The sequence below is a fragment of the Streptomyces sp. NPDC101151 genome (genome assembly GCF_044768335.1).
Taxonomy (GTDB): Bacteria; Actinomycetota; Actinomycetes; order Streptomycetales; family Streptomycetaceae; genus Streptomyces.
Window position 1 is genome coordinate 262 of sequence record NZ_JBIWPP010000038.1, and the last position, 57671, is coordinate 57932.

A 57671-nucleotide genomic window follows, 5' to 3' on the forward strand; every position below is an offset into this window, starting at 1 on the left:
CGGCCTGCGCACTCGTCGAGGCCGTCGCACCCGGCTCACCGAGGCCGAGGTGCGGGCCCGCAGCGCGGTGGTGCTGGCGGCCATGGCAGCGGCGGGCCTCACCGGCGGACACGCCATCGCCCGCGACGCCGCCGGGCGGCCCACCGGCCTGCTGCTGGAGGACGCGGCCTGCGCACTCGTCGAGGCCGTCGCACCCGGCTCACCGAGGCCGAGGTGCGGGCCCGCAGCGCGGTGGTGCTGGCGGCCATGGCAGCGGCGGACCTCACCGGCGGACACGCCATGGACACCAACGGTGCGAGCCTGTCCGTCCTCGCCGCGCCGGAGTCAGGGGACGCGCTGCCCCTGCGGCTGCGGGTCGCCCCCTGGTACCGGCCGGAGGCCGACGACGGAGCCGTCGTCGAGCTGGTCCGGCTGCAGGGCACCGGAGGTGCGCTCCGGCAGGTCGCCGGCGCGCAGCCGGTCATGGACGGCACCATCGACAACGGCACTGCCCGGCTCGAAGTCCCCGACTGTCACGGCGAGTCGGCCCACGCCTTCTGGCCGGGGCCGCAGCGCTGCACCGAGATGATCGCGGCCTTCCACCGGGCCGGCGTGCCCACCGCCACCCGCGCGATCGGCGACGCGGCGGTGCGGCATGTGCTCGACTCCTCGAGAAGGCCCGTGCGCAGAGCCCGGCCCCGGCACGGCACCGCATCGAGCACATCGAGACGGTGCCCGACGACACCGTACGGCGCTTCGCACGGCCGGGTGTCGCCGCGTCCCTGCAGCCCGCGCACTGCTGCGAGTTCACCCGGGCCGACCACACCGGCAACTGGCCGCGCGGTCGGGCGAGGCGTGCCGCGCGCGTTCCGCTGCAAGGACCTGTGGGCGGCCGGAGCGCGGGTCGTCCTCGGCTCCGACCGGCGGGCGCCCCGTGGGCACGCGATGGCCGCCCGCCCATCGCGCCGTACCCGCCGCTCCAGGTCAGTCATGGCCGGCGCCCGGCACCGCCGGCCCGCCGACCTGTCCCTGCCCCGCACGGGCCCGAACAGGCCCTCACCGCGCTGCAGGCGCTGCAGGGCAGGACCGTCAACACGGCCTGGGCCGCCGGGGAGGAGCACCTCGCGGCCCGGCTCGCCGTCTGCCCGCGCCGGCCCGACGGTCGTGGCCGAGAACCCGCTGGAGGTGCCCGACACCGAGCCGGCCCGGCTGCCGGTCGTGCTGACCGTGGTCGCGGGCCGGCCCACGTACCGGGCCCCCGGCCTGTGGCCGAAGCGCCGAGGGCCGCGGGGGGGGGGGGGGCGCCCCCCCGGGGGCCCCCCCCCCCCCCGCGGCCCTCGGGCGGGTCAGGCTCCCGGAGTGCCCGCCGCCGCTTGTCCGGACGGGACCGCCGCGGCCTGCGCGGCCACGACGTCCACGTCGCTCGCCCGGACGTAGGCGAGCCGGTGGCCGAGCTGGATCTCGTAGTACGCCTCCTGGCCCTTCACCACCGGGGACGGGCCGTCGGGGCCGGTCGCCTGCTCCAGGTAGGAACCGAGGACCCGGGACTGCGTCACATAGCGCTGGCCCGCGCGGAGCGTGTAGGGGAGCGGCGACTCGGGCAGCTCGTCCACCCCCTCCGGGTAGGCGTCCCCCTCCGGCAGGGCGCGGCCGAACACCTCGATCTCCTTGCGGCCCTCCTTCGGTGTCACCATCCGGCCGCGCGCACCGACGGCCGTCGGATGGGCCTGCGGGTTCTTGAACCAGGCCTTGTGGCCCTGGTACCAGATCGCCGTCCAGTCGCCACTGCGGTCGGCGACGGCGAACAACTGGCCCGCGGAGACGCGTGAACCGAGGTCGTTGACGTCCACCGTGGAGTCGTCGCCGTCGGGGCGCCGGCCGGGGTCCTGGATGAGCGGGGCGTCTTCGGCCGGGTCGGTGTACAGCCGGACGGCGCTGGAGCCGTGCGGCGCACACGGCACATCGCTCTTGGCGCAGCCCGTGAACAGCGGTGAGTGGCTGGTGTAGTCCGGCAGGATCATCACCATGTCGCTGTCCGGCCCGGCGGTCGCCTTCAGCGGCGCGCCGAGGAGGTCGAAGTAGTGCCGCCAGTCCCAGAAGGGACCGGGGTCGTCGTGCATGTCCGGGATGGAGTCCTTGGTCGGGGCCGGCACGTTGTCATGGCCGAAGATGTGCTGCCGGTCGAGCGGGACCCCGTACTTCTTCGCCAGGTACTTCACCAGGCGGGCGGAGGCCCGGTACATCGTCTCCGTGTACCAGGCGTCGGGCTGCCGCAGGAACCCCTCGTGCTCGATCCCGATCGAGCGGGCGTTCACGAACTGGCTGCCGGAGTGCCAGGCCGCGTCCTTGATCTTGATGTGCTGGGTGATGTGGCCGTCCCGGGAGCGGATGGAGTAGTGCCACGAGGCCTCCTCCGGATCCTGGATCGTCTTCAGCATCGACGCCAGCGGCGCCTCCGTGTCATGGATGACGATGTAGTCGATCCGCTGGTCCTTGGGCCGGTCGGCCAGATTGTGGTTGCCGTACTGGTCGTCGGCGATCTCGACGTACGGGGCGCTGAGCCAGGAGCAGGTCAACTCCGGTGGGCAGTCGACCTCTTTGGGCCGCGGCGCGCCCTCGGCGAGGGGGACGTGCGGGCGGACGCGGGGGCTGGCGGCGAGGGTGACGTGCTGGCCCGCGTCGGTGGTGCGGTGCGCGCCCCGGCGGATCACGTCGAAGACGTCGTTCGCAAAGGTCTCCGCCGAGGCGCGGTCACCGGCGCCCGGGAATCGCGTGACGGTCTCCCACCAGTCCGCCGGGTTGGGGCTGAGCGGTTTGCCGAGCTGTCGCTGGGTGGCCGCGAGGAGCGCCGCGCCGCCGCGCACGTTGGCGGCGTCGTCCGTCCGCAACTGATCGACCGGCAGGCCGAGCAGGCTCGCGGCCCGCTGCAGGTCCGCCGACTGCCCGGTGCTGCCGTCCGGGGAGTTCGCGTCGTGCCCGGCGGGTGTCCGGCCACTCGCCGGGCTCGGCGACTGCTGCGGCTGGGACGGGCGGCTGCCGTCCACCAGGTGCATCGGCCCGTAACCGCCGACGACGCTCGGGGCGCCCGGATGGGAGTCCCACCGCGACTGCAGGTAGGACACGCCCATCAGGAGGTTCCGGGGCACGTGGAACTCGTCGGCGGCGGTCGTGTAGTCGTCCTGCAGACGATGGTCGGTCGGCACGCCGACGTCGGAGCGGTCGATCAGTAACGGCACCAGAAGCGCCGCCGAAGCGGTCACACAGATGATCCGCCGGTGCCCGCGTACGGCACTGGAGACGCGGGGGGCGACGCGTTTTTTCATGGAGGTGCCTCCAACGAGGGTCAGCGTGGCCAGAACAAATGCGACCAGGGCACAGGGGGTTGCCCGTCAGGGCAGTGGGAGAGGTGCCCTTCGCATCACCCTTCGTACGTTTCCGTACCTCATGCGCCCCGTCGCGCCGAGTGTCACCGGCGTGGACCAGCCGTGGGCACAGGCCACCCGGTCGGCGGCACTCATCCCGATGCGGCGGGGGAGGGCTCAGTCCTCCACCGGGTCCACCTGCCAGTCGGGGTGCCCCGGCATGGCCGGGGTGTGCGCCCCGTACAGCCACGGGGTCAGGAAGGGAGCCAGGTCCTCGCCTGCGACGCGGGACGCCAGCGCGACGAAGTCCCGGGTGCCGGCGGTCCGGCCCCGGTACGTCGTCACCCAGGACCGCTCGATCCGGTCGAAGGTGTCCTCGCCCACCTTCTCCCGCAGTGCGTAGAGCACCAGCGCCGAGCCGTCGTAGCGCATCTGCCGGAACAGGGTCGGCTCGGTGGGTTCGGCCGGCGCGCCGTCGTCGTGGCGCCACTGGTCGTGCTGCTCGTACGCGGCCCGCATCATGCCTGCCATGTCGATGCCGCCGTGGGTGTCGGAGTAGAGCAGTTCGTAGAAGCGGGCGTGTCCCTCGCTCAGCCACAGGTCGGACCACCACCGGATCGCCACGCTGTCGCCCGTCCAGTGGTGGGTGAGTTCGTGTACGAGATTGCGCTCGGCGTCGACGCGGTCGCCGAGCAGGTCCGCGCTCGGCACGACGGACAGCGACTGCGTCTCCAGTGCCACCGGCAGATCGGTGTCCCCGACCAGCACGCCGTAGCGGCGGAAGGGATAGGGGCCGAGCCGCTGCTCCAGCCAGGCCAGGTGGTCGGGGGTGAGCGAGCGGTAGTCCTCGGTGCCGGTGACCAGGTCCTGGGCGACCACGTCCCGCACGGGAAGCCCGCGCGGACCCTCGCTGTCCACGAGGGAGAACTTCCCGATGGCCAGCTGGACCAGCTGGGCCGCGACCGGCTGCTCGGAGTCGTAGGTCCAGCGGATCCGCCCGTCGCGCCCGCGGACGCGCTCGACGAGCCGGCCGTTGGCCACCGCGGTCAGCCCCGGCGGGGTGGTGATACGGAAGGTGAACGGTGCCCGCACGCTCGGGTGGTCGTCGGCCGGGAAGACCATCCTGGCGCCGTTGGGCTGGAGGGACAGCAGGGTGCCGTCGGCCGTGGGCACCCAGCCGTAGTCCTGGATCGCGTCGGCGCGGTGCCGTCGCTGCGTCGGGTCGGCGGTGTAGGCGATCCGGACGGTGAACCTGCCTCCGCGGGCGATCGGCCTCGCCGGAGTGACGACGAGTTCGTCGCCGTCGCGCGCGGCCCTCGCCGGTGTGCCGTCGACGGTGACCGTGTGCAGCGAGTTGCCCGCGAAGTCGAGGTCGAAGCGGGACAGGGCCTGGGTGGCGGTGGCCTGGACGGTGGCGGCAGCGGGGAACGGCGTGCCGGGCGCGCGCCAGTCGAAGGCGAGGGTGTAACGGCGAACCGTGTAGCCGCCGTTGCCGTCGAGCGGTACGAGCGGGTCGCCGAGCCCCCGGGCGCCCGGGGAAGGGATGTCGGCGGGGGAGGCGCCGGGCGCGGGGTGCCTGGCACGGGCGGGTGCGCGGTGCTCCCCGGAAGGGAGGGCGAGGGTGAGGACGGTGGCACCCGCGACACCGATGGCAACGGTCAGGGCGAGGGTCGCGCGGCGGGTACGGACGCCGCGCCGGGTGAACGACGCCTTCACTGGACGGACCGGTGGGCAGGGAGAGTTGCACGGACCGGCCGACTGCCGGCAGTCGTGATGTCCATGGCCGCACTATGTCAGCGAGAGATCACTATTGAGAAATCTATCCCTATTGTGTTCTTTTTCTGTCCTTATGTGACGACCCTTCAGCAGGATGGAGGCTTCCAGGTGGCCGGTGGTTCGGCAGGCGCCTCATACTCCATAAGTGACCCATTGCTGAGCAAAGGGGCGAAACCACCTTTGCCGAAGGGAAGGTACGCACCATGACCGACGCCATCGAGCACAACGACCGACCGGCCGGCGCCACCGTGGAGGAGGCCGACCGGACCGCCTGGCAGCCCCCCGGGTACGCGATCGTCGACACCGCGCTCGAGGTCACCGCCTACTCCCTCACCGTCCGCTAGCCGCCGTCGTGCTGCTGCAGGTGCTCGGCACCGCGGCCGGCGGTGGCATTCCCCAGTGGAACTGTGCGTGCCCCGGCTGCTCGGGGGTGCGCGCCCGCTCGTGGCCGCGCCGCAGGCACGCCTCGCTGGCCGTGCGTACCGACGAGGGCCGCTGGTACGTCGTCAACGCCACCCCCGACATCGGCGATCAGATCGAGGCCCATCCGCACCTCCACCCCGGGCCCGGGCCCCGGCAGACGCCGATCGCAGGAGTGGTCCTCACCGACGCAGAACTCGACCACACCCTGGGCATCTGGCGGCTGCGGGAGGCGGACGGCCTGGAGATCCTCGCCACGGATCCGGTCCGCCAGGCACTCGACGACCGCCTGCGGCTGGGCGAGGTGCTCGCTCCCTACACCGACCTGACCTGGCGTGACCTCGGGTGCCGGGGCACGCAGCCGCTGCGCGGCGACGCGGCGGTTCCGTTCGGTACCGGCGTACGGATCAGCGCCGTGCCCGTTTCGGCCAAGCGCCCGCGCTACGCCGCCGACGCCCCCGGGCACGACGCCTGGGTCGTCGCGCTGCGCCTGTACGACCCGGCCACCGGCAGGTCCGCCCTGTACGCCCCCGCCGTCGCCGACTGGTCCGACGCGCTGCACCGGGCCGCCGCCGAGGCCGACTGCGTCATCGTCGACGGCACCTTCTGGGACGAGGAGGAGCCCTGCCGCACCGGCATCTCCGCCCGCACCGCCACGGGGATGGGCCACCTGCCCATCGACGGATCCGGCGGCACCGCCGACATCCTCGCCACGCTGTCCGCCCGCTGTCTCTATACACACCTCAACAACACGAATCCCCTCGTCGACCCCGCCGCGCCGCACCACAAGCGGCTCGCCCGGCTGGGCATCGAGGTGGCCGACGACGGAATGGTGATCGAGCTGTGACCACGACACTTGCCCCGCTGACGGAATCCTGGAGCCCCGCCGAGTTCGAGGCCCGCCTGCGCGCGGTGGGGCAGGCGAGCTACCACGACCGTCACCCCTTCAACGTCCGCATGCACGAAGGCGACCTCGGCCCGGACGAGGTGCGCTGCTGGATCACCAACCGCTTCCACTACCAGCGCCACATCCCCGTCAAGGACGCGCTGATCACCGCGAAGCTGGACTCCTCGCGGCTGCGGCGCATGTGGCTGCGGCGGATCGAGGACCACGACGGGCGCAGCGAAGGCGAAGGCGGCATCGAGCGCTGGCTGCGGCTCGGCGAGGCGGCCGGCCTGGACCGCCGGACCCTGCTGTCGGGCGAGGCGGTGCTGCCCGGTGTGCGGCTGGCGGTGGAGGGCTATGTCAACTTCTGCCGGCTGCGCTCGCCCCTGGAGGCCGTCGCCGCCTCGCTCACCGAGCTGACCGCTCCCGATCTGATGCGTCGGCGCATCGAGGCGTTCGAGCGCCACTATCCCTGGATCGAGGCGGACGGCCTCGGCTACTTCCGCACACGCGTCGACCAGGGCCGGCGCGACAGTGCGGAGGCGCTGGAGCTCGTCCTCCAGTGGGCCCGCACCCGCACGGACCAGGACAGGGCCGTGGGCGCGCTCTCCTTCAAGTGCGACGTGCTGTGGGCTCTGCTGGACGCCGTGCAGCACGCCGGGCGGCCCGAGCACGCCTGGCGGTCCGAGCACGCCTGGCGGTCCGAGCACGCCGGGCGGTCCGAGCACGCGACGCCGGACGGCCGGCGGGAGGGGATGTGATGCCGGACCCCGAGAACGAGTGGTGCCCCGCCCTGGCCCCCGCGCTGATGCTGCGGCACGACAGCGTGCGGGGCACCGACCTGCTCGTCCTGCCGGAACGCGTGGTCGTCCTGAAGGGACATGCCGGGGCGATCGTCGCCCTGTGCGACGGCACCCGTACCGTGCCCGGGATCGTCGGCGAGCTGACCGAGCGCTTCCCGGGCGCGCCGGTGGCCACCGCCGTCCCCTCCTTCCTCGACCGCCTGCGGCAGGAGGGCTGGCTCAAGTGACCGACCCCGTGAACCCCGCGTCCGTCGTGGACCCGGCACGCCCCTGGGCCCTGCTCGCCGAACTCACCCACGCCTGCCCGCTGCACTGCCCGTACTGCTCGAACCCGCTCGAACTGGCGCGGCGGGCAGGCGAACTGAGCACCGCTCAGTGGACGGACGTGCTGCGTCAGGCCGGTGAGCTGGGCGTCGTGCACACGCATCTGTCCGGCGGTGAGCCGCTGCTGCGCGACGACCTGGAGCTGATCGTCACCGCCGCCGAGTCCGCCGGGATCTACACCCAGCTGGTCACCAGCGGCACCGGCCTGGATGAAGCCCGGCTCGCCTCGCTCACCGCGGCCGGGCTGCGCAGCGTCCAGCTGTCCGTCCAGCACGCCGACCCGCGTGCCTCGGACCGGATCGCCGGGCGCCCGTCCTCCTTCGCCGCGAAGGAACGGGCCGCGGCCCTCGTCCGCCGGGCCGGGCTTCCGCTCGGCCTCAACGTCGTTCTGCACCGCGACAACCTCGACGCCGTCGACGCCCTCGTCGAGCTGGGCGTGGCCTGGGGCGTGGACCGCATCGAGCTGGCCAACACCCAGTTCTACGGCTGGGGCCTGCTCAACCGTGCCGCGCTGCTCCCCACACGCGACCAGCTGGCCCGCGCCCGGGCGGCCGTGGAAGGCTGGCGGGAGCGACTCGCCGGCCGGATCGACCTGGTCTGGGTCGTCCCCGACTACTTCGACGGCATCGCCAAGCCCTGCATGGGCGGTTGGGGAGCGGTCTCGCTCACCGTCGCGCCGGACGGAACCGTCCTGCCCTGCCCGGCCGCCGCCTCCCTTCCGGACCTCGGCCCGCCCAACGTGCGTGATCATTCGCTCGCCTGGATCTGGGAGAGTTCCCCGGCCTTCAACCGCTTCCGTGGCACCGACTGGATGACGGGCCCCTGCCGTGGCTGTCCCCGCCGGGAGGAGGACTTCGGCGGCTGTCGGTGCCAGGCGTTCGCGCTCACCGGCGACGCCGCCCGCACCGACCCGGCGTGCGCGCTGTCCCCGGACCACCACCTCGTCCGTGAGCCGGCCGACGGCGGCGGGCCCGAGGCGCCGTCGTACGTCTATCGCCGGCCCGGGGCGGTGCCACAGCCGGCGCCGGTCCCCACCCTCGCCACCGGCGGCCCGGACGGCAGCCGAATGCCCGGGTCCGCTTGACTTCGAGTGCACTCCAATTCGTAGCGTTTCGGACATGAGCACTGCACAGCACAAGATCGGCTCGGGTTTCGGCGCCCAGAGCACCGCCGACGACGTCCTGCGGGGCATCGACCTCACCGGCAGGCTCGCGATCGTCACCGGCGGCTACTCGGGGCTCGGCCTGGAGACCACCCGGGCGCTCACCAGGGCGGGCGCCCGGGTCGTCGTACCGGCACGCCGTCCGGCCACCGCGCGGGAGGCGCTGGCGGGCCTGGAAGGTGCCGAAGTGGACCAGCTCGACCTGGGCGACCTGGAGAGCGTACAGGCGTTCGCCGAGCGGTTCCTCGCCTCCGGCCGCCCCGTCGACCTCATGATCGACAACGCCGGGATCATGGCCTGCCCGGAGACCCGGGTCGGGCCCGGCTGGGAGGCGCAGTTCGCCACCAACCACCTCGGCCACTACGCCCTGGTCAACCGCCTGTGGCCGGCGATCCGGCCCGGCGGGGCCCGCGTGGTCTCCGTCTCCTCCCGCGGCCACCACTTCTCCGGCATCCGCTGGGACGACGTCCACTGGCAGCACGGCTACGACAAGTGGGAGGCCTACGGCCAGGCCAAGACCGCCAACGTCCTGTTCGCCGTCCACCTCGACAAGCTCGGCAGGGAGCACGGCGTGCGCGCCTTCTCGCTTCACCCGGGCGGCATCATCACCCCGCTCCAGCGGCATCTGCCCAAGGAGGAGATGGTGGAGCGCGGCTGGATCGACGAACAGGGCAACGCGCTCAACCCCGAGGGGTTCAAGACCCCGCAGCAGGGCGCGGCCACCCAGGTGTGGGCGGCGACCTCGCCCCAGCTGGACGGCATGGGCGGTGTCTACCTGGAGGACTGCGACATCGCCGAGCCGGCCCCCGCTGACGGCGAGCGCTTCGGCGTCAAGGCCTGGGCGACGGACCCCGAGCAGGCGGCCCGCCTGTGGGCGCTGTCGGCACAGCTGACGGGCGTCGACGCGTTCCGGGACTAGTGCCGCGGCAGGCAGCGTGCGCCCGTCGAGGAGGGGCGTCCGGTGCGTGCTCCGGGGGTCCCCCGGCCGGAGGCTGGTGGAGTGCCGGCCGGAAGCCGTCGTACGGGACGTACACGGGCTTTCGGCCGGTACGGCGAGTAGGGGTACGCCCTCCGGGGGAGCGTGCCGGGCGTCGCGACGGGGCGAACGTCGCCTGACGCGGCACCGAGTACCCGGGCAGCGCCGGGTCACCATGGGCTCCGCGCTGCGCCCCGACGGGAACGTCGCCTGTCGGGGCGCGGGCACCTCTCCGGCGCGGCTACGGCCTCGGCCGGCGGCTCTGCGCCTGGGGCGCGGACTTGCCTTCCTGGAGTTCGGGGCTGATCTGGTCGGCGTCGAGGATGTGATCGCCGTACAGATCCTGCAGCCAGTTGGTCTGGTAGATGGTGTCGAGGTAGCGCTCGCCGAGATCCGGCGCGATGGCCACCGCGGTGAGGCCGCGTCCGGCATGCCGGGCCAGCCAGTCGGTCGCCCCGCTGACCACCGTGCCGGTGGAGCCGCCGAACAGGAAGCCGCGTCTGGCCATGCGGTGGCAGGTACGGATGGTGTCCGCCTCCTCCACCCGGATCACCTCGTCCACGAAGGACTCGTCGAGCAGTGGGGGAACCATGCTCATGCCCAGGCCGGGGATCATCCGGCGGCCCGGCTTGCCGCCGAAGGCGACTGAGCCCACGCTGTCGATGGCGACGATCCGCACCGGCCGGTGCCACTGCCGGAAGTAGCGCGCGCAGCCCATCAGGGTCCCGGCGGTGCCCGTCCCGACGAACAGCACGTCCAGCCGCGGGAAGTGACTGGCGATCTCCGGCCCCGTCGTGCGGTAGTGCGCCCGCCAGTTGCCCGCGTTGGTGTACTGGCTGAGCCAGACGTACCGGTCGTCGGAGGCACACAGGGCGCGGACGTACTCGATCCGCATGCCCAGGAAGCCGCCGTTCGCGTCCAGATCGGCCACCACGTGCACCTGGCTGCCCAGTGCCTCCATCAGCAGTCTGGTCGACAGGTTGCAACGGGAGTCCGTCACACACAGAAACCGGTAGCCCTTGCTCGCGGCGATCATGCTGAGTGCCACGCCCAGGTTCCCGGAGGACGATTCGACGAGGATGGAATTCGGCGTCAGGACTCCGTCCCGCTCGGCCCTTTCCACCATCTCGTTGGCGGCTTTCAACTTGATGGAGCCGGCGAAGTTGAAGCCCTCGCACTTCAGGTAGAGCGGGCATCCGAAAATCGACTTGAGGTCGACGAAGAGGCTGCCTTCGTTGAACTCATGGGGAGCGGATACTACGGGCACGATGGGCCTCCTGGTGCCTGGCTGAGGACGACGGCCTCAGCCGTACCGGCGCAGGTCGTGGAAGAAGTCGTCGATGAGGCGGAGGTTGCCCGCCTCGGCTGCTTCGTCGTAGACGTACTTGCCGACGGCGAGGTCGAGGACGCCGAGTCCGAAGGGCGAGAAGATCACCGGGCGGTCGTGCGGCGGAGCGGCCCGTCCGAGCATCACGTCGTTGAGGGTGCCGTTCAGGAAGTCGCGGTCGCCGGTGCGCTGTTCGGCCAGATGGGGGGACGTGTCTGCCTTCAGGCAGTGCTCGACGTCGTCGACGAAGTTGGCCGAGGCCAGCAGGACTTCGGGCGCGAGGTCGCGCAGGGAGATGTGCAGGACCACGGGGTTGTGGGAGAACCAGCCCGGGTCGGTGACATGGGGTTCGCCGGCGATGGTGGCGAAGACCACGAGGTCGCTGGAGCGGATGAGGTCCTCGGCACTGTCGTGGACGGTGACTTCGGCGGTGGTGCCGGCCTCGCGCAGATAGCCGCAGAAGCCGCCGGTGCTGTCGGCGGACAGGTCGTGCACGCCGATCGTGTCGAACATCCAGTCGGTGCCGGCCAGGAAGGTGTGGATGTAGCGGGCGATCAGCCCCGTGCCGAAGAATCCGACCCGGGTGGGGCGGGGCCGGGTCCGGCTGAGCCAGTCGGCGGCCAGCGCGGCGGACGCCGCGGTTCTGGTGGCGCTGATGATGGAGCTCTCCAGGCAGGCGAACGGGTAGCCCGTGTCGTGGTCGTTGAGGATGAGGACTGCGGAGGCCCGGGGCAGCCCGGCCTTCACGTTGTCCGGGAAGCTGGAGATCCACTTGACGCCGTCCACATGGACCGACCCGCCGACGGAGGCCGGCAGGGCGATGATCCGCGCGGTCGGGCGGTCGGGGAAGCGCAGGAAATAGGACGGCGGATTGACCGAGTCCCCGGCGCCGTGCAACCGGTAGGTGGCCTCGACCAGCTCCACGATCTGCTTCTCGCGCCCGCTGAGCGCCTGCTGCACCTGCGTTCCGGTGATCACCGCGAACGGCGGTGCCGTAGCCGGGTGCGGCATGGCCGGCTGGGTGGCGGTGGACAACGGTTGGGTCATCGCTCGCTCGCTTCCGGGGTGGGGCAGCAGTCGGCCAGCCGGCGGGGCTCGGCCATGCCGACCAGCACCTGCCGCTCTCCGGTGAAGGGTTCTCTGCTGTGTGCGGTACGGATGTTGTCGACGAGCATCAGGTCACCGGCCTGCCAGGGCTCGCGCCGGGTGTGCTCCTCGTAGGTGGCGTTGAGCAGCTGGACGACGTCCTCGCCGATCGGGGTGCCGTCGCCGTAGCGGGTGTTGAACGGCAGGCCGTCCTCGCCGTAGACGTCCACCAGGTACTCGCGCACCTCCGGGGCGAGCGTCCACTCGTTGAGGAAGGCGATCTGGTTGAACCAGCAGCGCCTGTCCGTGAGCGGATGCCGCACGACGGCGCTGCGGCGCTGCTCGGTGTGCAGCGAGCCGTCGGGCTGCCAGGTGAAGTCGATGGCGTGGGCCCGGCAGTAGCGCTCGATCTCGGTGCGGTCGTCGGTGCCGAACGACTCCGTCAGGGAGGCCCCGATCTCGTCGTTGTAGCTGCGGGTCAGCAGCCAGCCCGCACGCTCGAACCGATCCGTCAGCGCGGTGGGCAGCGCCTGGAGGATCTGTTCCGCGTCGGCCACCGCCGTCGCCCCGCCCTCGCCCGGCGGGGTCGGACACGCGAACAGCATCAGACCGGGAACCTCCAGTGTGTAGCTCAGTTCGTGGTGCATGCACATCGGCTGGTTGGCCGGCCAGGCCGTGGAGGAGTACAGCCCCGGGCCGTACGTCTCACGCGGGGCGAAGGCCTCCCGCTCCGGCATGAGACCACCGGCGAGCCCCGCGAAGACGGCACCCACCTGGGACGTCTCCCGAAGCGCCAGGCCGCGGACGATCAGCGCCCCGTGCTCGGTGACCTGGGCACGCACCGACTCGCGGTACTGGGCCGCCCAACTCGACACGTCACCAGGGGACTCGACGTGCAGGATCGCCGGCCTGTCCGGTCGTAGGTCCACGTCGAGGGGTGCTGCCAGGGGTGAGGACGACATCTCGGTTTCCCTTCGGTTTCCCGTCCGGAGGCTCTGCGGCGCTCAGGAGGAGGCCAGTGGTGCCACGACACCCAGGACGGCCTGTGCTGCCTCGGCCGGGCGGATGCGCGGGAAGTAGTGGCCGCCGTCGGCCAGTTCGTGCAGCTCCACGTGCTCGGCCAGCAGCAGCCAGTCCCGGTGGCGGTGGGCGTGGCCGGCCGTGTGCGGATCGTCGGCGGCGACGACCACCGAGACCGGAACGGACAGCTTCGCGGCCGGCGGGGCTTCCAGTGCGGCGCAGAAGTACTGGTGCGCGCCGACGCAGTCGTGCCGGTAGGCGGCGCCGATGTGCTCGGCGTGCTGCGCGTTCAGTTCCGCGAGTCCGGTGTAGCCGCTGTCCGCGGTCAGCCGCGCGGCGATCTCGGCATTGCTCAGACCCGTCAGTTCGTCGATGGCGGTGCGCCGGTCGGCGGCGGTGCCGAGCAACTGCGCGCCGAGGAACACCCGTGTCACCTCCACACCGTGCTCCTGGAGCTTGCGGGCCGTCTCCAGCGCCGGCGCGGTGCCGGACGAGTGGCCCCAGAGCAGGACCCGGGTCAGGCCCCGCACGATGATCTCGGCGACCACCCGCTCCGCCACCTGCGTGATCGACGCGAACGGCTCAGGGTGGGCGGCCAGGTCGTGACCGGGCAGGTCGACCGCGAGGACCGTCATGCCATTGCCCGCCAACGCGCTTGCCATCGGCTGGTAGTTGACGGCGTTGCCGCCCGCGTAGGGGAAGCACACCAGTGCGCACTCCGTCGTACCTCCGGCATCCGTCAGCGGCTGCAGCAGCTCCGGGTGCCGCCGGGGCGCGCCGTCCAGAAGCGCGGCCAGATCGGCGAGCACCGGATGGCGGGTGATGTCCTTGAGGGACACCGCGCGGTCGAGCGCGATGGTGAGCCGGACCGCCGTCAGGGAGGTGCCCCCGGAGTCGAAGAAGTGGTCCCCTCGGCCTATCCGGTGCTCGGGGACGCCCAGCAGATCGGCCCAGACGGCCGCCAGCCTCCGCTCGGTCGGGGTGAGCGGCACACGGTCGTGCTCGCCGGTGTCACCGCCGTGCACGGACGTTTCCGCCCGTTCGGCCAGCGTGGTGAGAGCCTTCCGGTCGATCTTGCCGTTGGCGGTCAGCGGCAGGCCCTCCTGGCAGTGGAAGGCCGAAGGGACCATGTATCCGGGCAGTACGGCGCCCAGCGCGTCGCGCAGCATCTGCGTCTCCAGACGCCGGCCCGTGTAGAAGGCGATCAGGTGCTTGCTCTGTCCCGCCCGATCGGCGACGACCACCGCACCGTCCCGCACCCCGGCCACCCGCAGCAGGGCGTTCTCGATCTCACCGATCTCGATACGGAAGCCACGGATCTTGACCTGGCTGTCCCGGCGCCCGAGGAACTCCAGCTTGCCGCCGGGGTGCCAGCGCCCCCAGTCACCGCCGAGGTAGAGCCGCTCACCGGGCCGGTAAGGGTCTTTCCGGTACGCCTCACGGGTCCGCTCGGGATCGTTGACGTACCCCCGTCCCACGCAGACACCGGAGAACGCGATCAGCCCCGGGGCGCCCAGCGGCACCAGCGACAGCTCCTCGTCCACGACGTAGACGTGCACGTTGTTGACCGCACGCCCCAGCAGGACGCGCTCGGGCACGCCGTCCATGACCTCGTGGTTCGTGTCGTCCGACGTCTCGGTCAATCCATAGGCGTTGACCAGCCTGATCTCCGGCTGGATCGCGAACCAGCGCTGGACCAGCTCCCGTTTCAGCGCCTCACCGGTCACCGACACACACCGCAGGTCCGGCAGAGCGCGGGGGTGCCGCTCCAGATACGAGACCACGACCTCCAGATAGGAGGGCACGAGCTGCGCCACACCGGCCCGGCCGCGGACCAGGGTGTCGACGAACCGCTCCACATCCACGATCACGTCCTGCCCGACCACCAGCGTCCGCCCGCCCACCAGCAGCGGGGACAGCAGCTGCCACAGCGAGATGTCGAAGCACTGCGGGGCGGTCTGCGCCACCGCGCACCCCTCGCCGATCCCCAAGTCGTCGATCTTGGCGTAGAGATGGTTGAGCATGCCCGCCTGCTCGCACATCGCTCCCTTGGGCTCACCGGTGGAGCCGGACGTGAAGTAGATGTAGGCCAGCTGACCGGCGTCGACCCGCACCCCTGGATCGCCGTCGGCGTGCGGCTCCGCGTACGCCGCCTCGATCAGCAGCCTCTCGGTTCCCTGCACGCTGTCCAGCGCCGCGTCGAGGGTGTCGGTGCTGCCGGACTCGGTCAGGACCAGCCGGCACTGCGCCCGGGACAACGTTGCTGCGATGCGGCCGGCCGGGAAGTGCGGCTCGATCGGCAGATATGCGCCGCCCGCCTTGAACACCGCCAACGTCGCGGCCAGCCAGTCGAGATTGCGTTCGGTGACCACGGCGACCACGTCCTCGCGGCCCAGTCCCCGGGCGAGCAGTGCCCGCGCCAGTCGGTTCGCGCGCGCGTTCAGCTCCCCGTACGTCCACTCCCGCTCGCCGTGCACGGCCGCCACCGCGTCCGGGTGCGCCCGTACCCGCTGCTCGAACAGCTCGTGCGGCCGCGCGTCCGGCAGCGGCCTGCGGGGCCCGGCCAGCCCTTCCAGCTGCTCGCGCACCTCGTCGTCCGACAGCAGACTCTGCCGCGTGTGCTCGGCGTCCGGGTCGGCCGTCATCAGCCGAAGTGCCGTCAGATGGTAGCCGCCGATCCGGGCCGCACCCGCGGCATCCAGCACGTCCGTGCGGTACCGCAGCCTCAGCCTGAGCCGTCCGTCCCGGTCCGACCAACGCACCTGCAGTACGCCGTCGTCGACTCGGGTGTTCTCGGCCCCCCTGGGACCGAACACGACCTCGTACGACGGCTCTGCCTGCCCCAACTCCCGGCGCAGCTCGTCCACCGGGAACTCCCGGTGCGCCAGCACCTCCGCCTCGGCGCGCCGAGCGCTCGACACCAGGGCACGCCAGGACGCCGCGGGAACCGTCAGACGGCACGGCAGCGGCTCGCCCCGCACTCCGGCGGCGTAACCCGTCACCACGTCCCGCTCACCGGACAGCGCGGCCAGCACCTTGGCGTGCGCGGCCAGCAGCAGTGCGCTGACCGGTACTCCCCACTGCCGCACCAGCTCGCGCGCCGTGTCCGCCACGTCGTCCGGCACAGCCGCCTCGTGCTCGGCCGTCCCCGGAACCGGCTCCTGCACCCACCGCGGCACCGCGGTGCTCCCACCGGCGCCCAGGACACGGCTCCAGAACTCCCGGTCCGCTTCCCCATGCGTTCCCATCGAATGGCCTTCCTCAACTCGTGGTCGCCGCAGTGGCGTTGGCCGAAGACGGTGATGCCGCCCGGCCGCTGCCGCAGGGCTGGTCGGCGGCATCCGGCATGTCCACGGCAGGGTTACCGCCCCACCGGGCGTACGAGGGGACTTCCTCGCCCTTCATGAGGAAGGAATCGGGCGCGAGCACCGCGCCCTCGCTCATCGTCACGCCGTAGTGGACATGCGCGGCGACGCCCAGCGTGCAGCCGGTACCGAGCGAGGTGCCGTCGGATTTGAAGGTGCCGTCCTCCTGGGAGTGGCACTGGATCTTGCTCCCGGAGTTGAGGGTGCAGTCGTCGCCGATGGTGGTGAGCGTTCGCTCGGTCAGGTAGCAGCCGTCGTCGAAGACCCTGCGGCCGATACGCACGCCCAGCAGCCGCCAGACCAGGGCCTTGAAGGGCGTTCCGTTGAACACGTTCAGGTAGTGGTCGGGCACCTTCCACAGGCGCTCGTGCCACCAGAAGTAGGGGTCGTAGATGGAGCACAACCGTGGCCGCAGGTGGCGGAAGCGCGCGATGCAGCGCTCCACCAGGACGAAGTAGACGGTGGAGAAGGTGAGCGTGATGGCCAGGTATCCGCCGATCACCACATGACCGAGCACTCCGTACAGGTCGACGGTCGCGAGCCCGAACAGCGTGAGCGCAAAGGTGTGCAGCCACCGTACGAGCAGCATGACCGTCATCGAGCGCAGGTTGTAGCGGTTCTTGGCGGCGAGACTGCCGCGCAGCGCGTCTCCGGTCCTCAGGTCGTCGAACCGTGAGTCGCGCTCCACCGACCGGGGTATCTCGAAGCACGGCGAACCGAGGAGCCCCACCCCTTCACGGACCTCGCCGTCCAGGGGAACCATCACCTTCGTGGCGAGCAGGCAGTTGTCGCCCGTTCTGCCGCCCGCGGGATAGGCGATGTTGTTCCCGAGGAAGTTGTGCGGTCCGATCGAGGCCCGGGAGACGCGGAAGGACGTGCTGGAGTAGTCCGCGTTGAGGATGGAGAGACCGTCGGCCACCATCGTCCCGCTCCCGACGGACACCAGAAGGGGCGTCTCGTGCTGCACTTCGGTACCGAAGTTCGACCCGGTCTGCTCGACCCGAGACAGGTCGTATCCGATCCCGCGGAGGTAGTGCACGATGTACGAGCTGTCACCGAAGAGCCAGGTGAAGAACTTGATGTTCGTCATGCGAGCCGTCGCCTGGTGCACCACGTACTGGAATCCGTAGAGCGGATACACCTGGTCGGGCTTGACGACCCGGCTCAGCAGCCGTGGAACGGTGCACAGAACGGCGAGTCCCACGACGACGAATCCGAGGAACAGTACGAGGGAGAGGACCAGCGCGTCGGAGAACAGCTCCGGCCGCGTCAGCGCGGCCGTCTTCGGGTCGAGTCGCTTGCCGATCGCCGGTACCGCGATGAACAGCATGTACACCCCGCCGACCGCCAGCGGTATGTACAGGAAGAACAGCTGGAACAACGTGGCGAGGCCGAACCAGGCCCGGCGCACCGTGCCGCACGCGGCCGGTTCGATGCGCACATAGTCGATCTCCGTGGGCAGCGCCGGGGACCCGTGCCAGTGCTCACCGTCCGGGACCGTCTGGCCGCGGTGCAGGGCGGACGCGTGGCCGAGCTGTGCGCCCTCGCCCATTGCGGTGTCGATGTCCAGGACGGTTTTCTCGCCTATGTACACCTCGCGGCCGAGAGTGATCCGGCCGGTCTGGATACGCCCCGCGTGTGCCCGGTAGCAGAGGAAGAACGAGTCCTTGCGGATCACGGTGTCCGCGCCGATCGTCAGCAGGTCGGTGCACACCGGGACCGAGCGGGACAGGATGGTGACTCCCTTGCCGATCCGCGCGCCGAGCGCCCGGAGATACAGCACGTACACGGGATTTCCGGCGAAAAGGATCATCGGGTTCGCATGGAGCAGCACCTTGACGAGCCAGAAGCGCAGATAGGTCAGGCCCCAGACGGGAAACTCGCTCGCTTTCCAGCGGCCGATGAGCAGCCATTTGGCGATGACCGGGAAAACGCACAGAGCGATGAACCCGATACCGCCGAACAGGAGCGACCGCAGGTAGATGCCGGTCAGACCGGAACTGGAGGCGACCCACTCATAGCCGGCGGCGGTGACGTATCCGGCGACCCCGGAGTATCCCAGGAAGAACAGCAACTGGAATGTTCCGCAGAGAGTGTGGTTCAGCCTGCTCGCTCGCGTCACCGGAGCCGGCGGGATCGTCCGTGCCGGCGGCGACGTGTCCTTCGCCGGATCGACGGGATCCGGGGCGGCGTTCGCGAGAGCCGCCGCAAGACTCTGGATCGTGGGGTGCCGGTATATGTCCTTCATGGACGGCGACGGCAGATCCGCACGCTTTCTGACCCGCGCGCAGAACTGTGCCATGACCAGTGAGTTGGCGCCGAGGTCGGTGAAGAAGTGGCTGTCCACCGGCACGCGCTCGGCGCATACGACATCAGCCAGTGCATCCGCGAATTTCACCTCGATGTCGGTCCTCGACGGGCCGATGCTGCTCCGCCCCGGGACGGTGCTTTCGCCCGACCCGGATATATGGACCTCGGAGGACTGCTCCACCATTCGATCTCCTGGAGGACGACTCTTGCCTGATCACGAACCGCCACGTTCAGTTTCGGACGGCCATCGATTCGTTGCCACTTCGGCTCGACCGCTGTGTGGGCGAGGAATGCTCGACGGGCCCGAGTTCCTGGGCTCCCGGCGAGACCGGGGCGCTTTATGGATCACCCGAATGGCGGCCTCTCCGCATCGTCGCCCGGGCATCGCGGACACCGATTTCCGCCGCACTCACGGAGAGTGACCAGGAATGCCGATGTGTGGGGCAAACCAGGTGACCGGACCGGTCAGGATCCGAGAAGCTCAGGTCACCGAGCCGTGGCTAGCGTGACCGTGACGGCCGGGCCCGCCGAGGCAGAACCGGACGTTACGCTCGAGGCCGGTCCGACCGAGCCAGGCGACACCACGGAGACCGCCAGGGTCTTCCTGTCCTGGAGATGGAGTGATGATGAGCATGGTCAAGAGGACGGATGCGCTGTCGCCTGCGCCGCATGCCGCTGACAGTCATGATCTGATCCGTGTGCACGGCGCACGTGAGAACAACCTCAAAGACGTGAGTATCGAGATTCCGAAGCGTCGGTTGACGGTGTTCACGGGGGTGTCGGGCTCGGGGAAGAGTTCCTTGGTGTTCGACACGATCGCGGCGGAGTCGCGGCGGTTGATCAACGAGACGTACAGCGCGTTCGTGCAGGGGTTCATGCCGTCGCTGGCGCGGCCCGAGGTGGATGTGCTGGACGGGCTGACGACCGCGATCACGGTGGATCAGCAGCGGATGGGCAGTGATCCGCGTTCCACGGTGGGGACGGCGACGGATGCGCACGCGATGCTGCGGATCCTGTTCAGCCGCTTCGGGCAGCCGCACATCGGCTCGCCGCAGGCGTTCTCCTTCAACGTGGCCTCGATGAGCGGGGCGGGCGCGGTCAGTGTGGAGCGCGCCGGGCGGACGGTGAAGGAGAGCCGTACCTTCAGCGTGCTGGGAGGTATGTGTCCGCGCTGCGAGGGCCGGGGCACGATCTCGGATGTCGATCTCTCCCAGGTGTACGACGCGTCGAAGTCGCTCGCGGAGGGCGCGATCACCGTGCCCGGCTACAAGGGGGGCGGCTGGAACTCCCGGCTCTACAGCGAGTCGGGTTTCTACCCCGCGGACAAGCCGATCGTGAAGTTCACGAAGAAGGAGCTGCACGACTTTCTGTACCGCGAGCCGACCCGCATGAAGATCGCGGGGATCAATATGACCTACGAGGGGCTGATCCCGCGGATCCAGAAGTCGATGCTGTCCAAGGACCGCGAGTCGATGCAGCCGCACATCCGGGAGTTCGTGGACCGGGCGGTGACGTTCGCCGTCTGTCCCGAGTGCGGGGGCAGCCGGCTGGGGGAGGCTGCCCGGTCGTCGAAGATCAGGGGCATCAGCATTGCGGATGCGTGCGCGATGCAGATCAGTGATCTGGCCGACTGGGTCCGTGACCTCGACGAGCCGTCGGTGGCACCGCTGCTGGCCACGCTGCAGCACACCCTCGATTCGTTCGTGGAGATCGGGCTGGGCTATCTGTCGCTGGAGCGGCCCTCGGGCACCCTGTCGGGGGGTGAGGCGCAGCGGGTGAAGATGATCCGTCACCTCGGCTCTTCCCTCACCGACGTCACCTATGTGTTCGACGAGCCGACGACCGGTCTGCATCCGCATGACATTCAGCGGATGAACGCCCTGCTGCTGCGGTTGCGGGACAAGGGCAACACGGTCCTGGTGGTGGAGCACAAGCCGGAGGTGATCGCGATCGCCGACCATGTCGTGGACCTCGGTCCCGGGGCGGGCACGGCGGGCGGTTCGGTGTGTTTCGAGGGCAGCGTCGAGGGGCTGCGGGGATCGGACACCGTGACCGGCCGCCACTTCGACGACCGGGCCGTGGTCAAGGAGACGGTGCGCAAGGCCACCGGCACGCTCGCGGTCCGGGGGGCGCGGACGCACAACCTGCAGGGCGTGGACGTCGACATCCCGCTGGGGGTGTTGTGCGTGGTGACCGGGGTGGCGGGGTCGGGCAAGAGCTCGCTCATCCATGGTTCGATCCCGGCCGGGGAGGGTGTCGTCTCGGTGGATCAGGCACCGATCCGTGGCTCTCGGCGCAGCAACCCGGCGACGTACACGGGTCTGCTGGATCCGATCCGGAAGGCGTTCGCGCAGGCCAACGGGGTCAAGCCGGCGTTGTTCAGCGCCAACTCCGAGGGCGCGTGCCCGGGCTGCAACGGGGCCGGGGTCATCTACACCGACCTGGCGGTGATGGCCGGTGTCGCCACCCCGTGCGAGGAGTGCGAGGGCAAGCGGTTCCAGGCGGCGGTGCTGGAGTACCGGTTCGGTGGCCGGGACATCAGCGAGGTCCTGGCGATGCCGGTGGCCGAGGCTGAGGAGTTCTTCGCCACCGGTGAGGCCCGCACTCCGGCCGCGCACAGGATTCTCAAGAACATGGCCGATGTCGGGCTGGGGTATCTCACCCTGGGGCAGCCGCTGACCACGTTGTCCGGGGGCGAGCGGCAGCGGCTGAAGCTGGCCACGCACATGGCGGACAAGGGCGGTGTCTACGTTCTGGACGAGCCGACCACCGGTCTGCATCTCGCCGATGTCGAGCAGCTCCTGGCCCTGCTGGACCGGCTGGTCGACTCCGGCAAGTCCGTCATCGTCATCGAGCACCACCAGGCGGTCATGGCCCACGCCGACTGGATCATCGATCTCGGACCCGGCGCCGGCCACGACGGCGGCCGCATCGTCTTCGAAGGCACCCCCGCCGACCTCGTCAGCACCCCGACCACCCTCACCGGCGAGCACCTCGCCACCTACATCAACCCCTGACCGAGGGGGGACACCGGCGACGACGCCTGCGCGGGCGCCTGATCCCTGACCGGGTCAGACGCCCTCGTCCCCCGGGAGTGCCCCGGCCAGGCCGGCGGTGAGCGTGGTGCCGTCGGCAGGGTCGATCAGGATGAAGGAGCCGGTGCGCCGGGAGTCGGCGTAGGCGTCCATCGGGAGCGGTTCGACCGTGTGCAGGACGACCTGGCCGATGTCGTTCGCGGCCAGCCGGCCGGGGGACGGCTGGTGGGAGAGATCGTCCAGGGCGAGCCGTGCGGGGATGTCCCTGACGATCGCCTTGACCGTGCGGGTGGCGTGCTTGAGCAGCACCCGGGCGCCCGGCGTGAGCGGGGCGTCGGCGAGGTGGCAGGCCGTGGCGCGGATGTCCTTGGTGACCGGGGGCGGGGCGGCGGCCGGGGCGATCAGGTCGCCGCGGCCGACGTCGATGTCGTCGGCCAGCCGGAGCGTCACCGACTGCGGCGCCCAGGCGGCGTCCACGGGCGTGCCCAGCAGGTCGATCCCGGCTATCTCCGTCGTACGGCCGGAGGGGAACACCGTGATCTGCTGGCCGATGTGGAACAGCCCGGAGGCTATCTTGCCCGCGTAGCCCCGGTGGCCCGGGAGTTCCCTGGTCTGCGGGCGGATCACGTGCTGGACCGGGAACCGGGCGACCCTGCCGCGCGGGTCGTGGTCGATCGCGACCGTCTCCAGGTGTTCGAGCAGGGTGGGGCCGCCGTACCAGTCCATGTGCGGCGAGGGGCCGACGACATTGTCGCCGGCGAGCGCCGAGATCGGGATCGGGGTGACGGTACGCAGGCCGAGCCGGTCCGCGTACGTCGCGAAGTCGTCGGCGATACGGGCGAAGACGGCCTCGTCGTGCCCGGTCAGGTCCATCTTGTTCACCGCCATGACCACATGGGGGACGCGCAGGAGCGCGGTGATGGCGGCGTGCCGGCGGGTCTGCTCCACCACACCCTTGCGGGCGTCGACGAGAATCACCATCAGTTCGGCGGTGGAGGCGCCGGTCACCATGTTGCGGGTGTACTGCACATGGCCCGGGGTGTCGGCCAGGATGAAGCGGCGGCGCGCCGTGGCGAAGTAGCGGTACGCGACGTCGATCGTGATGCCCTGCTCGCGCTCCGCCCGCAGGCCGTCGGTGAGCAGGGCCAGGTCGGGAGCGGAGCCGGTCCTGGACACCTCTTCCAGCTGGTCGGCGAGGACCGACTTCGAGTCGTACAGCAGCCGCCCCACCAGCGTCGACTTCCCGTCGTCCACGCTGCCCGCCGTGGCGAGGCGCAGGAGCGTCGTATCCCTTGTCACAGGCGTCATGCTCAGAAGTACCCTTCGCGCTTGCGGTCTTCCATCGCCGCCTCGGAGAGTCTGTCGTCGGCGCGGGTGGCACCCCGCTCGGAGAGCCGTGAGGCGGCGATCTCGGTGATGATCTCCGCGACCGAACCGGCGGCGGACTCCACCGCACCGGTGCAGGACATGTCGCCGACGGTGCGGTACCGGACGGTGCGCCGCTCGACCGGTTCGTCATCGCGCGAACCGCCCCAGGCGCCCGGCGCCAGCCACATGCCGTCCCGGCGGAACACCTCGCGCTCGTGGGCGTAGTAGATCTCCGGGAGCTCGATCTGTTCCCGGGCGATGTACTGCCAGATGTCCAGCTCGGTGAAGTTCGAGAGCGGGAAGACGCGCACGTGTTCGCCGGGGGAGTGCCGGCCGTTGTACAGGTTCCACAGTTCGGGGCGCTGGCGGCGCGGGTCCCACCCGCCGAAGTCGTCACGCAGCGAGAACACGCGCTCCTTCGCCCGGGCCTTCTCCTCGTCCCGCCGCCCGCCGCCGAAGACGGCGTCGAAGCGGTGCGTGGCTATGGCGTGCAGCAGCGGCACCGTCTGCAGCGGGTTGCGGGTGCCGTCCGGGCGTTCGCGCAGCTCGCCCGAGTCGATGAACTCCTGCACCGACGACACGTGCAGCTGCAGCCCGTGCTGCTTGACCACCCGGTCCCGGTAGGCGAGCACCTCGGGGAAGTTGTGTCCGGTGTCGACGTGCAGGAGGGCGAAGTGCAGGGGCGCGGGGGCGAAGGCCTTCAGCGCCAGGTGCAGCATCACCGCGGAGTCCTTGCCGCCCGAGAAGAGGATCACCGGTCGCTCGAACTCGCCCGCCACCTCTCGGACGATGTGGACCGCCTCGGACTCCAGCACGTCCAGATGCGGCAGGATGTACGAGCTCACACCAGCCCCCGCTCCACCAGCCGCAGGTACAGCTCCGCTGCGGTGTCCCCCACGGACGGCTCGGTGCCGACCCGGAAGTCGGGGCTGACCGGCGGCTCGTACGGATCGTCCACACCGGTCAGCCCGGACATCCTGCCGGCGGCCTGCTTCGCGTACAGCCCCTTCACGTCGCGTGTGGAGCACACCTCGAGCGGCGTCGCCACGTGCACCTCGGCATACGGCGTGCCCGCGGCCTCATGGCGTCTGCGCACCGCCTCGCGGCTGTCCGCGTATGGGGCGATGACCGGCACGAGCACCGTCACTCCGTGGGCGGCCAGCCGCTCGGCGACGTATCCGATGCGGCTCACGTTGGTCTCCCGGTCCTCGCGGGAGAAGCCGAGGTCGGCGGTGAGGTACGCGCGCATCTCGTCACCGTCGAGCACCTCGGCGCGATGGCCGGCGCCGGAGAGGAGCCTCGCGAGGGCGGCGGCGAGGGTGGACTTGCCGGCGCTGGGCAGGCCGGTGAGCCAGATCGTGGCGCCGGGGGCCTGTTCGCGGGTGTGCCCGGACGGGACGGCCGGGCTGTTCATTACGGGCACTGTGGCTCCTAGGTCGATTCCACACCCGGCCGCCGGTACGGCAGGGGCTGGTCCAAAGGGAGCGGACGGCGCGTCAGGTGGTGGCGAACCCGGCCAGGACCCGGCCGAGAATGTCCGTGTTCACCCGGTGCCATGAACCGGGCAGCTCCATACCCCAGCCGTTGGGCAGCGCGGTCGCCGTCGCCCGCGCCGCATCGCGCATCCAGTCGCTGGTGCTGTCACTGTGGACGACCAGCGTCGGCGTCCGGTACCCGGCCAGCCGCTCGACCGGGACGTTGAAGTCGCCGCAGATGGTCGTGTCGTAAGGGAGGGTGTGGGCGTTCGCCTCGTTCGTCGCCCACAGCGGGGCCCGCCGCCAGTCGGCGATCACCTCGGGAGTGAGACCCACCAGCTTGTCGAGGAAGTATTCCGCGGCCTCGCCGCGCCTGTCGTCCGCCAGCAGGGCCCGGAGATTCTCCATGAAGTCCTCCGGGGGCTTCGGATACCCCTCGACCCGGAAGTACGGCTCATGCAGCGCCAGCTTGGTGATCGGGGCGCCCGCCATGGCCGCTTCGAGCGCCAGGTTCGCACCGGTGGACCCGGCGAACACCACCACCTGGCCGCCGGCCGCCTCGATCACCGCCTCGAGGTCCTCGATCTCCCGCTCGACGGCGTAGGCGGGTGAGTCACCGCTCTCCCCTCGCCCCCGGCGGTCGTAGACATAGGTGGTGCAGTGCGGCGTCAGCTCCGGAACGAGCTGATCGAAGATCGTGTGGTCGCGGAATCCGCCGTTGAGAAGCACGATCGGCGGTCCCTCGCCCGCCTTCTCATAAGCGATCGTCGTGCCGTCCCGCGAAACGACCTTGCGCATCACGCTCTCCTCATGCTGAAGGGATGAGTATTCGCGTCGCCAATTTCCAGCACACCGGTTGACGGGCGGTCGAGAATCGGTGGAACCCGTGACGTTCCTCGGCCGAGGCCGGCTGCTGACGCTGTTCGGGAAGAGGCGGCGGTGTGGTTAAGTGGTTCGATCGGGCGGGGCGTCCGGGGACCTGGACAACACCCGCTGGTACGGCGTGGCCCGTGGAAAAGCCCGCCTGAAATTACGCCGGGTCGGGCGAAGTTCGGACGAAGCGCAGACGGTGCGCAGCCCAGACGATGCGGAGCGGTAATTCAGCCGCCCCACAGGCATGCCCAGTGGGACAAATTCCGCTCACACACGAGGAGAACGGGGGAGACGGCATGAACCAGATTCCCAGGCCGCTGAGCATCGAGCTGCTCGGCCCACTTTCCCTGCGCCTCGACCAGACGCCGGTCAGGACCAGCGCGCCCAAACAACGTCAGGTCCTGGCGCTGCTCGCTCTCAACGCGGGCCGGGTCGTCACGGTGCCGACGCTCATCGAGGAACTGTGGAGAAACAGCCCACCGCGCAGTTATGCCACGACTTTGCAGACCTATGTCTTCCAGCTGCGCAACGCACTGGCCGCCGCCGACGCCGGAAACCCGGGCGCACGGCGGATACTCAGCACCCGCGGCACCGGCTACCTGCTGGAGAGGGACGCGTGCCAGACGGACGTCGAGGTGTTCGACCGTCGTGTGCGTGCCGGATACGCGGCCGCCGAGGCGGCCGACCACCGCCTCACCTCGGAGGAACTCGGCCGCGCACTGCAGCTCTGGCGCGGCTCGGCGCTGGAGGACATCCGGGTGGGGCGTGTGCTCGAAATCGAGGCGACGTCCCTGGAGGAAAGCCGGCTCAGGGCCCTGGAGCGGCGTATAGAGGCCGATCTGGCCCTGGGGCGGCACGCCGATCTGCTGGGCGAACTGACCTTCGTGGCGGCCAAGCACCCGATGAACGAGAACCTCTGCGCACTCCTGATGACCGCCCTGTCCCGTGCGGGGCACGCCGGACGCTCGCTGCAGGCGTTCCACCGGCTCCGGTCCGTGCTGGACGCGGAGTTGGGCATCGAGCCCAGCGCGCCCCTGCAGCGACTGGCGGCGGCCGTCCAGTCGGGAGATCTCGCGACGGTACCGGGCCGTCGTGCGGCGAGCTGACCGGAATCCGGTCCGAGGGGCCGTCACCGAGCTTCGAGGCCAGCGCTGCTCAAGTCGAGCGCGACTGCCACAGGCCACCCTGAAGGCTTGGACGGGAGGCAGTGAGGTGCATATGGACAATCCAGTCGAAAGGGCGATCGAGTGCATCTGGGAGCGCTACAGCGAGCCGCTGTCTCTCACGGAGATCGCGGACAGTGCTCTGCTCAGCCGCTTCTATTTCGCTCGTCTGTTCAAGGACACGACCGGAGTCACGCCCGGCCGGTTCCTTGCCGCGATCCGCATTCACGAGGCCAAGCGTCTGCTGCTGAGCACCTCGATGAGCATCGCCGACATTTCGTCAGCGGTCGGGTACAACAGCCTGGGCTCGTTCACCAACTATTTCACGTCCAGCGTCGGGGTCTCGCCCGGCCGGTTCCGTCGGCTGTCGCAGTCCGGGGGATTCGATCTGCCCAGCCCGCAGCCGAATCCGCGCACCGGTTTCGGTGTGGTCGCGGGGACGATCAGCCTGCCGGAAGGCCACGGGAACGGACGGGTGTTCGTGGGTGCCTTCGCGACTCCCATCGTCCAGTACCCGCCGTCCGCCGCTGTCATGGTGCACGTGCCCAGCGGCCGTCCGTCCTGCTACCAACTGCCCGACGTCCCCGAAGGCATCTGGTTCGTGCGCGCGGTGGGGGTGGCCGACGGTGTCGGGCCCGATCCGTGGGCCCACCGGAGCTCGCTCGTGGGCGGACGCGACGCGGTGCGGGTGGCCGCGGACAGCGTCACAAGTGCCGCGCTCCGCCTGCGTGGTGGCCGTTCGGCCGACCCGCCGGTCCTGCTCGCGTTGCCCGATCTCGAACCCTCGCCGGCCCTAGCGACGGTCTCCGGTTGTCCCGCCACCGCTCCGCGCCCGGAGCCGGCCGGACCGCACCGGGCGGACGGCTACCGCGAGCTGGAGCCTTCGGTGCCGGGGCGGCCTTCGTCGTGAGCGTCCCGTTCGAGTGACGCACTCGCCCAGTTGAACCCGGCCGGGCCGGATGTGGCGCTGCTCTGCCCGGCGCAGGGCGCTGCCCTGCCCGATCCCACCCGGCCTGCTGCACCCAGTACGTCGAGTGAAGACCCGAAAGGCCGGTCGCCGCAGAACAGGCCCCGGTTCGTTGACCCTGTCGTCTCACGGGAAGCATCCGAATCGCCATGAAAATTCTCTTCACCGTCGGCGGCAGCCAGGCGACCGTCTTCGGCGTCGCGCCGCTCGCAACGGCCGCACGGAACGCGGGACACGAGATCCTCCTGGCCGCCGACGAGCCGCTGATGGAGGCCGCGGAGGCCATCGGGCTTCCCGCGGTCTCCATCACGCCCGAGCGGATGCGGCACGGCCAGGACTCCGTGACCGCCTCCGGCCGGCTGGACGCGCTGCTGAACCTGGCGGAGGACTGGCCGCCCGATCTGGTCATCGGTGCCCTGTCCCATGTTCCGAGGCTGCTCGCCGCCCACCGCGAGATACCGTATGTGCGCCAGGTCTGGTACATCGACCCGATGGGGCACAGGGACCGGAGGGCCGTGGAGGAACTCCGGCCCGAGCTGAAGCGCCTGCGGCTGGCGGAGCTGCCGGATCCCGCCCTGTTCATCGATGTCTGCCCGCCGTCCCTGCGGCCGCCGCTCGCTCCCGACGCGCAGCCGATGCGCTGGATCCCGCGGAACCGGCAACGCCGCCTGGAACCCTGGATGTACACCCGCCCCGAGGGGCGCCACCGCGTACTGATCACCTCGGGAACCCGCTCGCTCATGCTCGACACCGCCGGCAGCTCCCTGCGGAATCTGGTGGACCGGCTGACCGGGGAGGGAGCCGAGGTGCTGATCGCGGCGCCCGAGGAGGCCGCCGAGAAGTTCGGTGCGGAGCTGGGCGATGTCCGCATCGGCTGGATCCCGCTGGACGTGGTCGCCCCCACCTGTGATCTGGCGGTGCATCACGGCGGCGCGACCACCGCCACGACCCTCACCCACGCCGGGGTGCCGCAGCTGATCACCCCCGACAACGGCTACGGAAAGGCCGTTGCGCAGGCTCTGTCCGGCTTCGGTGCGGCCCTGATGGTGACGCCGCAGCAACTGGGGCCCGGCCAGGACCCGGACGAGGCGGTCGCGGCCGGCTGCCGGGAGGTCCTCTCCACCCCTCGGTACGCCCAGCAGGCGCAGGCCCTGGCCAAGGAGATCGCGACGCTTCCGACGCCCTCCGAGGTGGTGCACACCCTGGAGACGCTCGCCGTCACGTGATCCGACCGCCCGGACCGACTGTCCAGCGGCCGGCACTTGCCCGTCATCGGCGACGCGGCAGGTGCCGGCCGCTTGCTGTGGGTCGGAGGTCCGCGGCGCGGTGCGTGGGCACCGGGCCGGGTCCCGGGGCGACCGCGGGCGCGGTGCGTGGACCGGCTCCCCGGTCGGAGGTCCGCGGCGCCGGGCCCGGACCGGGTCCTCGTGCGCGCGGCGTCCAACCATCCCGTGCCGCCGCCTCGGCAAGGACGTTCAAGGGACGGCCCAGGGCCGGACTCCAGCGAGCTTCGACCTTTCCTCGGTTCTCCCTTGAGATCCGCGGCGCACCGTGGCGATGGCTGGTCTCCCGTCCTCCGGATGCGTGTCGAGCGGATCGAGACGCCGGGGGCCAGGCAGCAGGTGCAGCACACAATCGAGAGGGAGTTGGACCGATGAGTTTCGTCAGGGTCTGCCCGATGGAGAAGATTCCGGCCGACGGCGCGATCGCGGTGGAAATCGAGGGCACGCCGGTCGCCGTGGTGCGCAGCGGCGACGGCGTGTACGCGATCGCGGACCTCTGCTCCCATGCCGCGGTCTCCCTCTCGGAGGGGGAGGTCTACGACGGGAAGGTCGAGTGCTGGCTGCACGGGTCCTGTTTCGACCTGCGCACCGGCAAGCCCGCAGGCCCGCCGGCGACGCAGCCGATCGCCACCTACGAGGTGAAGGTCGAGGACGGCGACGTCTACGTCCGGTACGGCTCCACAGACTGAGGATTCATTCGAATCTCGTGCCGCCGGGCCGTCCCAGATTATCGCTGATTGCTCCGCCCGTCACCAACTGCGTGTGATTCACAAAGGCACTGGGCTAAAGTCGCATCCGAGGATACGAAATGTCTCAAAGTGAGGGATGCCAGCATGAAAGGCGCGCGGTTCAGGACTGCTATGCGATCCATGCTGAATTACGCCGGTGAGGCATTGGTGTGGATGGGGGCGTCGTGGGTGAGCCCGCCCATGGGCAGTATGTGGGAGCCTCCGGACCAGCCTTCTGTGATGCCGTTGTCGAGGGCGGAGTGCGCCGAATGGGAAGCCCTCCTGGAGCGTCTGCGGTAGGCGTCGCACAGACGGAATCAACTGAGATCCGAGGCAAGAGGACTTGATCCCTGACGTTGAGATTGGAAGCTTATCGTGGCCAGGATGGACCCTCAATTCACCGAATCCGGCCGACGAGTCGTCATCACTGGAATCGGGGTGGTGGCGCCGGGAGGAATCGGAGTAAAGAGCTTCTGGAACCTTCTCAGCGAAGGCCGGACGGCGACCCGGGGGATTACCTTCTTCGATCCTTCCGCGTTCCGTTCCAGGGTCGCGGCCGAGGCGGACTTCGATCCCTGGGAGCAGGGCCTCGGGCCGCAGGAGATACGACGCACCGACCGGGCAGCCCAGTTCGCGGTCGTCACGGCGAGGGAGGCGATGGCGGACAGCGGCCTGGACCTGGGCGGCATCGCACCTCATCGCGCCGGAGTGACCGTAGGCAGCGCGGTGGGCGCCACCACGGGCCTGGACCAGGAGTACCGCGTGGTCAGCGACGGTGGCCGGCTCGACCTCGTCGACCCCGAATACGCCGTCCCGCATCTGTACAACTTCTTCGTACCGAGTTCCTTCGCGGCCGAGGTCGCCTGGGCGGCCGGTGCCGAGGGCCCGGCCACCGTGGTCTCCACCGGCTGTACATCGGGACTGGACTCGGTCGGCTACGCCGCCGAACTGATCCGCGACAACTCGGCCGACGTGATGATCGCCGGCGCCTCGGACGCGCCGATCTCGCCGATCACCGTGGCCTGCTTCGACGCGATCAAGGCGACCACACCGCGCAACGACGATCCGGGGCACGCCTCCCGGCCGTTCGACCGCACGCGCAACGGCTTCGTACTCGGTGAGGGCGCCGCCATGTTCGTGCTGGAGGAACTCGAGCACGCGCGCCGCCGCGGTGCCCATCTGTATGCGGAGATCGCCGGGTACGCCTCCCGGTGCAATGCCTTCCACATGACCGGGCTGCGTCCGGACGGCAGGGAGATGGCCGAGGCCATCCGCGTGGCGCTGAGCGAGGCGCGGGTGAACCCCGAGGACGTCGACTACGTCAACGCGCACGGCTCGGGAACCAAGCAGAACGACCGCCACGAGACCGCCGCCTTCAAGCGCAGCCTGGGCGAACACGCCCGCCGTACACCGGTGAGCTCCATCAAGTCGATGGTCGGGCATTCGCTCGGCGCGATCGGCTCCATCGAGATCGCCGCCTCCGTCCTCGCCATGGAGAACAACGTGGTGCCCCCTACGGCCAACCTTCATGAGTCCGACCCCGAATGCGACCTCGACTACGTGCCGCTGACCGCGCGCGACTGGCAGACCGACACCGTGCTGACCGTGGGCAGCGGTTTCGGCGGCTTCCAGAGCGCGATGATCCTGGCCCGTCCCGAGAGGAGCCTGATATGACCTCCCGCGCCGTGGTGACCGGTCTGGGCGTCGTGTCTCCCAACGGATTCGGTGTGGACGACTACTGGACCGCCACCCGCGCGGGCCGGACCGGCATCGGCCGTATCACGCGATTCGATCCCCGGCGGTATCCCGCGAAACTCGCCGGCGAGGTCTCCGGGTTCAGGGCCGCGGACCACCTTCCGAGCAGGCTCATCACGCAGACCGACCGGATGACCCAACTCGCCCTCGTGAGCGCGGATCACGCACTCGCCGATGCCGGGGTCAGCACGCAGGACATGCCCGACTTCGGGATGGGCGTGGTGACCGCCAGTTCCTGCGGCGGCTTCGAGTTCGGCCAGGGAGAACTGCAGAACCTCTGGAGCAAGGGCGGCCAGTACGTCAGCGCGTATCAGTCCTTCGCCTGGTTCTACGCGGTCAACACCGGCCAGATCTCGATACGGCACGGCATGCGCGGTCCCAGTGGCGTCGTGGTCAGCGACCAGGCCGGCGGTCTCGACGCCATCGGGCAGGCCCGGCGGCTGGTCCGCAAGGGCAGCGATCTGATCCTGTCCGGCGGTGTCGACGCGTCGATCTGCCCCTGGGGGTGGGTGGCTCAGCTCTCCAGCGGAAAGCTGAGCACCAGCGAACAGCCGGAGCGGGCTTATCTGCCTTTCGACCCCGACGCGGCCGGGCATGTGCCGGGCGAGGGCGGCGCACTGCTGATCATCGAGGACGCCGAGACCGCGCGCCGGCGTGGCGCACCCCGCGTCTACGGCGAGATCTGCGGATACGGGTCCACCTTCGACCCGAGGCCGGGCAGCGGACGCGAGCCTGCGCTGCGGAAGGCCATCGAGATCGCGCTGGACGACGCGGGCCTGTCGCCGGCAGAGATCGATGTCGTCTTCGCCGACGCCGCCGCCGTTCCGGAACTCGATCGTGTCGAGGCGGCGGCGATCACCGCGGTCTTCGGGCCCCGCAAGGTCCCGGTCACCGCGCCCAAGACCATGACGGGGCGGCTCGGCTCGGGTGCCGCTCCGCTGGATGTCGCCGCCGCCCTCCTGGCCATGCGCTCGGGACTGATCCCGCCGACGACGAACGTCAACCCCTCACCCGAGTACGACATCGACCTGGTGACCATCCGGCCGCGGCGCACGTCCGTGAACGCGGCCGTTGTCCTTGCGCGAGGCCATGGCGGCTTCAACTCCGCCCTCGTGCTGCGATCCATCGACTGGAACCGATCGAAGGGAGGGAGCCGCTATGGCATCCGGTGAATTCACTGTCAAGGACCTCAGGCGCATCCTGCACGAGGCCGCGGGAGAAGGCGACGGTGCCGCTGTCGACACCAACACCATGGACACCGATTTCATCGAACTCGGCTACGAGTCACTCGCGCTGCTCGAGACCGGTGGCCGCATCGAGCGGGAATTCGGGATCCAGCTGGATGACGAGACACTGTTCGACTCGACCACACCACGCGCCCTGATCGACGCCGTCAACGCCCAACTCACCGTACAAGAAGTCTCGTAGTACGGCGAGGACGTCGGGGGAGTGTTCCAGCGCCGACAGGGCTCAGCAACGCCCCGGGAGCCTTGTCGGTCCTCCGCTGTGCCCGGCTTCCTCGAGCGGACCGATCACCGTCGTGAGAGGAGGCTCTGTTGAGTACCGCTCAATCACCCACCGCCTACCCCCGTGTGCCGATACGGCGCATCGTCAGGCTGTTCCGCCCGTACCGGTGGAGCCTGCTGTTCGTCGCCCTTCTCGTCCTCGCCTCGTCGCTCGTCTCGCTCGTCAACCCGTTCCTGATCCGCGAGATCATGGACGTGGCGCTGCCCCAGGGACGGACGGGCCTGCTGACCCTGCTCGCCCTCGGCATGATCGTCGTGTCGATCGCCAACAGCGCGTTCAACGTCTGGCAGACCTATGTGTCCACCAAGGTCGGCCAGTTGGTCATGCACGACCTGCGCACCGCCGTCTACGCGCATCTCCAGCGCATGTCGCTGGCCTTCTTCACCAGGACCCGCTCCGGCGAGGTGCAGTCACGCATCGCCAACGACATCGGCGGCATGCAGGCCACCGTCACGAACACCGCCACGGCGCTGGTGTCCGATCTGACCGTGGTGATCGCCACGACCACCGCGATGGCCGTCCTCGACTGGCGTCTCACCATCGCGTCGCTGGTCATGCTGCCGGTCTTCGTCTGGGTGAGCCGCCGGGTCGGGACCGAGCGCCGCCACATCACCCGCGAACGGCAGCGCCAACTCGCCGAGATCTCCTCGATCGTGCAGGAGTCCCTGTCGGTGAGCGGCATCCTGCTCGGCCGCACGATGGGCCGCTCCCGGTCGCTGACCGACACCTTCGCCCACGAGTCCGGCAAGCTCTCCGACCTCGAACTCCGCTCGAACATGGCAGGCCGCTGGTGGCAGTCGACGATCTGGATCGTCATGTCCTCGATGCCCGCAGCGATCTACTGGGTCGCCGGGCTGGCGAGCCGCGGCGACCACATGGCGATCTCCGTCGGCACGCTGGTCGCCTTCACCTCTCTGCAGCAGAACCTGTTCCGGCCGGCGCAGAAACTCCTGAGCGTCGGGGTGGAGATCCAGAGTTCGCTCGAACTGTTCGGCCGCATCTTCGAGTACCTTGACCTGCCCATCGACATCGCGGAGCCGGAGCACCCCGTCGCCCCCGCCCGACTGCGCGGAGAAGTGCGCCTGCAGGGCGTCGGCTTCTCCTACGCCGGCGCGGAACGGCCCACGCTCGACGCCGTCGACGTGACCGTCCCCGCCGGGCACAGTCTCGCGATCGTCGGCGAGACCGGATCCGGCAAGACCACCCTCGGCTACCTCGTACCGCGGCTGTACGACGTGTCCTCGGGCCGAGTGACGATCGACGGCATCGACGTGCGGGACATGTCCTTCGACACGCTCACCGCCGCGATCGGCGTGGTCTCCCAGGAGACCTACCTGTTCCACGCGTCGGTCGCCGAGAACCTCCGGTTCGCCAAGCCCGGCGCAACCGAGGACGAGCTGGTCACGGCCGCGAAGATCGCGCACATCCACGACTATCTGATGTCCCTGCCCGACGGCTACGACACCCTCGTCGGCGAGCGCGGATACCGGTTCTCCGGCGGCGAGAAGCAGCGCCTGGCGATCGCCCGAGCCGTTCTGCGCGACCCGCCGATACTCGTGCTCGACGAGGCCACCAGCGCCCTCGACACACAGACCGAGCAGGCCGTGCAGGAGGCCATCGACGCGGCGAGCGAGGGCCGCACCACGATCACCATCGCACACCGGCTGCTCACGATCCGGGACGCGGACGAGATCATCGTCCTGGACTCCGGCGAGATCGCCGAACGCGGCACCCATGACCAACTGCTCGCCCTCGGCGGCCGCTACGCGACGCTCGTCAACCGCGACGCCGAGATGGCCCAAGCCGCCTGGCGGGCGGCCTGACCGGACAGGTCGAGCACACGGTGACCGAACCCCGCCGCTCGAATATCGATTGAGCAGTTTCCGAGAAGTCCGGCCCGCTCGACGGTCGCTAACGTCATGACGGATGTTCCATGCGGCAGAGGAGGCGCTGGTGAATTCACGCCGTGCTGCTCGGCTGCCTACTGGGCACGTTGAACTCTCGTATTTGGAGGAGTACCCGCTATGCGCAATTCAACTGCGCAGCCGGCGCCCACGTCCACGCGCTCTCATCCGTACGCCAGGTTCGTCGCGGGCCGGCGTTCGAAATGGGTGGTGCTCGCCTTCTGGGTGCTGCTCATCAGCATCGGCGGGACACTGGGCGCCAAGCTCGGCACCGTTCAGAACAACGAGCCGGTGAGCTGGTTGCCGGCCAACGCCCAGTCCACCCAGGCCGTCAAGGTGGGCGAAGAGCACTTCGCCGACAAGAACATCAGCGAGGCGGTCATCGTGTACGCCCGCGACGGCGGGCTCACCGCGGCCGACCTCGGCAAGGTCAACGGCGACCGCAGCCGGCTGACGGCAGAGCGGGCCGCCGTACAGACCATCCCGCAGCCGGCCGTGTCGTCCGACAAGGAGTCGGCGTTCCTCACCGTTCCCCTCCGGTCGTCGAAGAACGACAACGCCGTGCTCGGCGACGCGGTGGACAAGGTCGACAAGATCGTCAAGGGCGGTGCTCCGAGCGGTCTCGAGATCAGGGTCGGCGGCCAGGCCGGCACCCTCTCCGACTACATGGACGTCTACTCCGGCATGGACGGCGTGCTCCTGGGCGTCGCACTCCTGCTCGTCGCCGTGGTCCTGCTGGTCACCTATCGCAGCCCCGTCCTCTGGTTCATCCCGCTGCTGTCGGTGCTGCTGGCCAGCCAGGTGGCGAGCGGTGTGGTGTACGTGCTCGGCAAGTACGGCGGACTGCACGTCGACGGGTACGGCACATACCTGCTGATCATCCTGACCATCGGTGTCGGCACGGACTACGCGCTGCTGCTCATCGCCCGTTACCGCGAGGAGCTGCGCCGTCATGAGGACCGTCATGAGGCGATGGCCCTGGCGGTGACCCGCAGTCTGCCCGCCATCGCCGCGTCCGCCGGAACGGTGACCATCGCGGCGTTGTGCCTGCTGTTCGCCAGCATGAACTCCACGCGTGGTCTCGGGCCCGTCGTGGCCGTCGGGGTCGTGGCCGTGTTCCTCGCCATGGTCTCCCTGCTGCCCGCTCTGCTCGTCGTCTTCGGCCGCTGGGTGTTCTGGCCGTTCGTTCCCCGCCACGCCCCTGATCACGAGGAGAACGCGGAGAAGGGGCACGGCAGTTGGGCGCGGGTGGCGCAGGCCGTCGGACGGCGTCCGCGCGCGATCTGGATCGGCAGCGCGGTGGTGCTCGTGGCCCTGGCGTTCGGCTCCACCGGCCTGCAGACCGGGCTCACCCAGTCCGAGCAGTTCACCAAGACGGTCGACTCCGTCGCGGGCCAGAAGCTGCTCGCCCATCACTTCCCGGCGGGTTCGTCCGCGCCCATCGACGTGTACGTGCCCAGCGGAGGCGCGGCCACCGCGCTCGCCACGGTCGAGCGGGTGCCCGGAGTGACCTCGGCCAAGGCCGTGGCGTCCGCGGGCGGGTGGACGCACATCAGCGCCGTTCCCGGCTCGGCGCCGGACTCTCAGGGCGCCCGGCAGACCGTCGAGCGGATGCGAACGGCCCTCGCCGGCAGCTCGGCCTCGGCCCATGAGGCTGTCGTCGGCGGCCAGACCGCCGTCGATCTGGACACCTCCAACGCCGAGGCGAAAGAGGAGAAGCTGCTGATTCCCCTCATCCTCGGCGTCGTGCTGATCATGCTCATCGGGCTGCTGCGCGCGCTCGTGGCACCGGTCGTCCTGCTGCTGTCGGTCGCGCTCTCGTACGCGGCCGCCATCGGAACCGCCGTGCTCCTGTTCAACGCGCTGGGACACCCCCGTATCGACCGGAACCTGCTGTTGTTCGGCTTCCTGTTCCTCGTCGCGCTGGGAGTCGACTACACCATCTTCCTGATGACACGCGCCCGTGAGGAGGTCCAGCGGCGCGGACACCGCGAAGGCGTTCTCACCGGCCTGACCGTCACCGGAGGCGTCATCACCTCGGCGGGACTCGTGCTCGCGGCCACCTTCAGCGTGCTCGCGGTGCTGCCGACCGTCGGATCCCTCCAGCAGGGCCTGCTCGTCGCGGTGGGGCTGCTCCTGGACACGTTCATCGTGCGCAGCCTGCTCATCCCGGCGCTCGCCCTCGACATGGGACCCATCACCTGGTGGCCGTACCGCCCCGGCGGCCGGCCCACCACGGAAGCGGCCGCCCCCAGCAGCCTCACCGAGGCGTCCGTTTCCTGACCGGGCACAACGACAGCGGAACACGATTCAGGGGCTCGGACCGGTGGTCCGAGCCCCTGAGCGGCTTTTCTACGACTTCACCCAGGCGGAATTGTGCTGGGTGAAGCCGATGTGCGGATAGTAGTCCGTCGCGGCGGGCGCCGACAGCAGCACGATCTTGGCCTGCGGCGCCTCTTTCCGCGTCGCGTCGATGAGGGCCCTTCCGATACCGGACCGCTGGTGCGCACGGCTGACGGCTATGTCGGAGAGGTACGTCACGTAGGAGAAGTCCGAGACGCTCCGTGCGATGCCCACGAGTTCACCGTCGACACGGCAGGTGAGGACCAGATTGGCGTTTCGTACCATCGCAGCCATGCGCTCGGTGTCCGCTATCGGCCGGCGCTCGCCTAGCCCCGACGTCCGGTAGACCCGCAGGACCTCGTCCAGGTCCAGATCGGTGCCGTTCTCGCGCTCAATGTGCCAGGTCACGGAGAGTCTCCAATCGCTTGAGGATGACGTCGTGGTGGACCAGGAAACGCTCTGGCCGCAACGGCCCGATATCAATTCCCTCGGCCCGGAGCAGGCTGCCGAAATCCCCGCCGGCGGAGATGGCGCCGTTCGCCGCGGCCTGGACCGCCCGGTAGGCCCGTTCACGCTCGGTGCCGCCCTCCAGCAGGTCGGCCAGCACCGCCGAGCTGTAGGCCAGGCCGTTGGTCCCGTCGATCGCCGAGCGCATCCGTTCCGGGAGCACCTTGAGCGCCGCGACCAGGTCCGCCGCCGCGTTCGTCTGGTAGTGGGCGACGATCAGCGCGTCCGGCACGGCGACCCGCTCCACGGACGAGTGGGACAGATCCCGTTCGTGCCAGAGTGCCACGTCCTCCAGCATCGTCCCCGCGTATCCGCGCAGCAGCCGGGCGAGGCCCACCAGGCGCTCGCTGGTCGTCGGGTTGCGCTTGTGCGGCATGGCGCTCGACCCCTGGTAGGCGGCCGTCCGGTGCTCCTCCACCTCGCGGACCTCGCTGCGCGACAGCAGCCGTACCTCGGTGGCGATCTGCTCGATGCAGGCGCCGAGCGTCGCCACCGCCTGCAGGAGCTGGGCGTGCCGGTCGCGGGCCACGACCTGGCTCGGCGCGGACTCCACGCCGAGGCCGAGTTCCGCGCACACATACTCCTCGACGAAGGGGTCGATCAGCGCGTAGGTCCCGACGGACCCGGAGATCGTGCCCACCGCGACTTCCTCGCGCGCGGCCTCCAGCCGCCGTACGCAGCGGTCGATCGCGAAGGCGAACCCGGCGAGCTTGTGGCCGAACGTCGTGGGCTCCGCGTGCATCCCGTGGGTACGCCCGATGCACACCGTGCCCCAGTGCTCGACCGCCCTGTCCGCCAGCACGCCGCGCAGCCGCGCCACCGACCGCAGCAGGACGTCGCAGGCGCGGGCGAGGTTGTACCCCAGCGCCGTGTCCACGAGGTCGTAGCTCGTCATGCCGAGGTGCACCCACCGGGCGGAGTCGTCGGGGACGTTCTCGCAGAAGGCGGTGAGGAAGGAGAGGATTTCGTGGTCGCGCTCGCGCTCCAGCTCCGCGACCCGCGCCGCGGACGGCACCGGTGCACGCAGGATGTCCGCGACCGCGCTCCCGGGAACCCGGCCGAGTCGTGCCTGCGCCTGGGACGCCAGGACTTCCACCTTGGTCCAGGTGGCGTAGCGGGCCTGGTCGGACCAGAGCTCCGCCATCTCTGGCAGCGAATATCGAGAAATCATGGCTGAATTCCTCCGTAGGTGTAACTGCCGTTCTCAGAATACTGATTCGCACGGCGGTCTGTGGCAGGCTATCGCCGACGCTTCCCCGAATTTCTTCGTGCGTGCTGTGGTTCGGGTGCGTTCTCTCCGCAGTTGAACCGGCGGGACCGGTCGACTCCGAGAATATTTCTTCGAACTTGCCCCGGTGGGCCCGTTCCTCGACTTCCGCAGGTTGCGCGGCATTTGGTCGGCGGCGTGTAGTGGTGCTGTGTCAGTATCCACTGCAGCCATCAGCGCGAGAAACCGGCAGCCGATCTGCCGAAGTGTCCGGGAAACAAGAGAGTTGTTTCTCCATGGTCATTGCACGGTCGCTGAACATGTGGAGACCGTGCTTGCCGCGATCCGCGAAACGGACCAGGGACTCAATGCGTTCGTCGCGGTCGCGGGTACCCGTGCCCTGCAGGAGGCGGAGGCGGCCGACCGGCTCATCGCCGACCTCGGCGAGGCCGCCTTCCGCAACCGGCCGCTGCTCGGGGTCACGGTGTCGGTGAAGGACCTCATCCAGACGCGGGACCTCCCCACCACCAGGGGATCCCTGCTGCCGAACGACCGGGTCGCCGCGGACGCGCCCGCCGTGGCCCGCCTGCGGGCGGCCGGCGCGATCGTGGTGGGGAAGACGGCGACGTCGGAGTACGGATGGAGCGCGAGCACGGTGAGCAGGGTGGCCGACCCCACCCGCAATCCCTGGGACCGCACCAGGACCGCCGGAGGATCGAGCGGCGGTTCGGCGGCCGCGGTGGCGGCGGGGCTCGGCACCGCGTCCGTCGGCACCGACGCCGCCGGCTCGGTCCGTATCCCCGCGGCGTTCTGCGGCGTGGTCGGGTTCAAGCCGTCCTTCGGCCGGGTTCCCTACGTCCCGCCCGGTGCCGAGCTGTTGGCACACGTCGGGCCGCTCGCGCGGAGTGTGGCCGATGCCGCCGTCCTGACGTCGGTGCTGGCCGGCCCGGATCACCGCGACCCCGACTCGCTGGGCGGTTCACCGATGCTCACCACGGAGCTGGCTCCGCTGCGCATCGCCTGGCTCGAGTTCCCCGGTACCTCCGACGAGGTCCGCAGGGCCACCGAGGACGTCCTGCCGGTACTGACCGGACAGGGACACCGCGTCGAACGCATCGAGGTCCCGTTCCCCGACCCGTATGCCCTCCTGGTGGACACACTCGCCGCCACCGAGGCGAGCAGTACGGCGCCCGAGGACGACGAGTGGTGCGACCAGGGCCGGCTCGCGGTCGTGCGCTACGGGCGCTCCCTGAGCGGCGCGGCGGTCATGCACGCCTGGGAGGCCAGGCTGGCCCTGCGGACGAAGCTCGGCCTGGTGATGGACGACTACGACTACGACCTGCTGGCCATGGCGACCGTTCCCACCGAACCGTTCGCCGCCGACGCGATCGCCCCGTCCTGGGCCGCCGACCCGGACGACCTGAAGTGGCTCGCCTGGTCGCCCGCCACCTACCCGTTCAACATCACCGGCCAGCCGGCCCTGTCCCTTCCCGTCGGCCTCACGTCCTCCGGGTTCCCGGTCGGGCTGCAGCTGGTGGGCCGGGTCGGCGACGACCACCTGGTGCTCTCGGCCGCCGACCGGATCGAGGCGGAGCTGGGACTCACGATGGTGCCGCCCGGCGGGCCAACGAAAGGGGAACACTCATGATGTCCAGGCCATGGTCCCTGCACGGCGGCGAGAGCGGCGTCGGACGCCCCTCGTTCGTCGCCGAGTTCGGGCTCTGGGACGACCGGCAGGCCGCCGCGGCCGAGCAGGCCGAGGTGCAGCTGGACGAGGTCGATCTGGTGCGGGTCGTCTTCTGCGATCCGCACGGGCTGGCCCGCTCGAAGACGGTGCCGGCGGATGTCTTCCGCACGGTGCTGCGCAACGGCATGGACTTCAGCGCCGGGCCGTTCCTCTTCGACACCGGCCACGCCGTCGCCGTCGACTTCCTCGCCGACTCCGGCACGGGGGTCGACGAACTGCTCGGCGCGGGCGACTTCGTGCTCGTCCCCGATCCGCGCACCTTCCAGGTACTGCCCGGCACCGAACCGAGGACCGCCTGGGTGCTCGGGAACGAGTACCTGCGTGACGGCACCCCGCACCCGCTGGCCTCCCGCAACGTCCTGCGCCGAGTCTGCGCCGAGTACACGAGGCGCGACCTGGCCCCGGTCATCGGGCTCGAGGTCGAGTGGTACCTCACGCGCCGCCTCGGCGGGCCGCCCGGGAACGCGGGGAACGGGTTCGGCCTGCAGGGGGCCGCCCCGGCGGTGGAAGCGATGAACCCCGGCTACCAGTTCAACCTCGACAGCTACTACGACTCGGTGGCCGGGGTGACGGACCCGCTGGCCGGGATGCTCATGGCACTCGGTCTGCCGCTGCGCACGATCGAGCACGAGTCCGGTCCCGGACAGATCGAGACGACCTTCGGCCCGATGCTGGCCCTGGACGCGGCGGACGCGATGCTGTTGTTCCGCACCCAGGTCAAGCAGATGTGCAGGCGGCGCGGCTTCCACGCGTCCTTCATGACGCTGCCGCGCCTGGACGGCTTCGACCCCAGCGGCTGGCACCTGCACCAGTCCGTCACGAGCACGAAGACGAACGTCAACCTGTTCGCGGCGGAGGACAGCGCGCTCGACCGGATCTCCCCCGACGGAGAGGCCTATGTCGAGGGCCTCCTCGCCCATGCGCGGGAGTTCTGCCTGCTGTCCGTTCCGACCGTGAACGGCTACCGGCGGCTGGCTCCGCAGGTCACGTTGGCCCCGACCTCGGCCGACTGGCGCTTCGAGGACCGCAGCGCGATGGTCCGCGTGCTCAGCGGCGACGCCTCGACGCACGCCGAGAACCGGATCGGGGAACCCTGCGCCAACCCTTACCTGGCCATGGCCTCGCAGCTCTACGCGGGCCTGCAGGGGTTGACCTCCGGGCCGCCGGCGAACCGGGACGCCCATCCGGCGCTGCCGAGGTCGCTGCGCGAGGCGCTGGACGCGTTCCGCGAGAGCAGCGCCGCCGAGGCACTGCTCGGAACGCCGCTCAAGACCTGCCTGACGAAGCTGAAGGAGAGCGAGGCGTCGCGATTCGACGCCTGGTGCGCGGCGCATCGCCCGGCCGCGGACGAGGTGACCGAATGGGAGCACCGCGAGTACTTCGGTGACTTCTGAACACATCAGTCCGTGCTACCCAAATGAAAGGAAGACCGTCATGTCACGGTACGACTGGGGCGAGACGAATCCGGGCATCGAAAGGCTCGAGGACGCCATCGAGCCGGCCCGTCAGAAGGTGATCAGTCACCCGCTGTACCAGCAGCTGAACACCGTGGGCGCGGTGGTCACGTTCATGGAGCACCATGCCTTCGCGGTATGGGACTTCATGTCGCTGCTGAAGAGCCTGCAGCGCAGCCTGACCTGTGTCGAGGTGCCCTGGGTGCCGTCCGGACCGACCGGCAGCCGCAGGCTCATCAACGACATCGTCCTCGTCGAGGAGAGCGACGAGCTCGGCAACGGCTTCATCAGCCACTTCGAGCTGTACCTCGACGGCATGCGCCAGGCGGGCGCCGACGCGTCGCGCATCGACGCCTTCATCGGCCGGCTGCGGGACGGCCGCCCGGTCCTGCCTTCGCTGGAGGAGGCGGGCGTGCCGGCGCCGGCGGCCGAGTTCGTGGCCACCACCTGGGAGATCATCGAGAACGCTCCGGTGCACTGCCAGGCCGCGGCGTTCGCGTTCGGCCGTGAGGACCTGATCCCCGACATGTTCGACCAGGTCGCCGCGTTGAATGCCGAGTTCGGTGCGCTGTCCACGTTCGTCGACTATCTCCGGCGGCACATCCAGGTGGACAGCGAGGAGCACACGCCGATGGCGATGCAGATGCTCGCCGACCTGTGCGGCGATGACAAGGAGAAGTGGACGCAGTGCGAGGACACCATCAACCTCGCTCTCGCGGCACGGACCAGGCTGTGGGACGGAATTCTGGACGACATCCTCGAGCGCTCGCGCCGATGAGACCTGAACCGAGGTGAGTACGAGATGCCGTGGACGAAAGATACGCCTTCAGTGGTGAGCACCGGGCGCGACGACCGGATTGCCGAGCGATCCCGCAATGAGAACTGGAAGAAGCCGCCGCGTCGCATCGAGACGTCGGAATGCATCACGTGTGACCTGTGCCTGCGCAACTGCCCGTCCGAATTCGGGGCGATATTCAATCACGGGCTCGACGTCGTGATAGTGCCTGAACTGTGCTCCGGCTGCCCGGTGTGCGTGATGGTCTGCCCGGTCGACTGCATTTACGTGGACGAGCATTGGAGCCCCACCGAGGACCAGATGTGGGATCACATCGCCCCGACAGCCGAAGGAGGTGCGCCATGACCTTGCCCGTCGAGTGGGAGTCCGCGTCGTCCCGCAGGGAGGCGCTGGCGAAGGCACGGCAGAGCCGTCGGCCCAGCAGGCTCGGCCAGCGGGCGGGAAGCGCTGCCGAGCCGGACTACCTGATGGCCGAGGACGCCGGGTTCCCGGGGCTGCTGAAGCGAACCTGGCAGCAGGCGAACGTGGCACCGGACCTGCCTGCGGCCGTGGACGTCCTGCTCACGCTCGCCGGACACGTCCCGGCGGACATTCAGTTACGCGCGCTGCCCGCACCGCAGGAGTGCGCGCTGAAGGTCCTGTTCGGCAGGTCATGGCGAGCACCCGGCCCGGGCAGCGCCACCGCCGATGACGTCACACCGGCCTTCCTCGGTGAGATCGGGCTGAACACGAGCGGCCGGGTCGTGGTGCGCGTCCCGTCGCAGGGCCCGCTGGCCGCCGACGAGGACCTCGTGGGCGGCGTGCTCCGTGTGCCGTGGTCCGAGCGCGACCTGGCGGACTACCGGGCCGAACTCGCGGCCGCCACGGCGCGGTTGCGCGACTCGGTCGCCGACTGCCGCGCATGGCTGGCGGAGGCCGGCCCGGACGGCCGCCGGGACATGCTGCAGAACCTGCAGGAGGCGGCCCTGCGGACGGCACCCTTCGTGCTGTACGCCGGAGACCGGCAGTACACCAACTTCCGCGACCGGAACACGCTGACCGGACGAACGCTGTGGCCGGGACACCCGGACTGCGCCCTGAGCAGTCTGGCTGCGGTCCCGCTCGACCTGTGGTCGGACAGCGACGTGCTGATGGTGGCCTGCCTCACGCTGCTGGTGCGGTCGGCCGGCTTCGCCCGGATCGAGGAGGCCAACGGGACGCAGCTCACGATCGACCACGTGGCCCACCTTCTGGAGCGGACCCGCCTGGCGTACAACGGCGGCCCGGGCGCACCGGAGGTGCCGCCCGCGGCCTCGAACCGGGTGGCGGCGCTCAACGATCTCGCGGAGGCGGTCGCCCGACGGCGCCGGGAGATCACCTCGAAGGTCCAGCTCTACCGCGAGATCCACGGCCCGCTGATGCACAAGGTGGAGCGGGTCGCCGGACCCCTCACCGACGACGCGCGGCGCCTGGAGGCGGAGCTGTGCGCCCGGGTGCGCGACCGGCTCCCGGTCAGCGGCGACACGTTCGGCGAACTGGGCGCCGGTATCGAGGCGTCGCCCGGGTGGCTGACCGAGCCCCACGGGGCGTTCGGGACGGGTCTGGAGTCCCTGGTGTACGAGACCGTGTCCGCGGTGACGGCGGTCTTCGACGCCGACTTCGCGATGAGCCGGGGCATGCGGTCGTTGACCGCGCTGGTCAAGGCGCTGCGTGAGCAGGACTGGCCCAGGATCGCCACCTGGGACCTCCCGCACTTCTTCTGCTGCGTCGTGCCTGCGCCGCACGCCCGCCGGTACTTCGGGAACTCCGCCACACACATGGCCGACACCGCGTGGTCCATCTCCGCGCGGATGCGGTTCAACTCGTGGCACTTCCTGGTCGGCAATCTGCCGAAGGTTCCCGAGATCGCGGCCCGTGACTACTTCGTCCCGCCCACGATCCCGGACATCTCGTACCACTCCGACCAGCACCATCACGGCCATGTCGCGGCCAAGGTGCGCTTCAGCATCCGCAGCCCGCAGGCGGTGGAGGTGCTCGGCCGGACGTTCAACGGGTTCATCGACCTGCGGCTGCTGCGCTGCGAGGGCCCGCCGTTCGGCGAGCAGGACATGCTGGCCGCCCATCGCACCTCGGGCTTCATCGCCAAGGCCACGAGTCTTGCCGCGGCGCTGGTCGCCGACGGCGCGGACCTCGAGATCACGAAGTTCGACTCCCGGTGGCACTGGGAGCAGATCGCCGCGTAGAGCAGAACTGGTGGGGCCCCTGGCCTTCTCGGTCAGGGGCCCCACGAGCGTTCTTGCGGCCGGGCCGGTCAGGCCACCACGGGCTGCGACGCGGACCGGGTGTGGACGGCCCGGTAGGTGTTCCGGTCGGCGGCGGTCGTCAGCGAGTCGCGCCTGTCCCGGGACTTGCGGCGCGCTGCCGGCTGCTCGTCCCCGGCCAGTGCGCGGAAGGCGTCGTAGGACTCCTTGCCGTCCCACTGCGAATAGACCACCACGAAGTCGTTCTCCGTGCCGACGGTCTTCAGCTCGCCGCCGGTGCCCTCCAGGTTGCGGGAGCGGATGCCGCGCATCACGCTCTGCGAACGGTAACCCGGCACGTCCACCAGCCAGTCGTGGGCCGCTCCCAGGACGGCGATCAGGTCGCTCTGGTCGGACGGCCGCACGCCGAGGATCTCGATGGCCGTGTAGTCGTCGCGGTCGGGCGAGATCTCGGTGACGCCGCCCAGCGAGGGGTGGCGCTGGCCCAGCTCCACCTCGGTCTGCATCAGCCGGACGAACGTCGTGATCTCCTTGAAGACCGGAATCGTGTGGTGCTTGAACTCGTCGGCGGAGTAACGCGATTCCAGGTCCTGCTTGCCGCGCCACTGGATGAAGTTCGCGGTTCCCGGCTTCTCCTGGCCCCGGTGCACCGTGCTGGAGATCCAGCCGGGGAAGTCCGCCGTGTCGACGATCGACCGCATCTCGGTGACCAGACGGTCCACCCGTTCCAGCGCATCGGTCTTGAACAGGTTGATGACCGTCAGGTACCCGTCCTCGGGATTGATGAATGGCATGTTCTTCCTCGCATCCTTTGGTTACCGTGCGCCCGCCGCGGCGGGCGCCACGACCTGGTTAGTGACCCTGGTCCGGCCGGCCGAACCAGCGGGTCAGGGCGTCCTGCAGACCGGCGGCCTCGGATCCGCCGGAGCCGATCCACGCGATGTAGCCGTCCGGCCGCACCAGCGCGGCCCCGACGTCCGCGAGCACGCCCTGGGGGCGGGACGCCGTGGTGACGACGTCGACCCGGTCGGTCCACGGCTCGGCGGCCGCGCGCAGCTTCTCGTCGTCGCTCAGGTCCAGGACGAGGCCCCGCCCGGCATGCAGGAACCCGAAGGTGCTCGCCCTGCCGTCCGTGCCGAAGTCGCCCGTGAGCTCGGCATCCGGCAGGCGCCGGCCGAGCAGCCGGTGGTCTCCCTCACCGACCTCGTAGTGGATGTCCAGACCGGTGACCATGCCGACCAGCAGCTTCTGGACCTCCTCGTAGGCCAGCAGCTCGGCGAAGACCGCCCGCATCGGCTCCATCTGGTCCCCGCCCAGGTACAGAGTGCGCTGGGCCAGGGTGTTGGCCAGGATGCGGGCCGCCACGGGGTGCCGCTCGGTGTGGTAGGTGTCGAGCAGCCCGGACGGGGCGTGACCGTGGATCTCGGCGGCGAGCTTCCACCCGAGGTTCACGGCGTCGCCCAGGCCCGCGCTGATGCCCTGGGCGCCGATCGGCATGTGGATGTGCGCCGCGTCCCCGGCCAGGAAGACCCGGCCCCGCCGGTACTCGCCGGCCTGCCGGCTGGCGTCGGTGAAGTAGCTGATCCACAGCGGTGTGGCGCCGTGGATGTCCTCGCCGGTCACACGCTGCAGGGCGTCGGCCACCTCGTCGAACGTGGGCGGTTCCGTGCTCGGTCGCACGCCTGCGCCCCGCTCGAAGACGACCACACGGGTGGCGTTCGGTCCGACGGGCAGCACGACGACCATCCCCGTGGCGCCCAGCTCCCCGGTGGGGCGCAGCCGCAGCCCGCTGTCGGCGACATCGGCCATCAGCATCTCGATGGTCGCGTCGTAACCGGGGAAGTCGATACCGGCCAGGGTGCGGACGGCGCTGCGCGCCCCGTCACAGCCCACCACGTATGCGGCACGCAGACGGCGCGGGCCGTCCTGCGTGGCGAACTCCGCCTCGGCCCCGTCGTCTTCGGCGGTCAGCCCGGTGAGCTCCCAGCCGCGCCGGACCTCGGCGCCCAGACCGGTCGCCCACCGCGCCAGGACGGCCTCGGTGAACGCCTGCGGCACTCCCCGCACACCGAAATTGCCGCCCGGCACAATGGTGTAGTCCAGGGGCAGACCACCGAAGTGACCGAACGGGATGACGCCCATGTCGCCGAACTGCGGCAGCAGCCCGCGCTGGCCGAACTCCTCTATGGTCCGGGCCGAGAAGCCGAGCGCGCGCGACTGCTTCATCGGCTCGGTCAGCCGCTCCAGTACGACGGTCCTGATTCCGGCAAGGCGCAGTTCGCCCGCGAGCATGAGTCCGGTGGGTCCGGCCCCCACGATGACGACGTCCGTGTCAAAGTCCTGCATTTTCCTTCCTACCTTCCACGCGCAGCAGCTTCCCGATCGCCTGGTCCAGGTCTTCCTCGTGGTCATCGGCCCAGGCGACGTAGCCGTCGGGCCGCAGAAGGAGGGTGGTGACCCCCGGGAGGGAACCCTCCTCGTCGATCGCGTGAATCGTGGAGATGCCGCATCGGCCGAGGCCGTCGGACGAGGGTGTGAGCCGGACGAGGACGGGCTCGGTGCCCGGCGCCGGCAGCGGGCCGGTTTCCGTCCGCAGCCGCAGGTTCGCGATGCGCCGCCCGGTCGGTGCCGGCCCGGGCGGGCCGTACCGGTCGTCCAGGTTGCCGGCGACCCTGGCCAGGTGGGCACGGACCCGGTCCAGGCCGGCCAGCTCGGAGAGCACCGTGCGCAGCGGCTCGATCCCGACGCCGTCGAGCAACAGGGCTTCCTGAGCCGCGACATGGTGGAGCACCCGCGCCGCGACCGGATGGCGCTCGGCGTGGTAGCTGTCCAGCAGCCCGGGCGCCGCCCAGCCGTTCACCGTGCCGGCGAGCTTCCAGCCCAGATTGACCGCGTCCTGGAGCCCGACGTTCAGTGCCTGGCCGCCGATCGGCATGTGCCAGTGGGCGGCGTCGCCGGCCAGCAGCACATGGCCCCGCCGATAGGAGCCGGCCTGCCCCGTGGAGTTGTCGAAGGCGTCCAGCCACACGGCGTTCCCGCCGGATATGTCCTCGCCGGTCACCTTGTCCCAGAGCCGCACCACCTCGACGAACTCCGGCGGCCCGGTACGGCCGGCCACGCCCTGGCCGGCCGCGTGCACCATCACCCTCGTGACACCGTCACGGGTCGCCGCCACCGCGAACCCGGCTTCGAGCCGTTCGAACCTGCGGTCGCGGATCCGAAGACCCGTCACATCGGCCCTCAGCAGCTCCTTCGTCGCCGGCGTGGCCGACACCGGGAACCCGCACAGCCGGCGCACGGTGCTACGGGCACCGTCGCAGCCGACCACGTACCGTGCCTGGATGTGCCGATGGCCCCGGGGTCCCCGGACCCCGCAGACGACGTGGTCCGGCAGCTCGGTGATCTCGGTCAGTTCGTGCGCCCGCAGCAGGGTCGCGCCCAGCCCTTCGGCACGCTCGCCGAGGACGGCCTCGGTCCGGTACTGGGGCACCTTCCAGTTGCCCGCGTACGCGCTGTCGAGGCCGGACAGGTCGAACCCCAGCCCGCCGAAATGCGCGCGCGGCTCGTGCGCGGCCTCGTCGAGCAGTGCGTCGAAGCCGCGCTCGTGCAGCAACTCGGCGGTCAGCGTGGTGAGTTGGCTGGCCCGAGACTCGTTCATCGGGGCGGCCAGGCGCTCCACGACGACCACCGGGACCCGGGCCCGCCCGAGCTCACAGGCCAGCAGGAGCCCGACCGGCCCCGCACCGACGATGACGACGGGCGCGGCCGCCCCGGGACCCGTCACGACGCCGCGCGCCTGCCGTCGTCGCGCTCGGCGTAGGCCTTCGCGAGGCCCAGGGTGGCCAGGCTGTTGCCGCTCAGGGCCTTGCGGACGAACTCCTGTGCGGTCGCCAGGTCCGCGTCCTCGCCGAGCACCTCGGTGATGCGTGCCGTGTTGATCCGCACCGTGTGACGCGACGTCACGGTGACCCCGCCCCCGTCGCGCTCCTCGATGAGCCACCGCCCGGTGTGCAGTGTCATCAGCGCGGGCAGGACGATCTGCTTGTAGACGATGCTGGTGAACGGCCTGCACACGCGCACGGACCGCGTGGTGTGCACCCGTCCGTCCTTCGTGGTGGTGTCCATCTCCAGGATCTGCAGCCCGGGCGTCTCCTCCTCCAACGACACCCTGGCGACATGCGGGAGCCGCTCCGACCACAGCTGGGCCTCGTTCAGGAAGTCGTAGACGTCCTTGGCGCTGCCGTCCACCGACACCGTGTCGTCGAACGTGATCAGCCGGTCCGAGCCGGTCGGCTCCGCGCTCGTCCTGAGCGCCCGCAGCTCCGACTCGCTGTTGCGGTCGACCGCCCGGCTGATCCATTCGAGATCGGCGGGGTCGTCGCTCGCGGCGAAGAAATCGTGCAGCAGGCGCACCCGGCATTCGGAGTCGGAAACGGGCTCCACCACCCATTGCCCGCCCATGCCGCCGACCGGGTGCTGGGACCGCTCCTGACGGAAGGAGACGCTCATGCGCTCCGGGTCGTGCCGGCGCCTGGACGTCCAGGTCTTGGCCGTGCCGTTCGCGGTCGCCCAGAGCCGGATCACCTCCGCGTCCCCGTCCCTCTCGACGCACTCGGCGTGCACGGTCGGGGGAAAGACCTCCGGCCACCCTTCGACGTCCGCGATCAGCGCGTACACCCGCTCGGCGGGAGCGGCGACGCTGATCTCGTGTTCCGTTTCACGCACCGCGCTCGTAGTGGTCACGCTTCTTCTCCTCTGAGTACCGGGACGTCTGACGGGCTGATGCGGGCGGCTGGGTGTCGGGGGACTCGCCGGCCTGCCGGGGCGCGCCGAACCAGCGCTGCAGCGCCTCGGCGAGGCGGCCTCCGCCCGGGGCGGTCCAGGCGACGTATCCGTCGGGGCGGACGAGCACCGACTCCGTCGCGGCTCCGCCCTCTTCCGGGCCGGCGGGGAAGCTCTTCACCCGGACCAGTTCGACGCGGTCGGACCACCCCGCCGCGCACCGGCTCGTACCGTCCGAGTCGTCGGCGGTGATCAGGACGCCCCGCGCCGGGTGCAGCAGCCGTGCGATCCGCTCACGGCCGCCGTCGGCGAGCTCCAGCTCACGGTCGGCCATCCGCCCGCCCAGCAGCGGATGGCCCTGCTCGCCCATGTCGTAGCGGATGTCGAACCCGCCCACCATGCCGGACAGATGCCGTGCCACGGCCGGGACCGCGATGATCTCCGTCATGACGGACCGCATCGGCTCGACCGACTGCCCGCTGAGGTTGAGCGTCCCCTGGGCGAGCGTGTTGCGCAGCACCCGCGCGCCCACCGGGTGCCGCTCGCCGTGGTAGGAGTCGAGCAGTCCGTCGGGGGCCCAGCCCCTGACCGTCGCGGCCAGCTTCCAGCCGAGGTTGACCGCGTCCTGCACGCCGATGCTCAACCCCTGGCCACCGGCCGGGAGATGGATGTGGGCGGCGTCCCCTGCCAGCAGCACCCGGCCACGCCGGTACTCGGTGACCTGACGCGTGGCGTCGGTGAAACTGCTCACCCAGCGCGCCCGGCCGGCGTGGATCGACTCACCGGTCAGCCGCTGCCATGCGTCCGCGACCTCGGCGAAGTCCACCTGGCGGCTCTTGTCGGGCCGCGTCCCGTTCTCGCAGACGATGATGCGGAAGTAGTCCTTCTCCAGCGCCGCCGCCATGACCATGCCGTTCGGCACCAGCTCGCCGATCATCCGCGGGCGGATGTCGCACCCGGTGACGTCCGCCAGGTACATCTCGCGAGTGGCGTCGGAGCCGGGGAAGCCGAAGTCCCCGAGGCGTCGGACGGTGCTCCGCCCGCCGTCACAGCCGACCAGGTGGCGGGCCGAGTACTCCTCGGGGCCGTCGGGCCCCTGCACGATCGCGGTGACGGCGTCGCCGGTGTCGTTCAGACCGGTCAGCTCGTAGCCGCGACGCAGCGTCACACCGAGTTCCAGCGCCCAGCCCTCGAGCATCTCCTCGATCCGGTACTGGGGCGCGCCGCGCACTCCGAAGTGCGAGCCTTCGAGCACCCCGTAGTCGATCGGGATGCCGCCGAAGTGGCCCTGCCGGGTGATCTCGATGTTCTCCAGCCGTTCGAGAATCCCGCGCTGATGGAATATCTCGGTCGCGCGCGCGGTGAAGCCGATCCCGCGCGACTCCCAGCTCCGCTCGGTCCGCTGCTCGAAGACGATGACGTCCGCGCCGCCGAGACGGAGCTCACCGGCGAGCATCAATCCCACCGGCCCGGCACCGATGACGATTACATCTGTGTCCATTTCCTGTCCTCAGCTACGAGTGCTGTGTCTGGGACCGGCTTCGCGCGCCGGGATTCAGACGGGTATCGCCTCGATGATCGAAATCGGCGCGGTGGTGGGAATCACCCTGGTGACCTTCAGGCCCGCCTTGGCGAACAGCTCGGTGTACTGCGCCTGCGTGCGTTCCCGAGCGCCCAGCATCAGGAGCAGCCACAGGTCGATGATGTTCCCGAGGTGCCGCTCGTTGTTTCCGTCGAGCACGTACTCGATCACGAGCAGCTTGCCGTCGGGGGAGATCGCCTCACGCACGTTCTTCAGGAACGTCAGGCAGTCGGACTCCGTGAAGTCGTGGATGATGTGCTTGACGACATAGGCGTCGCCGCCCGCCGGCAGCTTGTCGAAGTGGCCGCCGGTCTCGATCGTGACGCGCTCGCCGACGCCCGTCTCGGCGAACAGCGAGGGCGAGTCCACGGTCGCCTGCTCGGAGTCGTACAGCACACCGCGCGACTCGGGCGCCTGCGAGAGGATGCCCGCCAGAAGGTTGCCGCGCCCGCCGACGACGTCCACGATCGTGCCGAACCGGGAGAAGTCGTAGGCCGCCAGCACCGGATCGGTCTCCGACAGCGAGAGGCCGCCGAACGCCTGGAAGAACACGGGCGCGTACTCGGGGTTCGCCATGAAGAAGTCGTATGCGCCCATGCCGCGCAGTTTCGGCAGGTTGGGTTCGCCGGTGCCCACGGAGCTGAGCAGGTGTCCCCATTCCTCACGGAGCAGGGGGTGGCCCATCAGCATGGCCATGGGGCGCATCGAGTCCGGCGCGTCCTCCCGCAGCGCGTCGCCGATCGGTGTGAGCCTGAACCGGCCGTCCGGCTGCACCGCGAACACCGCGTAGCCGGAGAGCGCGCGCAGCAGGCGGTACGTCGCGTCGGGGTCCGATCCGACACGCTTGGCTATCTCCTCCGCGGGCAGCGGTCCGTCACGGAGCACATCTGCTATGCCGAGCTTGGCCGCGACAGAGATCGCCTGGGTGATCACCGCTCCCTGAATCAGGTCGAGCAACGCGTACGCGGCAGACTGGTCGCGTACCTCGGGAATTGCAGACATGGATTTCCTCCCGAATTCTTCGCCGGTGGCTGCCGACGATAGGGCGGCGCGTCTTGAGCCCGCAACTTCCGCTTTACGGGCTCCTCTTGACGGAACGTTCAACTGGGGAATCCACGCGGTCGAACCGAGTCGGTCGACTCGTATTCGACCGAGACTGAGGGAATGCCTGTCAGGCTGCTGCGACACCTTTTTTCACGAAGGAGCAGGCCGAATGGCGGACATCGGACAGCAGGTTGCGCTGATCACCGGAGGAACGAGCGGAATCGGTCTGGCGGTTGCCGAGACGCTGGCGTCTCGCGGCCTCAAGGTCTTCATCTGCTCGCGGAACCCCGAAACAGTCCAGGAGACGGCCGGCAAGCTCCGGTCGAACGGGTACGAGGCCGACGGCGTGGCCGCGGACGTACGGCGTCCCGACGATGTGAAGCGCCTGGTGGGTGCCGCCGTGGAGCGGTACGGCCACGTCGACGTCCTGGTGAACAACGCCGGACGCAGCGGCGGCGGCGTGACGGCGGAACTCGCCGACGAACTCTGGTACGACGTCATCGACACCAACCTGAACAGTGTCTTCCTGATGACCCGCGAGGTGCTCAAGTCGGGGAAGCTGCTGGAGCGCGGCTGGGGACGGATCATCAACATCGCGTCGACCGGCGGAAAGCAGGGCGTGGTGCTCGCCGCCCCCTATTCCGCCTCCAAGCACGGTGTCATCGGATTCACCAAGGCGCTGGGTCTCGAACTCGCGAAGACCGGAGTCACCGTCAACGCCGTCTGCCCCGGATACGTCGAAACCCCGATGGCGCAGCGGGTGCGGGAGGGCTATGCCGCACACTTCGACACCACCGAGGAAGCGATTCTCGAGCGCTTCGAGGCGAAGATTCCGCTCGGCCGCTATTCCACGGCCGAGGAAGTCGCCGGACTCGTCGGTTACCTGACCACCGACGCGGCCGCGCCCGTGACAGCGCAGGCGATCAACGTCTGCGGCGGCCTCGGAAACTACTGAGGACCGGTACCCATCGATTTCGAAGTGAGGCGGTAGAGCGCAATGCACAGCACCCTGATAGTCGCCCGGATGCAGCCGCAGTGGTCGACGGACGTCGCCCGGCTCTTCGGCGCGTTCGACCGGACCGACATGCCGGACCGGATGGGGACCAGGCGCCGCGAGCTCTTCAGCTACAACGGCCTGTACTTCCACCTGCAGGACTTCGACGGCGACCATGGCGACGAGAACATCCTGCAGGCGCGGACGGACCAGCGCTTCATCAAGATCAGTGACGATCTGAAGGCCTACATCGAAGCCTACGACCCGGCCACCTGGCGCTCGCCCGCCGACGCCATGGCCACCCGCTTCTACCACTGGGAGGCGACCGGCTGACGGCCCACCCGCGTGCCCGCACAGAACAGGGCCTCCTGATGCTCGGACGGTGTCGTCACCCCGAGTCGCTCAGGAGGCCCTGCTGTCATGCGGCCACGGGCGCGGTCCAGTGGGTGCGAAGCCAGGCGTCGAGCGTGACGAGGTTCGGCCTGATCCGGCGCAGCTCGGCCAGATCGGCGAGGTAGCCCTCGTGCTCGAACCAGTCGAACATCCTGGCCAGGTCCGCGCGAACCGCGCGGAGCGGCTCGATGGGCTGCTGCTCGTAGCGGGTCGGGATGCCGGACACGCGCTCGAACGCCTCGGCCATCTGGGGTCCGGTCAGCTCGTCGCTGGTGATCTCGACCTGCCGGCCGAGCCAGGCGTCCGGGGCGTCGAAGGCGTCCGCGGCGAACGCGCCGATGTCGCTGGGCGCGATGACCTGTACCGGGACATCGGGGCGCAGCCACAGGCCCAGGACGAGCCGGCCGTTCACCCGGCGGGGGCCGATGTCGTGGAAGATGTCGTAGAACATGGTCGGCCGCAGAACGGTCGCCGGCAGGCCGAGCTTGTGCACGTGCTGCTCGATGTTCCACTTGCTCTCGAAGTGCGGGACACCGGTGGAGCGTTCGGCGCCGCCGACCGAGCTGTAGACGAAATGCGTCACGCCGGCCCGGGCCGCGGCGTCGGCCACCGCCATGCCCTGCCGTTCCTCGGCGGCCACCCCGCCGGGCGTCCTGAACGTCTGGACGCTGAACACGCCGTGGATCCCGCGCATCGCCGCTCGCAGCGACGACTCGTCCTCCATGTCACCGCGCACGAGCACCGCGCCGGTGTCCGCGAGCGCCCGTGCCGCGCCCGACCGCGGATCACGCACCAGGGCGTGCACAGTACGCCCACGGCGCAGCAGCTCGCGGGCCACCGCGCCGCCCTGCCGGCCGGTACCGCCCAGCACCAGGATCGTCTCGTCTACCGCCACCGTATGTCTCCATATCTGCTGCCCGCCAAGGCATTTGCCTGGCATGTCAAGGGGATGCCGTTTCCTGCCGTGCAATGCATTTCGGAACGAGTACCGCGAGAAATGAGCCGAGGAATCCTGCTACCACGGAACGACCCCGTCCTCGGACAGACAGGCGCCCGAGGGCCCCGCGTCGTCCAGCAGTGCCAGCCTGACCGCGATCACGGCCCCCTCCGCGGGAGTGCGCTGCCCCTGGTGATGGTTGATGTCCGTGGCCACCACTCCCGGGCAGGCCGTATTCACCTTGATCGGTGTTCCTCGCAGCTCTTTCGCGTACGCGACCGTGAGGGCGTTCAGTGCGGTCTTCGATGACTGGTAGGCGATCATGTTGAGACGTGCGAACGGGGAACCGGGATCGGAATTCAGGATCAACGACCCCACATGGCTGGAGAGGTTGACGATGCGCCCGGCTTCCGAACGGCGCAGCAGCGGCAGCATCGCATGGGTCACGGACACCACGCCGAAGACGTTGGTCTCGTAGACCTCCCGGATGTCGTCGGCGGTCGCCTCACTGGGTGCCCCGGTGAAGCCGCCCGCGATTCCGGCGTTGTTCACCAGAATGTCCAGGCGGCCGTAGCTCTGCTCGATCCGGATCGCGGCGTCGGCCACGGAGGGCGCGTCCGTCACGTCGATCCGCAACGGCACCGCGTCAATGCCCCGGGCCACCAGCGCGTCGGCCGCGAGCTTGCCGCGTGCCTCGTCCCTGGCACCGACGAGGACGACGACCCCCTCTTCGCCGAGCTGCCGTGCTGTCTCGAATCCGATGCCCTTGTTGGCGCCTGTGACAAGCGCGATCTTCTCCACCGGCACGACTGAAGTCCATTTCTTTCGTCGGAGAAGGCAACTTCGTGTCGCCATAAGGCTCTTGTGTTCACAATGGCGGGCTCCATAGTCTTCCGGCATCTCCGAAGTTGCTGTGGCCGCCGGTTCGTTCAACCGCGTGATATCCGCAGTCGAACGGGCGGCCGGTCGGCGACACTTATGCATTCATTGACAGTGCGGAGGGCCGGAAATGAAAACGGGCGTGATAATTGTCGGTGCCGGGCCGGTCGGTCTGCTGCTGGCCGGCGAACTCCACCTGGGCGGGGTCGATGTCACCGTCTATGACAGGCTGACCGCGCCGACCGGGGAATCCCGCGCTCTCGGCTTCAACAGGCGGGCCGCCGAGTCGCTGGACCAGCGCGGACTGCTGCCCCTGCTGGGGGACTTCAGGTGGGGGCCGATGGGGCATTTCGGCGGCGTCCGCATCGACCTCGGGATGCTGGACGAGAACCACAGCGGCGTGCTGGGCCTGTCCCAGGCCAGGACCGAGGAGATGCTGGGAAAGTGGCTGGCGGAACTCGGCGTGCCGGTACGGCGCGGATACGAGGTGACCGGCTTCCGTGAGACACCGGACGGCGTCGCGGTGGCCTTCGACGGTCCTGAGGGCAGCGGCGAGCACACCGCCGGGTATCTGGTCGGGTGCGACGGCGCACAGAGCACCGTGCGCGCCCTGGCCGGCATCGACGCTCCCGGCCGGGAGGCCACGCGGGGCATGTACACCGCGGAGATCACCGGGGTGGCGTTGCGGCCGCGGCCCATCGGCGAGCGCCTCTCCGGCGGCAACATGGTCGTGTGCACCCCGCTGGGCGACGGCCGCTTCCGCATCGTGATCCACGACAAGAGCCTGTCCCCGTGCCCTGCCCCAGGCGCACCGACCTTCGCTCAGGTCGCCGACGCCTGGCAGCGGCTCACCGGTGAGTCCATCCACCACGCGCAGGCACTGTGGCTGTGGGCCTGCGGCAACGCGGCCGCGCTGGCCGACGAGTACCGGCGCGGCCGGGTGTTCCTGGCCGGCGACGCCGCGCACGAAATGCCCCCGCTGGCCGCATGGGGACTCAGCGCCGGCCTGCAGGACGCGGTGAACCTCGGCTGGAAGCTGGCGGCGACGATCAACGGCTGGGCGCCCCAGGACCTCCTCGACACCTATCACGCCGAACGTCACCCGGTCGGACAGGAGTTGATCCGCAACGCGCGGGCGGCGTCGAAGCTGTACCTCGGCGACGCCGACATGGATCCGGTGCGCGGTGTGCTGGGTGAGCTGGTGGCGTACAAGGACGCGGCCGGGCACCTGGCCGGGACGGTGAGCGGGTTGGGGATCCGTTACGACGTGGGTGCGGGTGGCCATCCGTTGCTGGGTCTGCGGATGCCTCCCGAGCGTGAGTTGGTCCTGTCCGACGGCCGTCGTGTGCGGATGGCCGAGCTGTTGCACTCCGCGCGGGGTGTGCTCGTGGCCACGAGCGGTTTCGGCGGGGGAGTGCGGGTCGCGGAGGGCTGGGCGGACCGGCTCGATGTCGTGACCGGCACGTGGGTGTCCGGTCCGGATGGTGCGCTGGATGCGGTGCTGGTCCGGCCGGACGGGTATGTCGCCTGGACGTCTCCCGGCAGCGACGCCGGTCTCGCCGACGCGCTCGGCCGCTGGTTCGGAACCCCCCTCCCCGCCACCGCAACGCCCCGCACCAGCGCCACCGCCCAGCCGGTTTCCAGCGGCACCGACCGAACAGGAGCGCAGGCATGACCAGGGACGTGATAGTCGTCGGCGCGGGTCCGGTCGGGCTGATGATGGCCGGCGAACTCCGCCTCGGCGGCGTCGATGTCGTCGTCTACGAGAAGCTGCGCACCCCGCCACGGGAGTCTCGAGGCGCCAGTTTCACCAGGCGCACCGCCGAGTGCTTCGAACAGCGGGGGCTGCTCGGCAGGCTCGGCGAGACGGAGCCGGCCGACAGCCACTTCGG

Annotated in this window: 49 protein-coding genes (1 of these 49 running past the window's edge); 25 read left to right on the forward strand and 24 right to left on the reverse strand. The window is 70.1% G+C overall.

Translation table 11 applies throughout. From position 1 onward, the window contains the following. The 5 genes from ACIRU3_RS39230 to ACIRU3_RS39250 all read right to left on the reverse strand — a co-directional run. The coding region (locus ACIRU3_RS39230; RefSeq protein ID WP_404067254.1) for a hypothetical protein at positions 1–276 on the reverse strand (276 nt) is incomplete at its 3' end. A gap of 48 nt (positions 277–324) precedes the next feature. Then, entirely contained in the window at positions 325–516 is a 192-nt protein-coding gene (locus tag ACIRU3_RS39235; protein WP_404067255.1) for a hypothetical protein, read from the reverse strand. Beyond that, positions 513–776: a hypothetical protein gene (locus ACIRU3_RS39240; RefSeq protein ID WP_404067258.1), complete on the reverse strand. Its 264-nt coding sequence runs from the start codon at positions 774–776 to the stop codon at positions 513–515. Before ACIRU3_RS39240 ends, ACIRU3_RS39235 begins: the two co-directional genes overlap by 4 nt. Positions 777–1325: 549 nt before the next feature. Then, positions 1326–3302 carry an N-acetylmuramoyl-L-alanine amidase gene (locus ACIRU3_RS39245; protein WP_404067260.1) on the reverse strand — a complete coding sequence of 659 codons (1977 nt, stop codon included), beginning with the start codon at positions 3300–3302 and terminating at the stop codon, positions 1326–1328. A 216-nt stretch (positions 3303–3518) separates the two neighbouring features. Further along, entirely contained in the window at positions 3519–5057 is a 1539-nt protein-coding gene (locus ACIRU3_RS39250; protein ID WP_404067263.1) for a M1 family metallopeptidase, read from the reverse strand. 263 nt (positions 5058–5320) lie between these two features. Here ACIRU3_RS39250 and pqqA point away from each other — a divergent pair, with 263 nt between their 5' ends. Genes pqqA through ACIRU3_RS39280 form a run of 6 tightly spaced genes read left to right on the forward strand, consistent with a single transcriptional unit; the run spans position 5321 to position 9631 of the window. After that, positions 5321–5461, forward strand: coding sequence for a pyrroloquinoline quinone precursor peptide PqqA (gene pqqA, locus ACIRU3_RS39255; RefSeq protein ID WP_404067265.1), 141 nt, complete (start codon positions 5321–5323; stop codon positions 5459–5461). An 8-nt stretch (positions 5462–5469) separates the two neighbouring features. Continuing rightward, positions 5470–6384: a pyrroloquinoline quinone biosynthesis protein PqqB gene (gene pqqB / locus ACIRU3_RS39260; protein ID WP_404067268.1), complete on the forward strand. Its 915-nt coding sequence runs from the start codon at positions 5470–5472 to the stop codon at positions 6382–6384. Next, positions 6381–7184: a pyrroloquinoline-quinone synthase PqqC gene (gene pqqC, locus ACIRU3_RS39265; RefSeq protein ID WP_404067271.1), complete on the forward strand. Its 804-nt coding sequence runs from the start codon at positions 6381–6383 to the stop codon at positions 7182–7184. The genes pqqB and pqqC overlap by 4 nt, the downstream gene beginning before the upstream one ends. Then, on the forward strand, positions 7184–7453 hold the full coding sequence (gene pqqD / locus ACIRU3_RS39270; RefSeq protein WP_404067273.1) for a pyrroloquinoline quinone biosynthesis peptide chaperone PqqD: 270 nt from the start codon (positions 7184–7186) through the stop codon (positions 7451–7453). Before pqqC ends, pqqD begins: the two co-directional genes overlap by 1 nt. Beyond that, a complete protein-coding gene (gene pqqE, locus ACIRU3_RS39275; protein WP_404067276.1) occupies positions 7450–8634 on the forward strand; it encodes a pyrroloquinoline quinone biosynthesis protein PqqE in 1185 nt (394 codons plus the stop codon). Before pqqD ends, pqqE begins: the two co-directional genes overlap by 4 nt. 34 nt (positions 8635–8668) lie before the next feature. Beyond that, positions 8669–9631 carry an SDR family NAD(P)-dependent oxidoreductase gene (locus ACIRU3_RS39280; protein ID WP_404067278.1) on the forward strand — a complete coding sequence of 321 codons (963 nt, stop codon included), beginning with the start codon at positions 8669–8671 and terminating at the stop codon, positions 9629–9631. Between the two features lie 298 nt (positions 9632–9929). On the opposite strand, the gene sbnA is transcribed toward ACIRU3_RS39280, so the two are convergent. The 5 genes from sbnA to ACIRU3_RS39305 are packed head-to-tail and all read right to left on the reverse strand — an operon-like array spanning position 9930 to position 18980. Then, on the reverse strand, positions 9930–10955 hold the full coding sequence (gene sbnA, locus ACIRU3_RS39285; RefSeq protein ID WP_404067281.1) for a 2,3-diaminopropionate biosynthesis protein SbnA: 1026 nt from the start codon (positions 10953–10955) through the stop codon (positions 9930–9932). Positions 10956–10991: 36 nt separating this feature from the next. Next, positions 10992–12062 carry a 2,3-diaminopropionate biosynthesis protein SbnB gene (gene sbnB, locus ACIRU3_RS39290; protein WP_404067284.1) on the reverse strand — a complete coding sequence of 357 codons (1071 nt, stop codon included), beginning with the start codon at positions 12060–12062 and terminating at the stop codon, positions 10992–10994. Then, entirely contained in the window at positions 12059–13063 is a 1005-nt protein-coding gene (locus ACIRU3_RS39295) for a TauD/TfdA family dioxygenase (RefSeq protein WP_404067287.1), read from the reverse strand. The genes sbnB and ACIRU3_RS39295 overlap by 4 nt, the downstream gene beginning before the upstream one ends. Positions 13064–13105: 42 nt before the next feature. Continuing rightward, positions 13106–16369, reverse strand: coding sequence for an amino acid adenylation domain-containing protein (locus ACIRU3_RS39300; RefSeq protein ID WP_404067290.1), 3264 nt, complete (start codon positions 16367–16369; stop codon positions 13106–13108). A 13-nt stretch (positions 16370–16382) separates the two neighbouring features. After that, the gene (locus ACIRU3_RS39305; RefSeq protein WP_404067292.1) at positions 16383–18980 is read right to left on the reverse strand and encodes a Pls/PosA family non-ribosomal peptide synthetase; all 2598 of its coding nucleotides are present in this window, start codon (positions 18978–18980) and stop codon (positions 16383–16385) included. A 442-nt stretch (positions 18981–19422) separates the two neighbouring features. Between ACIRU3_RS39305 and ACIRU3_RS39310 the strand changes: the two genes are divergently transcribed. Next, the gene (locus ACIRU3_RS39310) at positions 19423–21813 is read left to right on the forward strand and encodes an ATP-binding cassette domain-containing protein (RefSeq protein WP_404067295.1); all 2391 of its coding nucleotides are present in this window, start codon (positions 19423–19425) and stop codon (positions 21811–21813) included. 54 nt (positions 21814–21867) lie between these two features. Here ACIRU3_RS39310 and ACIRU3_RS39315 read toward each other — a convergent pair whose 3' ends face one another. The 4 genes from ACIRU3_RS39315 to ACIRU3_RS39330 all read right to left on the reverse strand — a co-directional run bounded on the left by ACIRU3_RS39315 (position 21868) and on the right by ACIRU3_RS39330 (position 25472). Continuing rightward, a complete protein-coding gene (locus ACIRU3_RS39315) occupies positions 21868–23139 on the reverse strand; it encodes a sulfate adenylyltransferase subunit 1 (protein ID WP_404067298.1) in 1272 nt (423 codons plus the stop codon). A 2-nt stretch (positions 23140–23141) separates the two neighbouring features. Then, the gene (cysD, locus tag ACIRU3_RS39320) at positions 23142–24044 is read right to left on the reverse strand and encodes a sulfate adenylyltransferase subunit CysD (protein WP_404067301.1); all 903 of its coding nucleotides are present in this window, start codon (positions 24042–24044) and stop codon (positions 23142–23144) included. Next, positions 24041–24613 carry an adenylyl-sulfate kinase gene (gene cysC / locus ACIRU3_RS39325; protein ID WP_404067304.1) on the reverse strand — a complete coding sequence of 191 codons (573 nt, stop codon included), beginning with the start codon at positions 24611–24613 and terminating at the stop codon, positions 24041–24043. Before cysC ends, cysD begins: the two co-directional genes overlap by 4 nt. An 82-nt stretch (positions 24614–24695) precedes the next feature. Next, positions 24696–25472 carry an alpha/beta fold hydrolase gene (locus ACIRU3_RS39330; RefSeq protein WP_404067307.1) on the reverse strand — a complete coding sequence of 259 codons (777 nt, stop codon included), beginning with the start codon at positions 25470–25472 and terminating at the stop codon, positions 24696–24698. 371 nt (positions 25473–25843) lie between these two features. Here ACIRU3_RS39330 and ACIRU3_RS39335 point away from each other — a divergent pair, with 371 nt between their 5' ends. From ACIRU3_RS39335 to ACIRU3_RS39375, 9 genes are all read left to right on the forward strand, one after another. After that, the gene (locus ACIRU3_RS39335; protein ID WP_404067310.1) at positions 25844–26653 is read left to right on the forward strand and encodes a BTAD domain-containing putative transcriptional regulator; all 810 of its coding nucleotides are present in this window, start codon (positions 25844–25846) and stop codon (positions 26651–26653) included. Continuing rightward, positions 26640–27620, forward strand: coding sequence for a helix-turn-helix transcriptional regulator (locus tag ACIRU3_RS39340; protein ID WP_404067313.1), 981 nt, complete (start codon positions 26640–26642; stop codon positions 27618–27620). Before ACIRU3_RS39335 ends, ACIRU3_RS39340 begins: the two co-directional genes overlap by 14 nt. Positions 27621–27826: 206 nt before the next feature. After that, positions 27827–28903: a nucleotide disphospho-sugar-binding domain-containing protein gene (locus ACIRU3_RS39345; RefSeq protein WP_404067316.1), complete on the forward strand. Its 1077-nt coding sequence runs from the start codon at positions 27827–27829 to the stop codon at positions 28901–28903. 428 nt (positions 28904–29331) lie between these two features. Further along, entirely contained in the window at positions 29332–29649 is a 318-nt protein-coding gene (locus ACIRU3_RS39350; RefSeq protein WP_404067318.1) for a non-heme iron oxygenase ferredoxin subunit, read from the forward strand. Between the two features lie 423 nt (positions 29650–30072). Further along, entirely contained in the window at positions 30073–31362 is a 1290-nt protein-coding gene (locus ACIRU3_RS39355; protein WP_404067320.1) for a beta-ketoacyl-[acyl-carrier-protein] synthase family protein, read from the forward strand. Next, complete coding sequence (locus tag ACIRU3_RS39360; RefSeq protein WP_404067322.1) at positions 31359–32615, forward strand: ketosynthase chain-length factor; 1257 nt, start codon at positions 31359–31361, stop codon at positions 32613–32615. Before ACIRU3_RS39355 ends, ACIRU3_RS39360 begins: the two co-directional genes overlap by 4 nt. Then, a complete protein-coding gene (locus ACIRU3_RS39365) occupies positions 32602–32871 on the forward strand; it encodes an acyl carrier protein (RefSeq protein ID WP_404067324.1) in 270 nt (89 codons plus the stop codon). The genes ACIRU3_RS39360 and ACIRU3_RS39365 overlap by 14 nt, the downstream gene beginning before the upstream one ends. A 128-nt stretch (positions 32872–32999) precedes the next feature. Next, positions 33000–34793 carry an ABC transporter ATP-binding protein gene (locus ACIRU3_RS39370; protein ID WP_404067327.1) on the forward strand — a complete coding sequence of 598 codons (1794 nt, stop codon included), beginning with the start codon at positions 33000–33002 and terminating at the stop codon, positions 34791–34793. A 201-nt stretch (positions 34794–34994) separates the two neighbouring features. Beyond that, on the forward strand, positions 34995–37157 hold the full coding sequence (locus ACIRU3_RS39375; RefSeq protein ID WP_404067329.1) for an MMPL family transporter: 2163 nt from the start codon (positions 34995–34997) through the stop codon (positions 37155–37157). Positions 37158–37226: 69 nt separating this feature from the next. On the opposite strand, the gene ACIRU3_RS39380 is transcribed toward ACIRU3_RS39375, so the two are convergent. After that, positions 37227–37625 (reverse strand): GNAT family N-acetyltransferase, encoded by a 399-nt coding sequence (locus ACIRU3_RS39380; protein ID WP_404067332.1) that lies wholly within the window; start codon positions 37623–37625, stop codon positions 37227–37229. Further along, on the reverse strand, positions 37609–38895 hold the full coding sequence (purB, locus tag ACIRU3_RS39385; protein ID WP_404067335.1) for an adenylosuccinate lyase: 1287 nt from the start codon (positions 38893–38895) through the stop codon (positions 37609–37611). The genes ACIRU3_RS39380 and purB overlap by 17 nt, the downstream gene beginning before the upstream one ends. Positions 38896–39253: 358 nt before the next feature. Here purB and ACIRU3_RS39390 point away from each other — a divergent pair, with 358 nt between their 5' ends. Genes ACIRU3_RS39390 through ACIRU3_RS39410 form a run of 5 tightly spaced genes read left to right on the forward strand, consistent with a single transcriptional unit; the run spans position 39254 to position 45150 of the window. After that, positions 39254–40579 (forward strand): amidase, encoded by a 1326-nt coding sequence (locus tag ACIRU3_RS39390; protein ID WP_404067338.1) that lies wholly within the window; start codon positions 39254–39256, stop codon positions 40577–40579. Continuing rightward, the gene (locus tag ACIRU3_RS39395) at positions 40576–42072 is read left to right on the forward strand and encodes a glutamine synthetase family protein (RefSeq protein WP_404067341.1); all 1497 of its coding nucleotides are present in this window, start codon (positions 40576–40578) and stop codon (positions 42070–42072) included. The genes ACIRU3_RS39390 and ACIRU3_RS39395 overlap by 4 nt, the downstream gene beginning before the upstream one ends. Positions 42073–42112: 40 nt before the next feature. After that, entirely contained in the window at positions 42113–42910 is a 798-nt protein-coding gene (locus tag ACIRU3_RS39400) for a DUF3050 domain-containing protein (RefSeq protein ID WP_404067343.1), read from the forward strand. A gap of 24 nt (positions 42911–42934) precedes the next feature. Next, entirely contained in the window at positions 42935–43273 is a 339-nt protein-coding gene (locus ACIRU3_RS39405) for a 4Fe-4S dicluster-binding protein (protein ID WP_404067345.1), read from the forward strand. Next, positions 43270–45150 carry a hypothetical protein gene (locus tag ACIRU3_RS39410; RefSeq protein ID WP_404067347.1) on the forward strand — a complete coding sequence of 627 codons (1881 nt, stop codon included), beginning with the start codon at positions 43270–43272 and terminating at the stop codon, positions 45148–45150. Before ACIRU3_RS39405 ends, ACIRU3_RS39410 begins: the two co-directional genes overlap by 4 nt. A gap of 68 nt (positions 45151–45218) precedes the next feature. Here the strand turns inward: ACIRU3_RS39410 and ACIRU3_RS39415 are convergent, their stop codons facing one another. Genes ACIRU3_RS39415 through ACIRU3_RS39440 form a run of 6 tightly spaced genes read right to left on the reverse strand, consistent with a single transcriptional unit; the run spans position 45219 to position 52534 of the window. Beyond that, positions 45219–45962, reverse strand: coding sequence for an antibiotic biosynthesis monooxygenase (locus ACIRU3_RS39415; protein ID WP_404067350.1), 744 nt, complete (start codon positions 45960–45962; stop codon positions 45219–45221). Positions 45963–46020: 58 nt separating this feature from the next. Next, the gene (locus tag ACIRU3_RS39420) at positions 46021–47514 is read right to left on the reverse strand and encodes an FAD-dependent monooxygenase (RefSeq protein WP_404067353.1); all 1494 of its coding nucleotides are present in this window, start codon (positions 47512–47514) and stop codon (positions 46021–46023) included. Then, on the reverse strand, positions 47501–48952 hold the full coding sequence (locus tag ACIRU3_RS39425; RefSeq protein ID WP_404067355.1) for an FAD-dependent monooxygenase: 1452 nt from the start codon (positions 48950–48952) through the stop codon (positions 47501–47503). The genes ACIRU3_RS39420 and ACIRU3_RS39425 overlap by 14 nt, the downstream gene beginning before the upstream one ends. Further along, entirely contained in the window at positions 48949–49911 is a 963-nt protein-coding gene (locus ACIRU3_RS39430) for an aromatase/cyclase (RefSeq protein ID WP_404067357.1), read from the reverse strand. Before ACIRU3_RS39430 ends, ACIRU3_RS39425 begins: the two co-directional genes overlap by 4 nt. Further along, complete coding sequence (locus ACIRU3_RS39435) at positions 49886–51451, reverse strand: FAD-dependent monooxygenase (protein ID WP_404067359.1); 1566 nt, start codon at positions 51449–51451, stop codon at positions 49886–49888. The genes ACIRU3_RS39430 and ACIRU3_RS39435 overlap by 26 nt, the downstream gene beginning before the upstream one ends. Before the next feature lie 54 nt (positions 51452–51505). After that, entirely contained in the window at positions 51506–52534 is a 1029-nt protein-coding gene (locus ACIRU3_RS39440) for a methyltransferase (RefSeq protein WP_404067363.1), read from the reverse strand. A 211-nt stretch (positions 52535–52745) separates the two neighbouring features. Here ACIRU3_RS39440 and ACIRU3_RS39445 point away from each other — a divergent pair, with 211 nt between their 5' ends. Further along, positions 52746–53531 carry an SDR family NAD(P)-dependent oxidoreductase gene (locus tag ACIRU3_RS39445; protein WP_404067365.1) on the forward strand — a complete coding sequence of 262 codons (786 nt, stop codon included), beginning with the start codon at positions 52746–52748 and terminating at the stop codon, positions 53529–53531. Positions 53532–53573: 42 nt separating this feature from the next. Further along, positions 53574–53903: a TcmI family type II polyketide cyclase gene (locus tag ACIRU3_RS39450; RefSeq protein ID WP_404067368.1), complete on the forward strand. Its 330-nt coding sequence runs from the start codon at positions 53574–53576 to the stop codon at positions 53901–53903. Positions 53904–53988: 85 nt separating this feature from the next. Here ACIRU3_RS39450 and ACIRU3_RS39455 read toward each other — a convergent pair whose 3' ends face one another. Then, complete coding sequence (locus ACIRU3_RS39455) at positions 53989–54858, reverse strand: NmrA/HSCARG family protein (RefSeq protein WP_404067371.1); 870 nt, start codon at positions 54856–54858, stop codon at positions 53989–53991. A 120-nt stretch (positions 54859–54978) separates the two neighbouring features. Continuing rightward, complete coding sequence (locus ACIRU3_RS39460) at positions 54979–55707, reverse strand: SDR family oxidoreductase (RefSeq protein ID WP_404067373.1); 729 nt, start codon at positions 55705–55707, stop codon at positions 54979–54981. A 214-nt stretch (positions 55708–55921) separates the two neighbouring features. On the opposite strand from ACIRU3_RS39460, the gene ACIRU3_RS39465 reads away from it, so the two are divergent. Both ACIRU3_RS39465 and ACIRU3_RS39470 read left to right on the forward strand, forming a co-directional pair. Then, positions 55922–57454, forward strand: coding sequence for an FAD-dependent monooxygenase (locus ACIRU3_RS39465; RefSeq protein WP_404067376.1), 1533 nt, complete (start codon positions 55922–55924; stop codon positions 57452–57454). After that, on the forward strand, positions 57451–57671 hold the 5' end (the start) of the coding sequence (locus tag ACIRU3_RS39470; protein ID WP_404067379.1) for an FAD-dependent monooxygenase. Its footprint extends 1291 nt past the window's final position; 221 of the gene's 1512 nt are visible here — the first part of the coding sequence; its start codon is at positions 57451–57453; its stop codon lies off the right edge, out of view. Before ACIRU3_RS39465 ends, ACIRU3_RS39470 begins: the two co-directional genes overlap by 4 nt.

Coding starts and splice junctions, on each gene's coding strand:
- ACIRU3_RS39245 (WP_404067260.1), bottom strand. CDS start 3,302: ATGAAAAAACGCGTCGCCCCCCGCGTCTCCAGTGCCGTACGCGGGCAC.
- pqqA (WP_404067265.1), top strand. CDS start 5,321: ATGACCGACGCCATCGAGCACAACGACCGACCGGCCGGCGCCACCGTG.
- pqqD (WP_404067273.1), top strand. CDS start 7,184: ATGCCGGACCCCGAGAACGAGTGGTGCCCCGCCCTGGCCCCCGCGCTG.
- ACIRU3_RS39280 (WP_404067278.1), top strand. CDS start 8,669: ATGAGCACTGCACAGCACAAGATCGGCTCGGGTTTCGGCGCCCAGAGC.
- sbnB (WP_404067284.1), bottom strand. CDS start 12,062: ATGACCCAACCGTTGTCCACCGCCACCCAGCCGGCCATGCCGCACCCG.
- ACIRU3_RS39295 (WP_404067287.1), bottom strand. CDS start 13,063: ATGTCGTCCTCACCCCTGGCAGCACCCCTCGACGTGGACCTACGACCG.
- ACIRU3_RS39300 (WP_404067290.1), bottom strand. CDS start 16,369: ATGGGAACGCATGGGGAAGCGGACCGGGAGTTCTGGAGCCGTGTCCTG.
- ACIRU3_RS39305 (WP_404067292.1), bottom strand. CDS start 18,980: ATGGTGGAGCAGTCCTCCGAGGTCCATATATCCGGGTCGGGCGAAAGC.
- ACIRU3_RS39310 (WP_404067295.1), top strand. CDS start 19,423: ATGAGCATGGTCAAGAGGACGGATGCGCTGTCGCCTGCGCCGCATGCC.
- ACIRU3_RS39315 (WP_404067298.1), bottom strand. CDS start 23,139: ATGACGCCTGTGACAAGGGATACGACGCTCCTGCGCCTCGCCACGGCG.
- cysC (WP_404067304.1), bottom strand. CDS start 24,613: ATGAACAGCCCGGCCGTCCCGTCCGGGCACACCCGCGAACAGGCCCCC.
- ACIRU3_RS39330 (WP_404067307.1), bottom strand. CDS start 25,472: ATGCGCAAGGTCGTTTCGCGGGACGGCACGACGATCGCTTATGAGAAG.
- ACIRU3_RS39335 (WP_404067310.1), top strand. CDS start 25,844: ATGAACCAGATTCCCAGGCCGCTGAGCATCGAGCTGCTCGGCCCACTT.
- ACIRU3_RS39345 (WP_404067316.1), top strand. CDS start 27,827: ATGAAAATTCTCTTCACCGTCGGCGGCAGCCAGGCGACCGTCTTCGGC.
- ACIRU3_RS39350 (WP_404067318.1), top strand. CDS start 29,332: ATGAGTTTCGTCAGGGTCTGCCCGATGGAGAAGATTCCGGCCGACGGC.
- ACIRU3_RS39355 (WP_404067320.1), top strand. CDS start 30,073: ATGGACCCTCAATTCACCGAATCCGGCCGACGAGTCGTCATCACTGGA.
- ACIRU3_RS39360 (WP_404067322.1), top strand. CDS start 31,359: ATGACCTCCCGCGCCGTGGTGACCGGTCTGGGCGTCGTGTCTCCCAAC.
- ACIRU3_RS39365 (WP_404067324.1), top strand. CDS start 32,602: ATGGCATCCGGTGAATTCACTGTCAAGGACCTCAGGCGCATCCTGCAC.
- ACIRU3_RS39375 (WP_404067329.1), top strand. CDS start 34,995: ATGCGCAATTCAACTGCGCAGCCGGCGCCCACGTCCACGCGCTCTCAT.
- purB (WP_404067335.1), bottom strand. CDS start 38,895: ATGATTTCTCGATATTCGCTGCCAGAGATGGCGGAGCTCTGGTCCGAC.
- ACIRU3_RS39395 (WP_404067341.1), top strand. CDS start 40,576: ATGATGTCCAGGCCATGGTCCCTGCACGGCGGCGAGAGCGGCGTCGGA.
- ACIRU3_RS39400 (WP_404067343.1), top strand. CDS start 42,113: ATGTCACGGTACGACTGGGGCGAGACGAATCCGGGCATCGAAAGGCTC.
- ACIRU3_RS39405 (WP_404067345.1), top strand. CDS start 42,935: ATGCCGTGGACGAAAGATACGCCTTCAGTGGTGAGCACCGGGCGCGAC.
- ACIRU3_RS39410 (WP_404067347.1), top strand. CDS start 43,270: ATGACCTTGCCCGTCGAGTGGGAGTCCGCGTCGTCCCGCAGGGAGGCG.
- ACIRU3_RS39415 (WP_404067350.1), bottom strand. CDS start 45,962: ATGCCATTCATCAATCCCGAGGACGGGTACCTGACGGTCATCAACCTG.
- ACIRU3_RS39420 (WP_404067353.1), bottom strand. CDS start 47,514: ATGCAGGACTTTGACACGGACGTCGTCATCGTGGGGGCCGGACCCACC.
- ACIRU3_RS39435 (WP_404067359.1), bottom strand. CDS start 51,451: ATGGACACAGATGTAATCGTCATCGGTGCCGGGCCGGTGGGATTGATG.
- ACIRU3_RS39440 (WP_404067363.1), bottom strand. CDS start 52,534: ATGTCTGCAATTCCCGAGGTACGCGACCAGTCTGCCGCGTACGCGTTG.
- ACIRU3_RS39445 (WP_404067365.1), top strand. CDS start 52,746: ATGGCGGACATCGGACAGCAGGTTGCGCTGATCACCGGAGGAACGAGC.
- ACIRU3_RS39450 (WP_404067368.1), top strand. CDS start 53,574: ATGCACAGCACCCTGATAGTCGCCCGGATGCAGCCGCAGTGGTCGACG.